We start from the raw sequence: 54395 nt of genomic DNA, 5'->3' as shown, positions 1-54395 counted from the left end.
GCCGGGCTCTTCCGGGTTGGGGAAGGCGACGGTGGGGAAGTCCGGGTCGGGGTCGGCCTGTTCGGGGACGAGGACGGGTTCCGGGAAGCCTGCGCGGGAGAACGCGGCGAGGAGGGTGTCCTTGCCCACGCCGTGCATCGCCGTGTAGACCGTGCGGGCCGTGCGGGGGGAGTCGGGGGCGAGTACGGCGTCCGTGCGGGCGAGGTAGGCGTCGAGTACGGCGTCGTCGAGAGTCTGCCAGCCGGTGGTGGGGCGGGGGACTGTGGCGAGGGTCGAGACGGCCTTGATCTCGGCGGCGATCTCCGCGTCGGCGGGCGGGACGATCTGGGAGCCGTCGCCGAGGTAGACCTTGTAGCCGTTGTCGCGGGGTGGGTTGTGGCTGGCGGTGACCTCTACGCCGGCGACCGCGCCGAGGTGCCTTATGGCGTAGGCGAGGACGGGGGTGGGGAGGGGGCGGGGGAGGAGGGCCGCGGTGAGGCCGGCGCCGGTCATGACGGCGGCGGTGTCCTGGGCGAAGTCGGCGGACTTGTGGCGGGCGTCGTAGCCGATGACGACGAGGCCGGGGGTTGAGGGGGTTGAGCTGTGCTTTTTGAGGTATGCGGCGAGGCCTGCGGCGGCTCGGATGACCACGGAGCGGTTCATGCGCAGGGGGCCGGCGCCGAGTTCGCCTCGTAGGCCCGCGGTGCCGAACTGGAGGGTGCCGCTGAAGCGTGCGGTGAGCTCGGTGACGTCATCGGCGTCGATGAGCTTGGCGAGTTCGTCGCGGGTGTCCGGGTCGGGGTCCTCGGCCAGCCATGCCTTGGCCCGTGCGATGAGATCGTCGTGCGGCACGTTCACGTTCGGTCAGCCTCTCGTCGTGGTGGGGGTGCCTGCGGCGGCCTGTGCGGGTGGTGTGGGGGTGCGCGCGCTTAGCGCCTGCGGGTGCGTTGTGGGTCGGGGACGTGTCGGGGGGTGTCCGTCCTCGGAACGTCGCGGAATCGGTTTCCTGCCGAGGTACCCGGGTTGACGCGACAACCGCTGCGGGCGGACACCCCCCGACACGTCCCCTTCCCACCGTGGGCGGGTGCCGCTCGCTCTCACTCGCTCTCACTTCTCGTCCGACCGAGTCGGGTTCGGGGGTCTGGGGGGGCGGCAGCCCCCAGGGCTAGGGCCACTTCTTGGCCGACCGAGTCGGGTGGTGGGGTGGGCATAGGTCCGGGGGTCTGGGGGCGGAGCCCCCAGTGGCGCCCGCAGCAACACCGGGTGAGTGGGAAACGCCGGTGATTGGACCCACCCCCTGCTCTACAACCGCTCCAGCAACTGCGCCAGCAGCGATCCCATGCGCGTTGCGCTGTCGCGGCCCGCCTGGAGGACCTCCTCGTGGTTCAGGGGCTCTCCGGTCATGCCGGCGGCCAGGTTCGTGACCAGGGAGATGCCCAGGACCTCGGCGCCTGCCTCGCGGGCGGCGATGGCCTCCAGGACCGTCGACATGCCTACCAGGTCCGCGCCGATGACGCGGGCCATGCGGATCTCGGCCGGGGTCTCGTAGTGCGGGCCGGGGAACTGGGCGTAGACGCCCTCTTCGAGGGTGGGGTCGACCTCCTTGCACAGGGCGCGCAGGCGGGGGGAGTAGAGGTCGGTGAGGTCGACGAAGTGGGCGCCGACGATGGGGGACGTCGCCGTCAGGTTGATGTGGTCGCTGATCAGGACCGGCTGGCCGGGGCGCATGCCCTCGCGCAGGCCGCCGCAGCCGTTGGTGAGGACGATCGTCTTGCTGCCGGCCGCGACGGCTGTGCGGACCCCGTGGGCGACGGCGGCCACTCCGCGGCCCTCGTAGTAGTGCGTGCGGCCCAGGAAGACCAGGGCGCGCTTGTCGCCGATCGTGTACGAGCGGATCTTGCCTCCGTGTCCCTCGGCCGCCGGGGGCGGGAAGCCGGGCAGCTCGGTGACCTGGAGCTCGGCGTCGGGGGCACCCAGGGCGTCCACCGCGGGTGCCCAGCCGGAGCCCATCACGAGGGCGACGTCGTGGGTCTCGGCGCCGGTCAGTTCCCGCAGGCGCAGGGCGGCGGCGTCGGCGGCGGCATGGGGGTCGCCCTGGATGTCGTCCGGAAGAAGAGATGCGTTCACGCGCACGAGGGTAGCCGGTCCGGGCCTACGCGCGTAGATGATAGGCCTTGCCGGATGGTGATTGTTGCCTTGTCGTTTCCGGAGAAAAGGCCGGTCAGAGTGGATCAGCAGGGGCGTTTGCGGAGTTCCATGACGTAGTCGTGCGGGGCGCCGGCGGATTCGGCCGCGTCGGCGATCTCGCCCAGGTAGCGGGCCGAGGGCAGGCCGCCCTCGTAGCCGTTGAGGACGTACAGCCACGTCTGCTCCTCGCCGTCGAGGGTGTGGACCCGTACGCGCATGCGGCGGTAGATGCCCAGGCCCACGCCCTCCCAGCGGTCCATCGAGTCCTCGTCCAGGGGCGCGATGTCGTACAGCGCGACGAAGACCTGGGAGCCGGGCTCCTCGACGAGGGTCGCCAGTGCGCCCTCCCAGCCCAGGTGCTCGCCCCCGAAGGTCAGCCGCCACCCGTTCAGCCAGCCCGTGCCGCGCATCGGCGAGTGCGGGGCGCGGCGGGTCATCAGCCGCGCGTCGAGGTTGCCGGCGTACGCGGCGTAGAGCGACATGGATCGAGGGTACGGCAGCCGTTTCGCCCGCCACTCCCGTCCCGGAGGTAACGGAATCGCCTCCTGTCGCCCCCGGGGCGTCGGCACTGTGATGCGTGCGGGACAATGGAGTACGTGACTCGGATCGTGATCATTGGTGGCGGACCCGGCGGATATGAAGCGGCCCTGGTGGCCGCCCAGCTCGGCGCGGAGGTGACCGTCGTCGATTGCGACGGGCTGGGCGGGGCGTCGGTGCTCACCGACTGCGTCCCGTCGAAGACCCTGATCGCCACGGCCGAGGTGATGACCACCTTCGACTCGTCGTACGAGGAACTGGGGATCATCGTCGCCGACGACACTCCGCCCCTGGAGCAGGCCGCCCGGGTGGTCGGGGTTGATCTCGGGAAGGTCAATCGCCGTGTGAAGCGGCTCGCGCTGGCTCAGTCGCACGACATCACGGCGTCCGTGACGCGTGCCGGGGCCCGGGTGCTGCGGGGGCGCGGGCGGCTGGAAGGCATGCAGGCCCTCGACGGGTCGCGGAAGGTCGTCGTGCGGGCCGTGGACGGGAGCGAGGAGACGCTCGTCGCGGACGCCGTTCTCGTCGCCACCGGCGGGCATCCTCGTGAGCTGCCCGACGCCCAGCCCGACGGCGAGCGGATTCTGAACTGGACCCAGGTGTACGACCTGAACGAGCTTCCGGAGGAGCTCATCGTGGTCGGCTCCGGTGTGACCGGTGCCGAGTTCGCCGGCGCCTATCAGGCGCTGGGGTCGAAGGTCACGCTGGTGTCGTCGCGAGACCGGGTGCTGCCCGGCGAGGACTCGGACGCCGCCTCCGTGCTGGAGGACGTCTTCCGGCGGCGCGGCATGAACGTTCTGTCGCGCTCCCGGGCCCAGTCCGCCAAGCGGGTCGGGGACCGGGTCGAGGTCACTCTGGCGGACGGGCGGGTCATCGGCGGCTCGCACTGTCTGATGGCCGTCGGCGCCATTCCGAACAGCGCGGGCATGGGGCTGGAGGAGGCCGGGGTCAAGCTGCGGGAGTCGGGTCACATCTGGACCGACAAGGTCTCGCGGACCACCGCTCCCGGTGTGTATGCCGCCGGTGACGTGACCGGGATCTTCGCGCTCGCCTCGGTGGCCGCCATGCAGGGGCGTATCGCCATGTACCACTTCCTGGGCGACGCGGTGGCTCCGCTGGATCTGAAGACCGTCTCGTCGAACGTCTTCACCGACCCCGAGATCGCCACCGTGGGCTACAGCCAGTCCGACGTCGACTCCGGCAGGATCGACGCCCGGGCCGTGAAGCTGCCGCTGCTGCGCAACCCGCGCGCCAAGATGCAGGGCATCCGGGACGGCTTCGTCAAGCTCTTCTGCCGCCCGGGTACCGGCATCGTGGTGGGCGGTGTGGTCGTGTCGCCGCGTGCCTCGGAACTGATCCATCCCATCTCGATCGCCGTCGACAACAATCTGACGGTCGAACAGATCGCGAACGCGTTCACCGTTTATCCCTCCCTTTCGGGGTCGATCGCCGAGGTGGCACGGCAGCTCCACACCCGTAAGGCGGGCGACGAAGTCTGACGGCCGAAAGCGATTCCTCGCTGGTCACGGGGAGTTGTCGAGCATTCGTGCGGCATAGTCGGCGGGCGTAGGCCCTATACCACTTGCCGACCTCCTGTGCGAACAACTTCTGTTATTCGGCGCAAACTGCTGAAAGCAGACGGTCGTTGGGGTTACTGTCAGTTTCGTGTTCGCTGCAGAACGTCGCCAATTGATCCTCGAAATGGTGCGAGCGAACGGGGCCGTGTCGCTCCGTGAGCTCGCCCGCGTCGTCCAGACCTCCGAAGTGACCGTACGGCGGGACGTGCGCGCACTGGAGGCAGAAGGACTCCTCGACCGCCGGCATGGCGGTGCGGTATTGCCGGGCGGGTTCACGCGGGAGTCCGGCTTTCCGCAGAAATCGCATCTCGCGACCGCCGAGAAGACGGCCATCGCCGATCTCGCCGCGGGTCTCGTCGAAGAGGGCGAGGCCATTGTGGTGGGGGCGGGTACCACTACGCAGGAGCTCGCGCGTCGGCTCGCGCGGGTGCCGGGGCTGACCGTCGTCACCAACTCCCTGTTGGTGGCCCAGGCGCTGGCCCACGCCAACCGCGTGGAAGTCGTGATGACCGGCGGAACGCTCCGCGGTTCCAACTACGCCCTTGTCGGGAGCGGTGCCGAGCAGTCCTTGCAGGGGCTCCGGGTCTCCCGCGCCTTCCTGTCCGGGAGCGGGCTGACCGCCGAGCGCGGGCTGTCCACGTCCAACATGCTGTCCGCGTCGGTCGACCGGGCGCTGGTGCAGGCGGCCGCCGAGGTCGTCGTCCTCGCCGACCACACCAAGCTCGGCACCGACACCATGTTCCAGACCGTGCCGACGGATCTCATCACCCGCCTCGTCACGGACGAACCGCCCGCCCACGACGACCGTGCGGCCACCGAGCTCCAGGCCCTCGCCGACCAGGGGGTGCAGATCGCCGTGGCCGGGGCGCCGGGAAACGCGGGGGGTGATCAGGTCCCGGCGCGCCAGCAGCAACAGCGCCGGGACGTGCCCCTTCCGGGCCCGCGCCGCAGTCAGGTGCCGGGCACGGCGCCGGGGCTGCGGACGGCCGCGGTGCTGGGCGAGCAGCCCCCCGGGACGGAACGGGCCCGGGTCGCGGACCTTCGCCGTCGCTAGTGCCGCGGCACTGGCTCCGGCCCGTGCGGCGCCCATGTCGTCGGCGTCGCTCTCCTGCGCGGCCGGTGCGTGCCCTTGTAGCCCCACCGTCACGGGGGACGGGGAAAACGAGGCGCCCGGCGACTGTCACAAACAGTCGCCGGGCGCCTCGGAATGTCGTACGTGCGCCCCTCAGTCCTTGATCTCGCAGATCGTCGCGCCGGACGTGATCGACGCGCCGACGTCGGCGGACAGGCCCTTGATGGTGCCGGACTTGTGCGCGTTCAGCGGCTGTTCCATCTTCATCGCCTCCAGGACGACGACCAGGTCGCCCTCCGCGACCTCCTGGCCCTCCTCCACGGCGATCTTGACGATGGTGCCCTGCATCGGGGAGGCGAGCGTGTCGCCGGAGGCCGCGGGGCCGGACTTCTTCGCCGCGCGGCGCTTGGGCTTGGCGCCCGCCGCGAGGCCCGTGCGGGCCAGCGACATGCCCAGCGAGACGGGCAGGGAGACCTCCAGGCGCTTGCCGCCGACCTCGACGACGACGGTCTCGCGGCCTGCTTCCTCGTCGGCCTCGATGTCCGTCGGGGTGGCGAAGGGCTTGATCTCGTTGACGAACTCGGTCTCGATCCAGCGGGTGTGGACCGTGAACGGCCCTTCCTGGCCGTGGACTTCGGGAGCGAAGGCGGGGTCCTTGACGACCGCGCGGTGGAACGGGATGGCGGTGGCCATGCCCTCGACCTGGAACTCCTCCAGGGCGCGGGCGGCCCGCTGGAGGGCCTGCTCGCGGGTGGCGCCGGTGACGATCAGCTTCGCCAGCAGCGAGTCCCAGGCCGGGCCGATGACGGCGCCGGACTCCACGCCCGCGTCCAGGCGTACGCCAGGGCCGGACGGCGGGGCGAAGGTGGTGACGGTGCCGGGAGCCGGGAGGAAGTTGCGGCCGGGGTCTTCGCCGTTGATGCGGAACTCGATGGAGTGGCCGCGCAGCTGCGGGTCGTCGTAGCCGAGTTCCTCGCCGTCGGCGATGCGGAACATCTCGCGTACGAGGTCGATGCCGGAGACTTCCTCGGTGACCGGGTGTTCCACCTGGAGTCGGGTGTTGACTTCCAGGAAGGAGATCGTGCCGTCGGCGCCGACGAGGAACTCCACGGTGCCCGCGCCGACGTAGCCGGCCTCCTTGAGGATGGCCTTGGAGGAGGCGTAGAGCTCGGCGACCTGGGCCTCGGTGAGGAAGGGTGCCGGGGCTTCCTCGACGAGTTTTTGGTGGCGGCGCTGGAGGGAGCAGTCGCGGGTGGAGATGACGACCACGTTGCCGTGCTGGTCGGCCAGGCACTGGGTTTCCACGTGGCGGGGTTTGTCGAGGTAGCGCTCGACGAAGCACTCGCCCCGGCCGAAGGCGGCGACGGCCTCGCGGACGGCGGAGTCGTACAGCTCGGGTACTTCTTCGAGGGTGCGGGCGACCTTCAGGCCGCGGCCGCCGCCGCCGAAGGCGGCTTTGATCGCGATGGGCAGGCCGTGCTCGCGGGCGAAGGCGACGACTTCGTCGGCGCCGGAGACGGGGTCGGGTGTGCCGGCGACCAGGGGGGCGCCGGCGCGCTGGGCGATGTGGCGGGCGGCCACCTTGTCGCCGAGGTCGCGGATGGCCTGCGGGGGCGGGCCGATCCAGATCAGGCCCGCGTCCCCGACCGCCTGTGCGAACTCGGCGTTCTCGGACAGGAATCCGTAGCCGGGATGGATGGCGTCCGCGCCGGACTCGCGCGCGGCGTTCAGCACCTTGTCGATGTCCAGGTAGCTGGTCGCGGGAGTGTCACCGCCCAGAGCGAACGCCTCATCCGCGGCGCGGACATGCAGAGCGTCCCGGTCCGGTTCGGCGTAGACGGCCACGCTCGCGATCCCGGCGTCCCGGCAGGCCCGGGCTACGCGGACAGCGATTTCGCCACGATTGGCGATGAGCACCTTGCGCACGATTGAGGCTCCCTCCTTGAAACAAGCCGAGTTTAGGGACTGCCGACACGGCACTTCGACCCGTCCTGGGTCGTGAGCTTGCCCACACGGAGCGTGACACGAGCTCGTTCGACCCGCGAAATCCCTTGTCGCACCTCGGTACGCAGGACTCCTCCCGGAAACCCTAGCCTTCCGGTGTGGTCAAGGTCTCTGTAGTGGCGTGCTGCGGCACACTCGGTTTCTTTGTGGAGTCCCTACGAATGGCCCAATGATTCTTTGCCCATCGCCGGACTCTTGTCCCCCGGTTTACCGGTTAGTAGCGTTCCCAGTGTCTCGAACGTACGTAAGGTCACGGCATCCTTGCTCGGGCCGCAGTCGAAGGTGGGTGGACCGGTGGTGGTGCGCAGGCCGGTGGCGTGGATCGTGGCAGTCGTGCTCTTCGTGGAGGCACTCGGCGTCGTCGCGTTGAACTGGTTCCTCGGGATCGTCGTCGACCGGCAGGACATGTCCCTGGCCGGTCTCGACCCGGACATGATGTCCACGTCGTCGAAGATCGGCGGCATCGTCTTCGGTCTCTACTTCGGCCTGTGCGGCCTGGTCGCGCTCCTGGTCGCCCTACGGGACCGCCGGCCCGCCGGTGTCGGCCGGATCCTGCTGATCAGCGCGGCCGTGGTGCACGGGCTGCTGGGCGCGTTCGCGTGGGGCCTGATGGGCTGGCCCGAGTTCCTGTTCATGGTGCTGGTGCTGGCCCTCGTCGTGCTGCTGCTGATGACGTATGACGGCCAGGCCACGCCCGCCGCCGCGGGGCCCGAGGACGCCAGGGGCGGTGACGGGGGCTCCCCGGTCACTCCTGGACCGGCGCCCACAACTGGGTGATACCCACGCCCAGTTCGGCCAGCAGTCGGCGTACGAGGGGCAGGCTGATGCCGATCACGTTGCCGTGGTCGCCGTCGATGCCGTCGATGAACGGGGCCGAGCGGCCGTCGAGGGTGAAGGCGCCGGCGACGTGGAGAGGCTCGCCCGAGGCGACGTACGCGGCGATCTCCTCGTCGGTCGGCTCGCCGAAGCGGACCACGGTGGAGGCGGTGGCGGAGGCGTACCGGCCGCTCGTCGTGTCGTAGACGCAGTGGCCGGTCTGGAGCGTGCCTGCCCGGCCGCGCATCGACTTCCAGCGGGCCGTGGCCTCCTCGGCGTCCGCGGGCTTGCCCAGCGCCTCGCCGTCCAGGTCGAGCACCGAGTCGCAGCCGATCACCAGGGCGCCCTTGACCTCGGGCTTCGCCGCCACCACGGACGCCTTCGCCTCCGCCAGGGCGAGCGCCAGGTCGGCGGGGGTCGGCGCGGTGACGGCGTCCTCGTCGACGCCGCTCACGATCACCTCGGGGTCGAGTCCGGCCTGGCGCAAGAGGCCCAGCCGGGCGGGGGACTGGGAGGCGAGGACGAGCCGGCGGCGTGGCTGATCAGTCATACGGCAAGCGTATCGGCGGGCGATGTGGTGTATCGGCGCCCGTGTATCGGCGTCCTTCAGCGGACGCCGAGCACGATCATCGCCAGGACCATGGCCAGGGCCAGGAAGATGCCGAGCCGCCGGAGCATGATCTGCGTTTCTCGCAGTTCTTTGGGGGGCTCGTTCTCGGGGTCGGACCACAGCATGCCACTAGCGTGGGGCTTGGCCGTGGGGCGGTGCCTGAGTACGCGTACTCAAGTTTGGGGGCCCGCAGCGGTTCGTTGTCGGCTGTGGGCCCGGTGGGGGCTGGTCGCGCAGTTCCCCGCGCCCCTGGCGGCGTTGCAGTTACCCCGGCCAATAGGTGCGGCTCCATGACGTGGGCCCGGGCTGGGGTAGGCGGTGGGCCGCTATGCGGGAGGGGTCGGACCACGCGGCCTCTGGGGTGGGGGCGCCGGGCGGGGTGGTGGCTGCCGCCGCGGCGCGGGCTCGGACTACCGCCAGGGCGGCGGCCAGCTCCTCCGGGGTGGGGTTGCCCCGTACGACCTTGATCGTCATGTCGGCTCCTAGAGGGGGATGTTGCCGTGCTTCTTCGGCGGCAGGGACTCGCGCTTGGTGCGGAGCTGGCGCAAGCCGCGTACGACGTGCCGGCGGGTGTCGGACGGCATGATCACGGAGTCGATGTAGCCGCGCTCGGCCGCGATGTAGGGGTTGAGGAGGGCGTCCTCGTACTCCTGGATCAGCCGGGCCCGGGTCGCCTCCAGCTCTCCGGCGGCCTCGGCCTCCGCGATCGTGCGGCGGTGCAGGATGTTGACCGCGCCCTGGGCGCCCATCACGGCGATCTGCGCGGTGGGCCAGGCGAGGTTGAGATCGGCGCCGAGGTGCTTGGAGCCCATGACGTCGTAGGCGCCGCCGAAGGCCTTGCGGGTGATGACCGTGATGAGGGGGACGGTGGCTTCCGCGTAGGCGTAGATCAGCTTGGCGCCGCGGCGGATGATGCCGTCGTGCTCCTGGTCGACGCCCGGCAGGAAGCCGGGGACGTCCACGAAGGTGATGACGGGGACGTTGAAGGCGTCGCAGGTGCGCACGAAGCGGGCCGCCTTCTCGCTGGCCCTTATGTCGAGGCAGCCGGCGAACTGCATCGGCTGGTTGGCGACGATGCCGACGGGCCGGCCCTCCACACGCCCGTAGCCGGTGAGGATGTTCGGCGCGAACAGCGGCTGCGTCTCGAAGAACTCGGCGTCGTCCAGGACATGCTCGATCACCGTGTGCATGTCGTACGGCTGGTTCGCGCTGTCCGGGACCAGCGTGTCCAGCTCGCGGTCCTCGTCCGTGACGGCGAGGTCCGCCTCCTCCGGGAAGGCCGGGGGCTCACTGAGGTTGTTGGACGGCAGGTACGACAGCAGCTGCTTGACGTACTCGATGGCGTCCTTCTCGTCCCCGGCCATGTGATGGGCCACGCCCGAGGCGGAGTTGTGGGTGCGGGCGCCGCCCAGCTCCTCCATGCCGACGTCCTCGCCGGTGACCGTCTTGATCACGTCCGGGCCGGTGATGAACATGTGCGAGGTCTGGTCGACCATGACCGTGAAGTCGGTGATGGCGGGGGAGTAGACCGCGCCTCCCGCGCAGGGCCCGACGACCAGGCTGATCTGCGGGATCACGCCGGACGCGTGGGTGTTGCGCCGGAAGATCTCGCCGTAGGCGCCCAGCGAGGCGACGCCCTCCTGGATGCGGGCGCCGCCGGAGTCGTTGATGCCGATGACCGGACAGCCCGTCTTGAGGGCGAAGTCCATCACCTTGACGATCTTCTGGCCGTAGACCTCGCCGAGGGCTCCGCCGAAGACGGTGAAGTCCTGGGAGAAGACGGCGACGGGGCGGCCGTCGACGGTTCCGTATCCGGTGACCACGCCGTCGCCGTAGGGGCGGATCTTGTCCAGGCCGAAATTGGTGGACCGGTGCCGGGCGAACTCGTCCAGCTCGACGAAGGAGTCCTCGTCGAGCAGGAGGTCGATCCGCTCACGGGCCGTCAACTTGCCCTTGGCATGCTGCTTTTCGACGGCGCGTGCGGAGCCGGCGTGCGTCGCTTCCTCGATGCGGCGCTGGAGATCCGCGAGCTTGCCCGCGGTGGTGTGGATGTCGATCCCTGGGGTCTTGTGGATCTCGTTGCGCTCTTCCGGCTCGGACATCGGGATGGGGCTCCCTGCCTGCTCAAAAGGGGGGACGGTTACTCATCCGTAGAGTAGTGCGGTGCCTACCTGTCGGCAGTGCGGCGTTTACCACACCTAATGTGGGTTGCATGACGCCGCGAGATGCTTCAGACGCGAACGACAAGCCGAACGGCAGCCGGTGGTCCGACCTGGACCGTCCGCCCCTCAATGGTGCCGCTCTGCGCAGGGCGCTGGTGCGGGAGGGCGGGCTGTGGTGCGACGTGGACGTGGTGCAGCGCACCGGCTCCACCAACTCCGACCTCGTCGCCCGCGCGGTCGAGGGCACGGCGGCCGAGGGGGCGGTCCTGGTCGCGGAGGAGCAGTCGGCCGGGCGGGGCCGTCTGGACCGCCAGTGGACGGCCCCGGCCCGCTCGGGCCTCTTCTTCTCCGTCCTGCTGAAACCGACAGAGGTGCCGGTGGCCCGCTGGGGCTGGCTGCCGCTGCTGACCGGGGTGGCGGTGGCGACGGGGCTGTCCCGGGCGGCGGGCGTGGACACGGCACTCAAATGGCCCAACGACCTGCTGGTGACCGTCCAGGGAGAGGAACGCAAGGCCGGGGGCATCCTCGCGGAGCGGGCCGGGGACGACGGTGTGGTCGTCGGAGTCGGCATCAACGTCACCCTGCGCGCCGAGGAGCTGCCGGTGCCGCAGGCGGGGTCGCTGGCGCTGGCCGGGGCGGTGAGTACGGACCGGGACACGTTGCTGCGGGGCGTGCTGCGGTCGCTGGAGGAGTGGTACCGGCGGTGGCGGGCGGCCGGGGGTGATCCGGTGGTCAGTGGCTTGCAGGAGACGTATGCGGCGGGGTGCGCGTCGTTGGGGAGGGTGGTGCGGGCCGAGTTGCCGGGGGATCGGTCGATCGTCGGGGAGGCGGTGGCGGTCGACGGGGACGGGCGGCTGGTGATCGCCACGGGGGAGGGTGTGCAGGAGCCGGTGGGCGCGGGGGACGTCGTGCACTTGCGGTCCGTGTAGCTGCTGGGGCTCCGCCCCCAGACCCCCGGGCCTATGCCCACCCACCACCCGACTCGGTTGGTAAAGAGGTGCCCCCGTCGCTCGCCTCACGGAGTGAGCTACCGCACACCTGCCGTAGAGTTGAGGCCGGTCGATACCTGGCCGTGACAGATCGGAAGGGCAGCAGGCGTGACCGTCGACGACGAGGGCTCCGGCGCGGACGCGGATGCGGACGGCCGGGTGGACCCAGAGGCCGCCGACCCCGGCGGTAACCCGCTCGCCCTGCGCATCGAACAGCTCATCCTCGGCGCCGAGCGGCGCTACACCCCCTTCCAGGCGGCCCGCAGCGCCGGTGTCTCCGTGGAGCTGGCCACCCGCTTCTGGCGGGCCATGGGCTTCGCCGACATCGGGCAGGCCAAGGCGCTCACGGAGGCCGACGTGCTCGCGCTGCGCCGGCTCTCCGGTCTGGTGGAGGCGGGACTGCTCAGCGAGGCGATGGCCGTGCAGGTGGCGCGGTCCACGGGGCAGACCACCGCCCGACTGGCCGAATGGCAGATGGATTCGTTCCTGGAGGGACTGACCGAGCCCCCGGAACCGGGCATGTCGCGCACCGAGGTGACGTACCCGATCATCGAGCTGCTCCTGCCCGAGCTGGAGGAGTTCCTCGTCTACGTCTGGCGGCGCCAGCTCGCCGCCTCGGCGGGCCGGGTCGTGCAGACCGCCGACGACGAGGAGATGGTCGACCGGCGCCTGGCCGTCGGCTTCGCCGACCTCGTCGGGTTCACGCGGCTGACCCGCCGGATGGAGGAGGAGGAGCTCGGCGAACTCGTCGAGGCCTTCGAGACCACCTGCGCCGACCTGGTCGCCGCGCGCGGCGGACGGCTCATCAAGACCCTCGGCGACGAGGTGCTCTACGCCGCCGACGACGCGGGCGTGGCCGCCGAGATCGCGCTGACCCTCGTCGAGACGATGTCGAACGACGAGACCATGCCGGAGCTGCGCGTCGGCATCGCCTTCGGCACGGTGACCACCCGTATGGGCGATGTCTTCGGTACGACGGTGAACCTCGCCTCCCGGCTGACCTCGATAGCTCCGCGTGACGCCGTCCTCATCGACAGCGCCTTCGCGGAGGAGCTGGTCCGCTCCGGCGAGTCCCCGGCCTCCGAGGCGGAGGCGGCCGAGGCCGTGGCCGCCGCCGAGAAGGAGGGCGAGGAGCCGCCGGCCTACCGCTTCGCGCTCCAGCCGATGTGGCAGCGGCCGGTGCGCGGGCTCGGCGTGGTCGAGCCGTGGCTGCTCACGCGGCGGAACGGGACGTCGACGTCGTAGCCCTGGCCCCGGCAGCCCCGGCAGCCCCGCCTGTCGTAGCCGCCCCTCTCAGCGGTCCAGCGGGTCCACGCACAGGTCTATGACCGGTACGCAGAGGCCTGGCCGGCGTGGCTGAGGTGACTGAGATGGCTGTTCGGGCTGCGGGGAGTCCGCGGTGGGGGTCGGTGCCGGGCGTGGGGCGGCGGGGCTTGTGGATGCCGGTGGGCGGCGGGGTGGGGCGGTGGTGTTCGGCGCGTCCGGGATCGTCGTGGGGACGGCCGCGGGCCTGTGGGGTGCGGCCGTCGTGTAGGGGGTCGGGGCGGGGGAGACCGGCGGGGTGGGCGTCGCACTCGATTGGCCCAGTGCGTGCGTCGCCGACGGGCTCGGCCTGGGGACGGTCGCCGCGGCGGCGGCGTTGGTCGCCCGGGCAGTGGCAGTGCCCGGCTCCGGTCGGGGCTCGGCCTCCGTGGTGCCGAGGCCGCCGACCCTCGCATCGGGTGCCGGCCGTAGGAGGCTCAGCGCCCCGGCGGCCAGGGCCAGGCCTCCCACGGCGAGCAGCACCTTGCGGGAGCGGGGCCTGCGGTGCCGGCCCCGGGGGCCGAAGAGGCGCGGTTCGCCGCCGTACGTCGTTTCGGACAGTGCGGTCGTGTCCTCCGTGGTGGCTCTCTCCGGCTTCTCCGGCCGGTCCGTCTCCGTCATCGCGATCCCTCCCCAGTGCGCTCACGCCCCCGGTGCGCCGTGGCGGACGCACGTTATGCGCTGCCCCGGGCGGTGGGTCGGGAGATGGGCGGGATGTCACTCGAACGGGGTGTCGGGTCCCCGACTGGGAACAATCCCGGCTCGCCCTTTCCCCTACGGGGCGCTGCTGCGATGATCGGGGCGAAGGATGTTAACCGCCGTTAACCAGGAGGGTGTCATGAGCGAGGAGCGGTTCGGGGAGTTCGTGCTGGTACGGCGGCACGAAGCGGGGCATGTCGCGGAGCTGGCCCTGGACCGGCCCAAGGCCATGAACGCGATCTCGACGGAGCTGGCCCGGTCGCTCGCCGGGGCGTGCGCGGCGCTGGCCGCCGACCGTGACGTACGCGTGGTCGTGCTGACCTCGACGCACGAGCGCGCGTTCTGCGTCGGGGCCGACCTGAAGGAGCGCAACTCCCTCAGCGACGCCGAGCTGGTACGGCAGCGGCCGGTGGCCCGGGGTGCGTACACCGGGGTGCTGGAGCTGCCGGTGCCGACGATCGCGGCGGTGCACGGGTTCGCGCTGGGCGGCGGCTTCGAGATGGCGCTGGCGTGCGACCTGATCGTGGCCGACCGTACGGCCGTGGTGGGGCTGCCCGAGGTGTCCGTCGGGGTGATTCCGGGCGGTGGCGGTACGCAGTTGCTGCCGCGCCGGGTGGGGGCCGCGCGGGCGGCCGAGCTGATCTTCACGGCGCGGCGGGTGGAGGCCGGTCAGGCGCGGGAGCTGGGGCTCGTGGACACGCTGGTGGAGGAGGGGCGGGACCGGGAGGAGGCGTTGGCGTTGGCGGGCCGGATCGCGGCGAACTCCCCGGTCGGGCTGCGGGCGGCGAAGCGGGCGCTGCGGCTGGGGCACGGGCTGGATCTGCGGGCCGGGCTGGAGGTCGAGGACGCGGCGTGGCGGGCGGTGGCGTTCTCGGGGGATCGGGCGGAGGGGGTGGCGGCGTTCAATGAGAAGCGGCGGCCTTCTTGGCCGGGGGAGTAGGGCGCCCTGTGAGTGCCGGTCAGTGCATCTCAGCCCGTCCGGCGCTTGAGGACGAGGCCGTTCAGGCCGACAGCGGGGGTCTGGGGGTGCAACCCCCAGCGACGCCCGCACCAGCGCCGGGTGCCTCACCCCACCGGCACACCAATGTCCCGCTTCGCCCCGAACCTCCCTAGCCTGGAGTGATGGGTGAGGACACTCGGCTCGCGGCCGTGGTCGCGTTGGCGCAGGGCATGGCCGCGGCGCACTGCGCGCGGGATTCGTGGCGTGCCGCCGCGAGCGGGACCTGCCGCGCGCTCGGCGGGAGCTTCGCCGCGCTGTCCGTGTGGGAGCGGGAGCTCGGGCGGCTGCGGGTCCTGGTGAACGTCGGCGAGCGGGCCGGGGGCGAGGAGGAGTTCCCGGACGACGAGTCCTACCCCGTGCACCAGTTCGCCGAGATCACCGAGTTCCTGCACGAACGCTGGGCCGGGGGCGGCGAGCCCCACGCCTGGGTGGAGACCGCCGAGGGGCCCGCGGCCGGACTCCGGCCCGGTTACGTCCATCAGCGCGTCGCCGCCCTCCGCCGCCGAGGGCGCGGCTGCTGCGTGGTCGCCCCGATCGTGCTGCACGCGCGGGCCTGGGGCGAGCTGTATGTGGCCCGGCCGATCGGCGCCCCCGTCTTCGAGCGCGCCGACGCCGATTTCGCCACGGTCCTGGCCGCCGTGGCCGCCGCCGGCATCGCCCAGACCGAGCGGCTGGAGGAGGTCCGGCGGCTGGCGTTCACCGACGCCCTCACGGGTCTGGCCAACCGCCGCGCCGTCGACGCGCACCTGGACAAGGCCGTCGAGCGGCACCGTAAGGAGGGCGTCGTCGTCAGTCTTGTCGTCTGCGACATCAACGGGCTCAAGCGGGTCAACGACACCCGTGGGCACGCCGTGGGCGACCGGCTCCTCGAACGCTTCGGGTCGGTCCTCTCGCTCTGCGGCGCCATGCTGCCCGGGGCCCTCGCCGCCCGTCTCGGCGGGGACGAGTTCTGTCTGCTCGCGGTCGGGCCGTCCGCCGAGGAGGTGGTCAAGGCGTCCGACGAACTCTGCCGCCGGTCGGCCGAACTGGAGCTGGGCGACGGGGTCGCCTGCGGGGTGGCGTCCACCGAGCACCCCATCGGCCCGGTCAGCTCCGCCCGCCGGCTGTTCCGGCTCGCCGATGCCGCCCAGTACCGGGCCAAGGCCGAGCGGGCCACCCGGCCGGTCGTCGCCGGGCGGGAGGGCCCGGACGACCCGGTCGTACGCCTGGCCGACGAGCCCTCTCCCGAGACGACCGCCGAACGCCGCCGCTTCCGCGGGCGCCCCTGACAGCCCTGATGTGTGACACATCGGTAAGGGGCGAACCGGCCCCCCACTGGTGACATCCTCGAATTCACTGCGTACGCTCCTGAATATGGATATGCACACTGTGGTGGTGGGGACGTCAGGGGTGACCGCGTCCGACGTTGTCGCCGTGGCGCGCGCCGGAGCCCGTATCGAGCTCTCCGCGGAGGCGGTCGCCGCCCTCGCCGCGGCCCGCGCGATCGTGGACCAGCTTGCCGCCAAGCCCGAACCCGTCTACGGCGTGAGCACCGGCTTCGGCGCCCTGGCGACCCGGCACATCAGCCAGGAGCTGCGGGCCCAGTTGCAGCGCAACATCGTCCGTTCGCACGCCGCCGGGATGGGGCCGCGGGTCGAGCGCGAGGTCGTGCGCGCGCTGATGTTCCTGCGGCTGAAGACCCTCTGCTCCGGGCACACCGGCGTCCGCCCCGAGGTCGCCCAGACCATGGCCGACGTCCTGAACGCCGGTATCACCCCGGTCGTCCACGAGTACGGCTCCCTCGGCTGCTCCGGCGACCTGGCCCCGCTGTCCCACTGCGCCCTGACGCTCCTGGGGGAGGGCGAGGCCGAGGGCCCGGACGGGACCGTACGGCCCGCCGGTGAGCTCCTCGCCGAGCACGGCATCGCCGCCGTCGAACTGCGTGAGAAGGAAGGCCTCGCCCTTCTCAACGGCACCGACGGCATGCTCGGCATGCTGATCATGGCCCTCGCCGACCTGGACACGCTCTACAAGTCCGCCGACATCACGGCCGCGCTCAGCCTCGAGGCCCTCCTCGGCACCGACAAGGTCCTCGCCCCCGAACTGCACGCCATCCGCCCGCATCCGGGGCAGGCCGCCAGCGCCGCCAACATGCTGGCCGTGCTGGCCGGTTCGGAGCTCACCGGGCACCACCAGGACGACGCTCCCCGCGTCCAGGACGCCTACTCCGTGCGCTGCGCCCCGCAGGTCGCCGGTGCCGGCCGGGACACCATGGCGCACGCCCGGCTCGTCGCCGAGCGCGAGCTCGCCTCGGCCGTGGACAACCCCGTCGTCCTGCCCGACGGGCGCGTCGAGTCCAACGGCAACTTCCACGGCGCTCCGGTGGGTTACGTCCTGGACTTCCTCGCCATCGCCGCTGCCGACCTCGCCTCCATCGCCGAGCGCCGCACCGACCGGCTGCTCGACAAGAACCGCAGTCACGGTCTGCCGCCGTTCCTCGCGGACGATCCCGGCGTCGACTCGGGGCTCATGATCGCCCAGTACACGCAGGCCGCCCTGGTCAGCGAGATGAAGCGGCTCGCCGTACCGGCGTCGGCGGACTCGATTCCGTCCTCGGCGATGCAGGAGGACCACGTCTCCATGGGCTGGTCGGCCGCCCGCAAGCTGCGCGGCGCCGTCGACAACCTCACCCGCGTCATCGCCGTCGAGCTGTACGCCGCCACGCGTGCCGTCGAGCTGCGCGAGGGGCTGGCCCCGGCGCCGGCGTCGCGGGCGGTCGTCGAGGCCGTACGGAAGGCGGGGGTGCAGGGGCCCGGTCCGGACCGGTTCCTGGCGCCCGACCTCGCCGCGGCGGACGCGTTCGTGCGCGAGGGGCGGCTGGTCGCGGCGGCGGAGACGGTCACCGGGCCGCTTGAGTAGGACAGTTCGGGGGTCCTGCCGCCCCTGCGGCAGGACCCCGTGGATCACTTGAGCTTGTTACTTGAGCTTGGCCGCCTGCGCGTCGATCAAGGCCGCCGGGATGTCGTACGCCTTGCCGGACATCATCGCGCCGAGGTTCATCGTGTAGTACGTCGCGATGGTGTTGCCGTGGCGCACCACCTCTCCGTGCACGGCGGCCGGCTTGCCGCTCGCGCCGAACAGGTCGCCGCCCGCGGAGTACGCCACCGACTCGTCGCCGGTGCCGGAGGCCTTCTCCGCGGCGACCTCGGTGAACTTCTGCTCGTCGCCGCCCGCGCCGGCGGTGAAGCCCGAGGCGCAGCTCTCGACGGCGTCGGAGACGGCCTTCATCGTCCGCGCGGCGCCGTCACCCTCGTACGAGGAGAGCGAGACGACGGTGACGGGGAGGCTCATCGACGCGGTGGTCGCCTCGTCGATCTCTTCCTCGGTGAGGTCCTCCAGGGACTTCGAGGGGGTGTCCGAGGGCTTCGCCCGGGAGGTCGCCATGGTGTTCGTCTCGGCCGTCGCGTCGCCCGGGGCGAGGCCGCTGAAGACGTAGACGAGCGGCTTGCACTGCTCGTCGCCCTTGATGGCGCTCTTGGCGGCGGGGTACGTGTTCGGGACCGCCTTGACCTCGTACCCGTCGACATCGCTCTGGGCGATGATCAGCTTCTTCAACTCGGCCGCGCTGTACGCCTTCGCGGCCGTGGTCGGCGAGGACGAGGAGTCCTTGGACGAGTCCTTGGCGTCGTCCGAGTCCCCGCCGCATCCTGTGATGAGGGCGAGCGACAGCACGCTCACGGTGGCCGTGGCGGCTATGCGCGCCCTCGATGATCTCTTCATGAGCGGACTATGAAGGTCTCGTCAAGAAAACGTCAAGCAATATCAAAAGCCGAGACGTTCCCGGCGTACGGAAAAGACGACGAAGCCCGCGCCCAGCGTGAGGAAGGCCGTGCCGCCGACGACGTACGGGGTGGTGTCGAAGCTACCGGTGTCGGCGAGTTGGGTGCCCTCCATGGTCGTACTGGAGGTCATGGCTCGCGCCTGGGTGGTGACCTGCGGCGTCGGGGTCGCCGAAGGTGTTGTTCTGGCCGGCGCGTCCCCCGTCGCGTTGGCGGAGGGGACGAACCACAGGGCGCCCAGCAGGGTCCCCGCGGCGGTGGCGGTCAGCAACGAACGGCGAGCGGATGACACGGAATATCGATCCCCTTGTGGCACTGGAGAATTGGCCGTCCGGGCGATGTTAGTGAAAGGTGCGGGTCACGGGAAAGTCACGGGAACAAAGGGCCGTACTCTCCGGGCATGAGCACTCCTGAGACATCACAGTTTGTACGGCTTCGTGTGGAACTCGTCCTCGAGATCGACGACGCCGACGCCCTCGCGCAGGCCGCGCTGGGACGGATCGCCGGAGATTCCGATATGCCGGCCGAGGAGCGGGTACACGCCGAGAGCGCTGTGACGGAAGACACCGCGGAGGCCCTCGCGTATCTCGTGGACCCGTTCGACCTGGTCAGGGAGATGCCGGGGGTGGACCTCGCGCAGGCCTCCTGGTCCAGCGAGCAGATCGACTACGACCCCGATTCGCCGGACTGGGATCTCGACGAGGATGATGTCGACGAGAATGACGAAGAAGAGGCTGTCGGCTGAGGCCGTTTGGGGAAATCGTGACCCCGGGCGGCAACCGGCGTCCGGGGTTTCGTCGTCTCAAGGGGCGCACGGCCTGACACCCGCACCTGCCGCCACGGCGGACGTGGCGTGCCCCACACATTCCAGGAATGTGGAACGGGACGAACCGGTCGTAGCGTTGAAGTTTCACTGGCGGGGACTCTCGGGTTTTTGGGGATTTGGCAACGATGGAGAAGCGTGTGATGACGGTCGGTAAGCGGGGCAGGGGCCTGACGGTCGCGTCCGCACTGCTCGGCGGCGTATTGGTGCTGTCGGCATGTTCCAGCGGTGGCGGCGACGACGCCTCCGGAAAGGACGGCGGCGACACCTCGCAGGCCAAGGTCGACGAGGCGGCGGCCAAGAAGACCTCCGAGGCCCAGATCGCGATCACGCCCAAGGACGGCTCGGACAACGCCTCCATCAACAACTCCGCCGCCGTCACCGTGAGTAAGGGCACGCTCACCGACGTGTCGATGACGACCGCCGACGGCACCGAGGTCGGCGGCCAGATATCCGCGGACAAGCTGAGCTGGAAGCCCAGCGCCCAGCTGGAGCGGTCCACCACCTACAAGCTGACGGCCGAGGCCAAGGACTCCGAGGGCCGCGTCGCCCACGAGAACGCCTCGTTCACCACGGTCTCCCCGGCGAACAGCTTCATCGGCACCTTCACCCCGGACGACGGCACCACCGTCGGCGTCGGGATGCCCGTGTCGATCAACTTCGACAAGGCGATCACCAACAAGGCGGCCGTCCAGAAGGGCATCACCGTCTCCACCACCGGCGGCCAGGAAGTCGTCTGCCACTGGTTCAACGCCAACCGCATGGACTGCCGGCCCGAGGACTACTGGCAGGAGAACTCCACCGTCACGCTGAAGCTCGCGCTCGACGGTGTCGAGGGTGCCTCCGGTGTCTACGGCGTCCAGCAGAAGACGGTCACCTTCAAGATCGGCCGCAACCAGGTCACGTACGTCGACGCGAAGACCAAGCAGATGAAGGTCACGCAGGACGGCAAGACCGTCAAGACGATCCCGATCTCCGCCGGTTCGCCCGAGAACAAGACCTACCAGGGCCAGATGGTGATCTCCGAGAAGTTCAAGGAGACCCGGATGAACGGCGCGACGGTCGGCTTCACCGACGACGACGGCAAGGGCGAGTACGACATCAAGGACGTCCCGCACGCCATGCGTCTGACCAGCTCCGGCACCTTCATCCACGGCAACTACTGGGGTGCCAAGTCCATCTTCGGCAGCGTGAACACCAGCCACGGCTGCGTGGGCCTGTCGGACACGAAGGGCGCGGGCGACCCGAACATGCCGGCCGCGTGGTTCTACAACAGCTCGCTCATCGGTGACGTGGTCGACATCCGGAACACCGGCGACAAGACGGTCGCGCCGGACAACGGGCTCAACGGCTGGAACATGAGCTGGGCGGACTGGAAGGCCGGTTCGGCGGTCTGACAGCCCCTCATTCAACCCGCTTCGGTGCCGCCCCCAGGGGCGGCATCGCTGTTTCCGGGGTTCGCCACAGCCTTCTCATGCTTCTCTTATGCCGGGCTTATCCCATCATCACGAGCCGTACTTAGCTTTCGGCCATGTTCTTCACCTATCTGAGGCGCGAGCTGCGCCGCCGCAGAAAAGCGGCCCTCGTCGTCGCCTCCGGACTCGCGCTGGGTATCGCGCTGGTCATCGTGGTCACCTCCGTGTCGTCCGGCATGGGGAAAGCGCAGGACAAGGTCCTCCAGTCGCTGTACGGACTGGGTACGGACATGACGGTCACCAAGGCGGCCCAGCCGGCCGCCACCAGCTCCGACCGCCCCCGCTTCCAGTTCGACGCGCAGGACTCCGGCTCGGAACAGAGCAGTGACCGCGTCCTGGTGCAGGGCTTCGAGACACTGTCGGCCTCGACCGTCACCAAGGTCGGCGAGCAGAGCGGCGTCTCCGACGCGGTCGGCGGTCTCAGCCTCCAAGTCGTCAAGGTCAGCGGCGAGTTCACCCGCGGCGAGGTCCAGCAGAACGGCGAGGGAGGCAACCAGCAGGGCGGTGCCCCGGGCGCCGCTCCCTCCCCCGAGGGCCAGGTCCAGGGCGGCGGAGCCAACTTCGACGTCAACAACTACTCGGTCTTCGGCACCGACGTCACCAAGCCCGCCCTCGGCCCGCTGACCTCCTCCAAGATCACCAGCGGCCGTACGTTCAAGTCGACGGAGACCGCCGCCAAGGTCGTCGTCGCCGACTCCGCGTACGCCAAGGAGAAGAAGCTCAAGGTCGGCGGCACGGTCACCGTCAAGGGCACCAAGTTCGAGGTCATCGGCATCGCGACGGCCGACAGCGGTGACCCGGCCGCCAACCTCTACATCCCGCTCAAGCAGGCACAGACGCTCAGCGACTCCAAGGACAAGGTCACCACGATCTACGTCCGGGCGACCGACTCGCAGAAGATCGACGCCGTCAAGTCGACCATCCAGAAGAACATCTCGGGTACGACCGTCACGACCTCCGCCGACCTCGCGGACACCGTCTCCGGCTCCCTGTCCACGGCGTCCTCCCTCGCGACCAGCGTGGGCAAGTGGCTGGCCATCGCGGTGCTCATCGCCGCGTTCCTGGTCGCCGGTCTGCTGACGTCCTCGGCGGTGTCACGCCGGGTGCGGGAGTTCGGCACGCTGAAGGCGCTGGGCTGGAAGTCCGGGCGGGTGACCCGGCAGGTCGTCGGTGAGGCGATCGTCAATGGTCTGGTGGGCGGTGTGCTGGGCATCGCGCTGGGTCTGGCGGGCGCGTACGTCGTCACAGCCATCAGCCCGACGCTCCAGGCCCAGCTGGGCGGCGGGACGACCGGCGGAGGCGGTGGTGGTTTCGGCGGTGGTCGGCAGGCGGCGGCTCGGACACTCGACGTCACGCTCACCGCGCCGGTGAGCGTGACGACCATCGGTATCGCGGTCGGCCTCGCGGTGGCGGGTGGGCTGATCGCGGGCGCCTTCGGGGGCTGGCGCGCGTCGCGGCTACGTCCGGCGGACGCGCTGCGACGAGTCGAGTAACTCCGGGTTCGGTTGCAACGGGCAGGGACCGGTCCCACCTTCAGGGGCGCGGGGAACTGCGCGACCAGCCCCCACCGGGCCGGCAGCCGAAAACCGACCCACACCACCCCGACCCCCCAGGAGCCACCCACCATGTACGAACTCAGAAGCGTCACCAAGCACTACACCCGAGGCAAAGACACCGTCCACGCCCTAGACGGCGTAGACCTCACGATCGCCGACGGTGACCGCCTCGTCATCCAAGGCCCCACCGGCGGAGGCAAATCCACCCTGCTCCAGATGCTCGGCGGTCTCGACCGCCCCACCTCCGGTGAAGTCGTCCTCGACGGCACGGACATGGCCAAGCTGTCCGAGGCCCGGCTCACCAAGGTGCGCAGCGAGAACATCGGCTTCGTCTTCCAGAGCTTCAACCTGATCCCGACGCTCACCGCGCAGGAGAACGTCGAGACCGCCCTCGTACCCCTGGGTGTGAAGACGAAGGAGCGGCGCGAGCGGGCCGCCGAGGCGCTGGAGTCGGTCGGGCTCGGCGAGCGGCTCGGGCATCTGCCTGGCGAGATGTCCGGCGGTCAGCAGCAGCGTGTCGCCATCGCCCGCGCGCTGGTCAAGCAGCCGAAGGTGCTGCTCGCCGACGAACCCACCGGAAACCTCGACGAGTCGATGCGCGACGAGATCATGGACGTACTCGAACGCATGTGGAAGGAGCTGGGGCTGACCTTCATCATGGTCACCCACGACTCCTCGATCGCGAAGAAGGCCCCGCGGGTGGCGACGATTCGCAAGGGGAAGCTCACGGTGAAGGAGAACGCCGTCTCGTAGCGCAGTCTCGTAGCGCCCTCTCATCACGTAACGGCGATATTCGGCAGTGGCCGGAGATGTTCGCTTCCCCGTCGATCGTGTAACAGACCCTTCCTGTCGGATCCCTGTGTATTGAGCTGCCTGATCACACCCCGGCATACTGCGAGTCCCGGGGGGCGCCCGCCCATGCGTGCGAGACCACCCCCGGCCGGGTGAACGGGGAATTCACCCGGTTCTTCAGCAAGGGGGAGTCTTGCGCAGACAAGTGAAAAGAGCATGCGCGGCCACGGTTGCCACGGCAGCCGCGGTCGCGCTGGCGGCGGGAATGACCGGCCCGGCGTCGGCGGAGGGGGCCGCTGAGGGGGCGGCGCAGGGGTCGCAGACCAGCGCCGCCGCGAAGGGCGGGCTGACGGCCAAGGACCGCATCACCCTGATCACCGGTGACCGGGTCGCGGTCGACGCCAAGGGCCGGGTGGTCGCCCTGGAGCGGGCGAAGGGGCGTTCGCACATACCCGTCCAGATCCGCAAGGTCGACGGACACACGCTCGTGATACCCGGCGACGCGGCCCGTCTGGTCGCCACCGGCAAGCTCGACCAGCGGCTGTTCGACATCACCGAGCTCAGCAAGTCCGCCACCCGCACGTCCCAGGCCAAGGGCCTGAAGGTCATCGTCGGCTACAAAGGCACCGCAACGGCCGCCAAGAGCGACGTCCGTGACGCGGGCAACCTCCGCCGGACGCTCAAGTCCCTGAACGCCGACGCGGTCCAGACCCCGCACGAGGACGCGCCCGAGCTGTGGGACGCGGTCACCAACGGCGCCAAGACGGCCTCCGGCATCGCGCACGTCTGGCTCGACGGCGTCCGCAAGGCCAGCCTCGACAAGTCCGTGCCGCAGATCGGCGCCCCCAAGGCGTGGGCCGCCGGCTACGACGGCAAGGGCGTCAAGATCGCCGTACTGGACACGGGTGTCGACGCGACCCACCCGGACCTGAAGGACCAGGTGATCGCGGCCAGGAACTTCTCGACGTCCACCGACGACAAGGACCACGTCGGGCACGGCACGCACGTCGCGTCCATCGCGGCCGGGACCGGCGCGAAGTCCGGCGGCAAGTACAAGGGTGTGGCTCCCGGCGCGTCGATCATCGCCGGCAAGGTCCTCGACGACACCGGCTCCGGCGACGACTCCGGCATCCTCGCCGGCATGGAGTGGGCGGCCGAACAGGACGCCGACGTCGTCAACCTCAGCCTCGGCGGCACCGACACACCCGAGGTCGACCCGCTGGAGGCGGCGGTCAACAAGCTGTCCGCCGAGAAGGGCATCCTCTTCGCGATCGCGGCGGGCAACTCCGGCCCGGAGTCGATCGGTTCGCCGGGCAGCGCGGACGCCGCGCTCACCGTCGGCGCCGTCGACGACAAGGACCTGCTCGCCGACTTCTCCTCGACCGGCCCGCGGCTCGGCGACGGCGCGATCAAGCCGGACGTCACCGCGCCGGGCGTGGACATCACGGCCGCGTCCGCCAAGGGCAGCGCCATCGAGCAGGAGGTCGGCGAGAATCCGGTCGGCTACCTGAGCATCTCGGGTACGTCGATGGCGACCCCGCACGTCGCGGGCGCCGCGGCCATCCTCAAGCAGCAGCACCCGGACTGGACGTACACCGAGCTCAAGGGCGCGCTGACCGGCTCCACCAAGGGCGGCAAGTACACCCCGTTCGAGCAGGGTTCGGGCCGTATCCAGGTCGACAAGGCCGTCAAGCAGACCGTGATCGCCGACCCGGTGTCGGTGAGCTTCGGCACGCAGCAGTGGCCGCACTCCGACGACAAGCCGGTCAGCAAGCAGCTGACGTACCGCAACCTCGGCACGAGTGACGTCACGCTGAATCTGACGTCGACGGCCACCAACCCGAAGGGGCAGGCCGCTCCGGCCGGCTTCTTCAAGCTGGGCGCCACCACGGTGAAGGTCCCGGCGGGCGGCAAGGCGTCCGTCGCCATGACCGTCAACACCAAGCTGGGCGGCACGATCGACGGCGCCTACTCGGCCTACGTGACCGCGACCGGCGGCGGCCAGAGCGTCCGTACGGCCGCGGCCGTGCAGCGTGAGGTGGAGTCGTACGACCTCACCATCAAGCACATCGGCCGGGACGGGAAGCCGACCCCGAACTACAACACCATCGTGGCCGGCTACACCGACCTGGCCGAGAACCGGGGCTTCCAGGTGCCGGTGGACGACTCCGGTACGACGACCATGCGCCTGCCCAAGGGCACCTACCTGCTCGACGCCTGGATCGCGAAGGACCTCGTGACCTTCGAGGGCGGCGTCGACTGGCTGGTCCAGCCGAAGCTGAGCCTCACCAAGAACGCCACGGTGACGGTCGACGCCCGCAAGACCAAGGCGGGCGAGCTGACCGTGCCGGACGCGGGGGCCGAGCTGACCACCGCGATGAGCAACTACTTCTACGACGCGGCGGGCATCGGCATCGGCCTGGGCCTCGACTCGTTCGCCAACCTGCGGATGGCCCACCTGGGCGGGGAGATCGCGAGCGGTCTCCAGCAGACCTGGAACGGTCAGTGGACCAAGGGCGCCGACGCCGAGTACAACGTGGCCACCACCGCCCAGGTCAAGAAGATCCAGGGCGACAAGGTCCGGCACTTCAAGGCGAGCGAACTCGCCACGGTGAAGAACAACCTCGGCGCCGCCGCCGGCGGCAAGACCGGCGGGCTCGTCACCTGGGGCCTCTTCCCCAGCGACGTGGTCATCGGCTTCCCGGTGGAGCAGAAGCTGCCGGGTGCGCGCACGATGTACGTCTCGACGGCCGACAAGATCCAGTGGACCTTCGACTTCGAGCAGTACAGCGGGAAGGACGAGCAGGGCTACCCGATCGTCGACGCGTTCTACACGCTGGGGAACCCGCAGACCTTCAAGGCGGGCCAGAAGTACACGAAGACCTTCAACACGGCGGTCTTCGGCCCGCATCTGAACGCGGACTTCGGCTTGTACCGTGAGGCCAACCTCATCTACGGCTACGTGCCGCTGTTCGCCGACGGGGCACAGCACGCCGGCTCCTCCGACTTCCTGTCGGTCGACACGTCGCTCTACCGCAACGGCACCAAGGTCGGCACGAACGACGACCCGCTGTTCGGCGACAAGGCGTTCACGGTCCCGTCCGCCGAGGCCGAGTACAAGCTGACCACCTCGGTCAAGCGCAGCGTCAAGGTCGCGGCCGCCTCCACCCGGATCGACGCGAGCTGGACCTTCCGCTCGAAGAAGCCGACCACGGACATGGCCAAGCTCCCGGCCTCCACGGTCCGCTTCAACGCGAAGACCGGCCTGGACAGCCGGGTCGCGGCCGACAAGAAGGTGTCGATCCCGGTCACCGTCGAGGGCGCGGCCAAGGGCTCCAACCTGAAGTCGCTGTCGGTGTACGTGTCGTACGACTACGGCCAGACCTGGAACAAGGTCAAGGTCGTGAACGGCAAGATCATGGTGAAGAACCCGGCGAAGGGGAAGGGCATTTCCTTCCACGCCAAGATCGCCGACAAGCAGAACAACAAGTCGACGATCTCGATCTACAACGCGTATTACGGGAAGTGAGTAGCCGAATCTAGCCCAGCCCGTCACGAAGGCCCGCGCCAGCGTCCAATCGGCGCGGGCCTTCGCCTTTCGTGATTCTTCTGGGACCGGTCCCAGGTTTCGCCCTGCATGCTCTGCATTGCTGACCACGGAAGGAGAAAGTGATGAAACGACAGAGGCGAATCCTGACCACCCTGATGATCGCGCTGGGCATGGCGGCGATGGTCGCGCCCAGCACCGCGACGGCCGCGCCGTCGGCGGACACGGCTTGGGTCCTGCGGACCCAGTACCTGACGTCCAACCCCGACGGCGGAGATGTCGCCTGCACGGAGTCCCGCCGTATCTACCTGGCCAGCGGCAGCTACAACTGGGGCCTGCGCATCGGCGGGAACGAGTGGGTCACGCGGGACATGTCCCTCGGCGCCGGCTGGTACACCTGGCAGAGTTGCCTGAACCCCGAGTACGGCGACTACATCCACACCTCGGTCCTGGTGCCGGAGAACCCCGACTGGGACGGGGCCGCAACCAGCCGCACTTCGGTGGTCAGCTCGTCTGGCACCCACACGTGGGGCTCGTTCCTCGATCCGCGGTTCTAGCGCTCTGGCTGCGGCACCAGGACTCGCTGGTGCCGCAGCCAGAACCCTGCGTTCGCGCTGGTCTCCGCCTTCAACTCGCACCAGACCGTCTTGCCGTCTGCTCGTGTGTCCACGCCCCACCGTTGTGCGAGCGCATCGAGAATGGCAAGGCCCCGGCCGCCCTCGTCCGTGGCGGTGGCGTGGCGGAGTACTGGCAGCGCACGTGGGTCGGGGTCGCTGACCTCGACGCGGACGTGGCCGTGGTCCGTGCCGGTCACGCGTACGGTCACCGGGGTGCCCTCGCCGAGATGCTCGATGGCGTTCGTCAGCAACTCGCTTGCGCAGAGTCGGACTTCGTAGCTGTGGCAACGGAGGTGGTGACGCAGCTCGGGGACGGACTTCGGGGTGGCGAGCAGGCTGAGTTCGAAGGTCACCGCTCGGCCGCCTCGCGGAGTACGGCGGTGAGTGCGCGGGCCGTGTCGGTGTTGCAGTTCCCGAGCGTGATGAGGCCCGCGGGCGGCTCGTAGGTGGCCGCGAAGGTCGGGAGGTCCATGCGCAGGGACGGGAGCGTGATGCCGTGCAGCGCGAGGGCGGCGCGGAGTTCCTCCAGGCAGAGGGTTGTGTCGTAGCGGGTTGGCATGGGGCTGACCTCTCGTGTGCGCTCTGTGACGAATCCCTCACAGAGTGACGCGAGGCTGGCTACCGTAAAAGAGGGTTCGCGTTCGCGGCCAGGACTGCGGAGGAGGGTGAACGGTGGTACGGCGCAAGGACATCGACGGCTCGATGAGCGTTCCGACCTTCTACGGCAAGGAGTTGCGGTGGAAGCGGGAGGCGGCGGGGTTGTCGTTGGAGGGGCTGCTGGAGGGCATCTTCTACGGCAAGACGTATCTCAGCGACATCGAGCACGGGCAGCGGCGGATGCCGCTCGATCTGGCTCGGCACGCGGATCGGGTGCTGGGGACGGACGGGTTCTTCGAGCGGCATTGCGAGGATGTGAGGAAGGCGCGGAGAGTCGGGCACGCCCCTTACTTCGAGCAGGTCTTGGAGGCGGAGAAGCGCGCCAGGACGATCGAGGAGTGGTGCCCCAGTCTGTTCCCGGGTTTGCTCCAGACCCCGGCCTACGCGCGAGCCGTGGTCCAGGCGACGCACCCGATGTCGCTCGACGAGGAGGCGGAGACGAAGGTCAGCGCCCGGATGGCGCGCGCCGTCCTCTTCGAGGAGGACCACCACACCCCGGCGTACTGGGCGATCCTCCACGAGTCGCTGCTGCTGGACCCGATCCTGCCGCCGCAGGGAATGGCCGAACAGCTCGACCGGATCGTGGAGTTGACCGAGCGCCGTCGCATTGTTCCGCAGATTCTTCTGCGGAAATGTGGACCGCACCCTTTCATGCTCGGTACCGCGAAGATCATGGCCTTCCCGGATGCCCCGCCACTGGTCTACACGGAGTCGCTGCACAGCGGTGACACCATCGACGATCCGGCCCTCGTGGAGGAGTACCGCAAGTCGTACGATCGGCTCAGGGCCGTCGCGCTGTCACCGGAGACGTCCCTGTCCATGATCAAGGCAGCGGCAGAGGATTACCGAAATGGCAAGCAGCCGGACCGACTTGAGTGACGCGCTCTGGTTCAAGAGCAGCTACAGCAACGGCAGCGGCGGGGACTGCGTCGAGATCGCCGACGGCCTCCCCGGCATCGTCCCCGTACGTGACTCCAAGGCCCCCGACGGCCCCGCCCTCGTCCTCACCGCTCACGCTTGGGCCCCGTTCGTCGCGGCGCTCAAGGCCAACGACCCGACCGTCTGAACAGGGGCAGCGCGGACCAACTCGCCGTCGGCTTCTAGTGCCCCCGGAAGGTTCACTGGCACGTCATCTATGTCGGTTATAGAGTGACGTGATAATTGATTATCGCAATTGAGGAGCCTCCCATGTCCCACAAGAACTCTCAGGTGAAGGCTCCGCTCAACAACGATGTCCTGGCCATCGGTATCAGTCCCGAGGCGTTCACGCCGGAGGAACTGGCGTCAATGGATCTGACCGCGGAGAAGCTGGCCGCCCGGATCGAGGGCGGGTGGGCGGCGATCGAGGCGACGGGCATCGTCGGCGAGATGTGCGGCGTCAGCAAGGACCCCGACGAGGCCGAGGCCGAGATTCGAAGGCGGTTCGCCGAGCGCTCCTTCGGGCTGGCGACAATCGGCAGCGGCGTCCGGTTGGTGCCGGAGAACACCGTCCTGTTCGAACGGATCGTCAACGTGCTCGTCGACCTCCAGCCGGGCATCCGGTTGAGCTTCGTCACGGGTCCGGAAAACATGCTCGAAGCGATCCGGCGCTGGCTCGACCGCTAGTGCCGCAAACCAGTTGCTCCGACACCGCCCGCACGGCTACGTCCACGGTGCCGGAGGCAGAGCGTCCGGCGGGCTTTCGTGTTTCCGTGTTGGCATGACGACTCAGACCGTCGAGTACATCCGCTACCACATCCCGGAAGACCAGTCCGCGGAGTTCCTCTCCGCCTACACCAAGGCCGCCGCCCTCCTCGCCGCGGCGCCGCAGTGCGTCGACTTCGAACTCGCCCGCTGCGAGGAGGACTTCGAGCACTACATCCTGCGGATCACCTGGACGTCGACCGAGGATCACCTCGAAGGCTTCCGTAGGTCCGAGCTGTTCACGGACTTCCTTGCCGAGATCCGGCCCTACACCCCCAGCATCCAGGAGATGCGCCACTACAAGCCGACCACCGTCCGGGGCACCGGCTCGGCCGTCCCCACGCTCTACGACTGGGCGGGCGGTGCGGAGGCCTTCGCGCGGCTGACCGAGGTCTTTTACGGCAAGGTGCTGAAGGACGAGGTCCTGGCGCCCGTGTTCGCGGGGCTCGCGCCCGAGCACGCCGAGCATGTGGCGCTCTGGCTCGCCGAGGTGTTCGGTGGGCCGCCGGGCTACTCCGAGACGCAGGGCGGGCACGGCCACATGGTCGCCAAGCACCTGGGCCGGGGCATCACCGAGGTCCAGCGGCGGCGCTGGGTGAACCTCATCCAGGACGCGGCCGACGAGGCGGGCCTGCCGACGGACGCCGAGTTCCGTTCGGCGTTCCTCGCCTACGTGGAGTGGGGCACGCGGCTCGCCGTCCACTTCTCCGGGCCGGATGCCAAGCCGCCGGCGGAGCAGCCGGTGCCGCGGTGGAACTGGGGGGCGGCGCCGCCGTACCGGGGCTGACGGGCCGCGCCACCGGGGTGACATCCGCTCTTCGTGCCGCTACCGGGACGCGGGGTGCTGTCAGGCCGACGGCGCCTTGGAACCCGCCCGGGTCGCGTCCGTGCCCCAGCTGGCCAGGAGGCGCAGGGCATCGGCCGACGGAGAGCCCGGTTCGGCGTGGTAGGTGATCAGGGTCTGTTCCCCGTCGTCGATCAGACGGAACGTCTCGAAGGAGAGGTCGAGGTCGCCGACGAGCGGGTGGTGCATCCGCTTGACGCCGTAGCTCTTCTCCTTGACGTCGTGGGTGGCCCACAGCCGCCTGAACTCCTCGCTCTTCACGGAGAGTTCGCCCACCAGGGCGGACAGCTGCGGGTCGTCCGGGTGGCAGCCCGCGTCCATTCGCAGATGGCTGACGATGTCGGACGCCTTCTGCTCCCACTCGACGAACAGCTCGCGGTACTCCGGCGTCAGGAACGTCATCCGCGCCCAGTTCCGCTCCTGTGGCGGCAGCTGCGACCAGTCGCCGAAGACCGCCGCGGCCATCCGGTTCCAGACGAGGATGTCGGAGCGCCGGCCCACGACGTACGCGGGAATGCCGTCCATCGTGTCCAGCAGCTGTCGCAGCGCGCCCCGCACCTGCTGGGTGCGGGCGGTCTGCTTCTTCTTGTGCTGCTTGGGTTTCGCCAGGTGCGTGAGGTGGTCGTGCTCGGCGTGGGTGAGCCGCAGCGCGCGGGCGATGGAGTCGAGGACCTCCGCCGACACGTTCCGCCCGTTGCCCTGCTCCAGGCGTGTGTAGTACGCCACAGACACCCCGGCCAGCTGCGCCAGCTCCTCGCGGCGCAGCCCCGGCACCCGGCGGTGCCGCCCGAAGTCCGGCAGTCCCACGTCCTCCGGCTTGAGCCGGGCCCGCCGGGTGCGCAGGAACTCGCTGAGCTCGGCACGCCGGTCCAGGGACCCGCCGGCCTCGGGGGAAGGGGCCCCGGGGGAGGGGGCTCCGGCGGGCTCGGGTTGTTCGTCCATGCGTCCAGTATTCCTGGTCGTACGCACACCAACCTGACCCCGCCAGTGGTAGGACCAGCAGACGTAGGTCGAAGCGTGACCTCCCACAACGCCGGTCCGTCGGGCAGGCTGATCTCCGTGCCCGGCCCGAAGGCAGCCGGGCGCGATACCACCGCAAGGAGACCCCCCGGCATGACCACTGTTGCTGCGTACGCCGCCCCCGCCGCCAAGGCTCCGCTGGAGCGCACCACCATCGAGCGTCGCGCGGTCCGCGAGTTCGATGTACTGATCGACATCAAGTTCGCCGGTATCTGCCACTCCGACATCCACCAGGCGCGCGAGGGCTGGGGCGAGGCGATCTTCCCGATGGTCCCGGGCCACGAGATCGCGGGCATCGTCTCCGAGGTCGGCCCCGGCGTGACCAAGTTCAAGGTCGGCGACCGTGTGGGCGTCGGCTGCCTGGTCGACTCCTGCCGCGAGTGCGACAACTGCAAGGACGGACTGGAGCAGTACTGCACGGGCGGTAGCGTCGGCACGTACAACGCCCTCGACAAGAACGGCGAGCCCACCTACGGCGGCTACTCCGAGAAGATCGTCGTCGACGAGAGCTTCACCGTCCGCATCCCCGACGGCCTCTCCCTCGACGTGGCCGCCCCGCTGCTGTGCGCCGGCATCACCACGTACTCCCCGCTGAAGCACTGGAACGCCGGCCCCGGCAAGAAGGTCGCGATCCTCGGCATGGGCGGCCTCGGCCACATGGGCGTCAAGATCGCGCACGCGCTCGGCGCGGAGGTCACCGTCCTCTCGCAGTCCCTGCGCAAGAAGGACGACGGCCTCAAGCTGGGCGCCGACCACTACTACGCCACCAGCGACCCGAAGACCTTCGAGGAGCTGGCCGGCACCTTCGACCTGATCGTCTCGACGGTCTCGGCGCCCCTCGACTTCGGCGCGTTCCTCTCGCTGCTGAAGACGGACGGCGCCCTGGTGAACGTCGGCGCCCCCGAGGAGCCCATCTCCCTCAACCTCTTCTCGGTGATCGCCGGCCGCAAGACCCTCGCCGGCTCCGGCATCGGCGGCATCCAGGAGACCCAGGAGATGCTGGACTTCTGCGCGGAGCACGGCATCGGTTCGGAGATCGAGCTGATCGGCGCGTCCGAGATCAACGACGCGTACGAGCGCGTGCTCGCGAGTGATGTGCGGTACCGGTTCGTGATCGACACAGCGACGATCTGATCTCTACTTCGCGTGCGGCCCCGGCGGGTTTGGTGACCTGCCGGGGCCTCAGCGTGTCGCCGTACGGCGGCCCAGCAGCCACAGCAGATACGGCCCGCCGACCAGCGACGTGAGCGCCCCCACCGGGATCTCCAGCGGTGGCAGCAGCGTGCGGGCCGCGAGGTCGGCGGCGACGAGGACGACCGCACCCGTCAACGCCGAGCAGAGCAACGGCAGTTGGGGCGTGCGGGTGATCCGGCGGGCCAGCTGGGGCGCGGTCAGGGCGACGAACCCGATCGGTCCCGCCGCCCCGGTCGCCGTCGCCGCCAGGACGACGCCGAGCACGGTCAGGCCGAGCCGGACCCGGTCCACCCGTACGCCGAGCGCGGCCGCCGTGGCCGGATCGAGCCCGAGCGGACGCAGGGCCCGGCTCGCCCACACCAGCGCGGGCAGCGACAGCAGTAGTACGACGGCCAGGGGCCCCGCCTGTTCCCAGCCGCGCCCGTTGAGGCTGCCGGTCAGCCACAGCTTGACCTGCTCGGCGGCCTCCAGCTCGCTGTCGGTGAGGTAGAGCTGGACGATCGCCGACAGCGCGACGCCGATACCGACCCCGGTCAGCACGAACCGGCTCGGCTGCATACCGCGCCGCCACGCCAGCACATACACCAGCGCCGCCGCCGCGAGCCCGCCCGCGACGGAGACGGCGGGCATCGCGCCCGGTGAGCTGACGGTCCCTGTCGCCAGCGCGAGCACCGTCGCGGCGGCTGCCCCATGTCCTACGCCGATCACGTCCGGGCTGGCCAGCGGGTTGCGGGTGACGGTCTGCACGAGCGCCCCCGCCAGCCCGAGCGCGGCCCCCACCAGCGCCCCGAGCACGATCCGCGGCACCCGCAACTCCCCGACGACGAGGTCGTAGGGCCCGGCTCCGGTGCGCAGGGTGCGCCAGACCTCGGCGGGGGAGACGTACGTCTGGCCCACGCAGGCCGAGGCGAGCATGACGGCCGCGAGGAGTACGAGAAGGGTGGCGGCGGCTGCCGCGGAGCGGCGGTGGAGGAGGAGGGAGATGCGGGGGTGGGGGCGCAGGACGGTGAGGTCGGACGCGAGGGTGCCCGGCGTCGGTGCTGAGGGGCGGGACGCGCGGCCCGGCGCTGACGGGGTGCCGCCCTTCTGTGGGTCGGGAGCCGCCCGAGCGGCACGACGGCCCGCGGACTGACGGCTCATGCGGCCACGCCCTTCTGTGGGCCGGGAGCCGCCCGAGCGGCACGACGGCCCGCCGACTGACGGCTCATGCGCCCACGCCCTTCCGCCGCACCAGAAGCACCAGCACCGGCACCCCCACCAACGCCGTCATCACCCCGGCCGGCACCTCCGCCGGAGGCCTCACCACGCGCCCCGCCACATCCGCCCCCAGCAGCAGCGCCGCGCCCAGCAGCGCGGACAGTGGCAGCACGGCGCGATGCCCGCCGGAGACCAGGCGGCGGGCCAGGTGAGGCACGGCGAGGCCGACGAAGGCGATCGGGCCGGCGGCGGCGACCGCGGCTGCCGTGAGGAGGGTCGCCCCGAGTGCCGCCGTACCCCGTACGAGCTGGACCCGGTGCCCCAGCGCCCGCGCCGTCTCGTCCCCCAGCGCCAGCGCGTCCAGCCCCCGCGCGCAGGCCAGCACCAGGACCGCACCGGCGAGGAGGAACGGCAGCATCCGTACGACCGTGTCCGCGTCCCGCCCGCTCAGCGCGCCCACTTGCCAGAAGCGGAACTGGTCCAGCGTGGCCGAGCTGGAGGTGAGGACGAGGGTCGTGGCACCGGCCGTCATCGCGGACAGGGCCGTCCCCGCCAGCGCCAGCTTCACCGGCGAGGCCCCTTCCCGGCCGCGCGTCGCGACGCCGTACACCAGGCAGGCGGCGACGACGGCACCGGCGAAGGCGTACCAGACGTATCCGCCGAAGCCGTTCGCCAGCCCGAAGCCGATCGCGAGGACGACGCCGGCCGCCGCGCCCTGGCTCAGCCCGAGGATGCCGGGGTCGGCGAGCGGATTGCGGGTGACCGCCTGGAGCGCGGCCCCGGCGACGCCGAGCGCGGCCCCCGCCGTCAGCCCGATCTCGGTCCGCGGCAGCCGCAGCGACCGTACGACGAGGGCGTCCGGTGAACCCCCGCCGTGCAGCAGGGCGTCGAGCACGGCGGACGGCGGGACCTGCCGGGTGCCGACGGCGAGACTGAGCACGCCGACGGCGGCCATCGCGAGGACGGCCGCCGCGAGGACGGCCATCCGCCCGGTGAGGTTGGCCGCCGGCCGGGCGAGAAGGGCCGCCGGCCGGGCGAGGATGGCCGCGGGCCGGGCGAGGTGTTTCGGGCTCATGGGCGGTTCGGGCTCACTTGCCGAGGTGCTCGGCGAGCTGACGTATCACCAGACGCGCGGCGGTGGGACCGGCGTTGAGGTACCAGGGGTCGTCGTCGACCTTCACCGCGTGCCCGGCCTCGACGGCCTTCATCGACTTCCACAGCGGTCCCGCGACCACGCTCGCGGCGTCGGTCTTCCCGGCGTCCCCCTGCACCGAGTAGAAGATCCAGTCGCCGTCGGCGGTGTCGACGCTCTCCGGGCCGATGTCCTCGGAAATGGCGTTGAACTGCTGGGACTTGGGCCGCTGGAGCCCCATGTCGACGGCGATGGACCCGGTGAAGGACGAGACGCCGAACATCCGGGTGCGGTCGGGCGTGAACCGCACCATGGAGACGGCCGGGTCGCCCGCGAGGGCCTTCCCCTTCGCCTGCGCGTCCTCGACGATCCCGTCGAGCAGGCCCTGCGCCGCCGCGCCCTTGCCGACGGCCTCGCCGACGAGCAGCAGGTCGCGCTTCCAGTTGATGCCGTTGCCGGCCGTGATCACAGTGGGCGCGATCTTCGACAGCTTGGGGTAGAGGTCGCCGAGCGAGTCGTTGGCCAGGATCAGATCCGGCTTGGCCGCGGCCAGGGACTCCAGGTTGGGTGCCTGCCGGGTGCCCGCGTCGGTCATACCGGCGAGCCCCGCCTTGTCCTTCGGGAAGGCGTCGGCGAGGTAGTCGGGCACGAGCCCGGCGTTGTCGGCGCGGGTGGTGGCCGTCGGGACGATCCCCAGGGACAGCAGGTCGTCGAGCTGGCCGGTGCTGAGGACGGCGATCTTCTCGGGCTCGGCCTCGATCGTGGTCCTGCCCTTGAAGTGGGTGACGGTCCGCGGGAAGGTCCCGTCGGTGTCCGGGTCGGCGCCCATGCCGTCCGCGAGGACGCTCGGCGCGGCGGACGGGCCCTGGGTGGCTCCCGCCGAGGCGCCCATCACGGGGTTGCGCGAGCCGGCCGCCTGCTCGGCGCTCCCGTCACCCCCGTCCGACGACGAGCAGCCGGTGAGCAGCCCTCCGACAACGGTCGCGGCCGCAACGGCCTTTACTGCTGCTGTACGCACGGCTACTCCGACGGTCTGTTCGTTCGGTCTGGTCATTCGGTCTGGTCGTTTGCTAAGGCAAGTTGTAAGGCGAGCCTTACCTTAACCGTTCGCGGAGTATGTTGAGTTACGAGGAGGCCCGCACTCGATGTCTCGACATATGAGGAGGCCCGCACGATGACCGTTCAGCTGAACCACACCATCGTCGCCGCACACGACAAGCACGCATCGGCCCGGTTCCTCGCCGACATCCTGGGACTGAAGGTGAGCCCGCAGTACGGCCCCTTCATCCCGGTCGAGATCCCGAACGGCGTGACCCTGGACTACCTGGACACGGCCGAGTCGATCACCCCGCAGCACTACGCCTTCCTCGTCTCCGAGGGCGACTTCGACACGATCTTCGCCCGCGTCCGGGAGGCGGGCCTGACGTACTGGGCGGACCCGTTCCACCGACGCCCCGGGGAGATCAACCACAACGACGGCGGCCGGGGCGCGTACTTCGACGACCCGAACGGCCACAACCTGGAGATTCTCACGAGGCCTTACGGCAGCGGAGGTTGATCGGCGCTCCTGACGCCGATCGGGGTCCCGATGCTGATCGGGGCTCCCGATGACTTTGCCAGCTCTTTACAACTGACCTCGGTGCTGCCTCGTCTCTCCGCTCGATCCGTAACGCAGTCCGCCGCGTCCACCGGGCGGATCGACGAGAGAGAGCACTTGATGCGCCGAACTGTCCTCAGCGCCCTGGCACTCGCGTGCACCGCCGTGCTGGCGAGCACCGTGCCCGCGTTCGCCGACGGGACGAGCCCGACCCCCGTCCCCACGAGCGCCCCGGCGACCGACACACCGAGCCCCGCACCGACCGGGGGCACGGAGGTGACACCGTCCGCCGCACCGAGTGAGGGTTCGGACGAGGCACCGACCGTCGCACCGTCCGAGGGTTCGGGCCAGGTCTCCGTCGTGCCCAGCGGTGCCCCGGACACAGGTGTGGCGCCCGGGTCGTCCTCGCCCTCCGGAACCGAGAGCGCGCTGGTCGGCGGCGGTGCCGCCGCGGTGGTCGTCGGTGGCGGCGCGGCGGTCCTTCTCATACGTCGCCGGCGGGCGACCGGGGCATGACGTCGCCGCTCTCCAGGCGAGCCTTCGCCACCGCGGCCATGGCTTCGCTGCTCGTGAGCTGCGGCGGCCCCCGGACCGGCCAGGGCACGACCGCACCCGCCGCGAGCACGGCACCCCCGACTGCGCGGTCCTCCGCGAACGCGGCGCGCGCCCTTGACCGTTCGGTCCCGGTCCGGTTGGAGATCCCGGCCATCGACGTCAACACCTCGGTCATGCGGCTGGGGTTGGCCTCGGACGGCACCGTGCAAGTGCCCCCGATCACGGCGAATGACCGGGCCGGCTGGTACCGCCACTCGCCGACGCCGGGCCAGACCGGCCCGTCGGTGATCCTCGGCCATGTCACGGTCGGCACCGACGGGGACGGGGTCTTCCACGACCTCGCGCGCTTGCGGCGGGGCGAGCGGATCGTGGCGCGCCTGGAGAACGGCTCGTCGGCGGTGTTCGCCGTCACCGCCGTACGGACGGTCGCCAAGGCCGACTTCCCGGCGGACGCGGTCTACGGCGACGTGGACCGCCCTGAGCTGCGGCTCATCACGTGCGGCGGCCCGCGCACCGGTGACGGCTACGCCGACAACGTGATCGTGTTCGCGACGCTGAGCTCCACGAGCCCCTGACCAGCGAGCCCCGGACCCGCGGGTCCGGATCCTGGGCGGCGGGAACCGTACACCGCGGCCCGGGATCCTTCCCCACGAGTGCCATACAAGCCCCACGAGTGCCGTACGAGCCCCACGAGTGCCATACCAGCCCCACGAGCATGGAGAACGTTGAAACGGTCCCGCGAGACGGCCGCGTCCGAGCTGTTCGCCGCCCTCTACCCGCGCTTGGCCGGCTGGTGCCGCCGGCTGGTCGACGACGACGAGACGGCCCACGAGATCGCCTCGGAGGCGTTCACCCGGCTCTGGGCCCGCTGGACATCCGTCGCGGAGCCCCAGGGCTTCCTCTACGTCACCGCGGCCAACCTCGTCCGGGACCACTGGCGCAAGCTGGAGCGCGAGCGCAGAGCCGTCCGCCGGGCCACCGTCGAGGCCGCCGTACGCCCGCAGACCGAGCAGGCCGACCCCTCGGTCCGCCTGCTCGTGCAGTCGCTGCCGGAACGACTGCGCGTGCCGATCCTGCTGCACTACTACGCTGACATGCCGATCCGGGAAGTGTCCGTGCTGACCGGACGCAAGGAAGGAACCGTCAAGGCCGACCTCCACGCGGCCCGCGAACTGCTCCGCGCCCACCTGAGGAGAAGCCTTGACCACACACTTTGACGAGGATCCGGACTTCGAGCCCGACGACCCCCTGGCCGTCATCCTGCGACCGCCCGCCGAGCACCTCGGCCCCCCGCCCGGCCACTACGAGACGATCCGCCGCACCGCGGCCCGCCGCCGGCTGCTCCGGGCCGCGCTCGCGGTCGGCGCGACGTGCGCCGTCGCCGCCCTCGTCGCGCTGCCCCTGAGCCTTTCTACCCACCAGGCACCCGCGTCGCCGTCGGTCCCCCTCGCCCCGCCACCCGCGAGCAGCCCGACGCCCGAGAACAGCCCGACGCCGACCGACATCCCCTCGGTCGCGCCCTCCCCATCGGTGTCCTCCCCGCCGTCCCTCGGATCCGACGCTCCCCACCCCGTCACGGAGCCCGCGACCGACGACCCGGGCACCCCGACCAGCCAGGGCACCTCCACCCGCGCCCCGTCGGAGACACCGTCCGCCGGCACCGACACCACACCCGAGAGCACGGGGCGGCCGTAGACGCCCTCGCCCCCACCGGCCGCCATCGCGCCCAGCCGTGAGGAACCGAACCCATGGACCACAACGCCCCCGGCCGACCCGGCCGCGGCAGACCCGTCCGCGGTACGGCCCGCATGCGCGCGGGCCTCGGCGTCGCCGCGGTACTCGCCGTCGCCGGCCCCTCCCTCATGCCGACCGCGGCGGAAGCCGGCCCCGCGGTCCCCGCGCCGGCCACGCAGTGGTCGACCCAGACCCTCGCACCCGGCGTACAGGTACGTACCGGACCCATCCGGCACGCCGACGTCACACCCACCTGGACGGTCGCCGTCCAGTCCCCGGGCGTCAGCCGGCTGACCGGCGCCCCGACCTGGTCCGAGGTCGGCACCCGGAGCTGGGCCGACACCACGGCGCGAAAGCTGCGCGACGCGGGGTTCCAGCCGCGCGTGGAGAGCGTCCGGTGGCCCCGCTACGCCGACACCCCGCACGGGGTCATGGGACTTCGGGTACGGATCGGTGCTCCGCACAGGCCGACGCCCGGTCCACGGCGGCGGCGATCACCTCGGCCGGGTTCCGCACCTCCGTCGCCTGGACCGGGTACCACGTCCAGCAGCCGGCCGACCGGGAGAACGTCCATGTCGCGGTGATCGACCCGCGCCTCTTCAAGGGCACCGTCGAGGGCACCCACGACGGCGATGTCACGCGGCGCAGGACGACTTCGTCGGTCGCCGCCCGGCTGAACTCACTGGTCGCCGTCAACGGCGGCTTCTTCGTGACCTCGGACGCCGACGGCGTGCAGGGCACCATGTCCGGCCTGGGCGCCTACGACGGCCGGTTGGGGTCGATGGCGGCCGGCGCGCGGGCCGCGCTGATCCTCGGCGACGGCGGCAGCCACATCCGCGTCGCTGATCTGACCACCACCGTCACCGCCCGCGCGGGGAACTCCTCGTACCGGATCCAGGGCATCAACCGGGTGCCGGGACTGGTGCGTGACTGCGGCCGCCCCGGCGCGGTACCCAGCGCCCTGCCCTGGCAGGACGTCACCTGCCGACTGACTGACGACCTGGTCCGCTTCACACCGAGTTCGGTGCCGACCTGCCCACCGGGCCCGGCACGCAGGCGGTGCTCGACGCGTCCGGCCGGGTGGTGTCGGTCGGTGCGCGCGGGGGCCGGGTACCGGCGGGCGGAAGCGTTCTCCAGGGCATCGGCGGCGCGGGCGACTGGCTGACCGCGAACGCCGACCCCGGCAGCCGGGTCCGCGTCGCCGAGGTCGTCCGCGACACCAGCGGCCGACGCGTCGAACTCGACGGTGACGACTCCATCGTGAGTGCCGCCCCCACCCTGGTGAAGGACGGCCGCGTCGACATCGACGCGGCGGCCGAGGGCGTGGTCGACCCGCAGGACCTGTCCTTCGGCTACGCCTGGGCCAACGCCCGCCAGCCGCGCACCATGGCGGGTGTCGACGCCAGGGGCCGCCTCATCCTGGCCACGGTCGACGGCCGGCAGACCGGCGGCAGCGCGGGCTTCACGCTCTACGAGGCCGCCGAGTTCGTGCACTCGCTCGGCGCCGTGCAGGCCCTGAACCTCGACGGCGGCGGCTCCACCGCGATGGCCGTCCGCGGCGCCCTGGTCAACAATCCCTCGGACGCGACGGGTGAGCGTGCGGTGGGGGACACGGTTCAGGTGCTCCCGAAGGAATCGCCTGGAACTCTCGCGCGTTGAGCGGAGTGGGCGTGGGATGCCGGTGGTGTCCGAGCCGATGAGCCCGAGTGACCGAACTGACGGATATTGGAGGGGTCGCAATGGCTGCGCAGACGCAGAGGGCCGTGCTGGCGGGCGGATGCTTCTGGGGGATGGAGGAACTGATCCGCCGACTCCCAGGCGTGACGGCGACCCGGGTCGGATACACCGGCGGGGACGTGCCCAACGCGACGTACCGTAACCACGGCACGCACGCGGAGGCCATTGAGATCCTTTTCGACCCCGCGAAGACCGATTTCCGCGCGATCCTGGAGTACTTCTTCCAGATCCACGACCCGAGCACCAAGAACCGCCAGGGCAACGACATCGGCCTCAGCTACCGCTCGGCGATCTACTACGTGGATGACGAGCAGAAGCGGATCGCCGAGGACACGATCGCGGATGTGGACGCCTCCGGACTGTGGCCCGGCAAGGTCGTCACCGAGGTGGAGCCGGTCGGCCCCTTCTGGGAGGCCGAGCCCGAGCACCAGGACTACCTTCAGCGTTACCCGAACGGCTACACCTGCCACTTCCCGCGCCCGGGATGGCGGCTGCCCGCCCGAGCGGAGGGCTGACTCGGCGCAACCGCATCCCCTTCTGGGGCAGCTGTCACCCCTCAGCCCTGACAGAACTCCGCCTCGACGGCCGCGTCCTCCAGCTTCTGCTCACCCCAGTCGCCATTGCGATTCATGGTCAGGACCTGCTGGCCGTCCGCCGAGACCATCGTCCGGGTCGCGGATCCGGGGATCATGCCGCCGTGGCCCCAGGCCCAGCAGTCCGCTTTGAGCTTGAAGTGCCGGATGCCGAGGCCGTAGACGTCCTCCGGTCCGCCGTGGCCCTTGTCCCCGTCGACAGGGACCGCCTCGAGCAACTCCCGCTGCTGGGCGGCGGGGAGCAGCTTGCCGCCGAGCAACTCCGACAGGAAGGTGTTCACGTCGCCGACGGTCGAGATCATCTGTCCGGCCGAGAAGGCCACCGTGGGGCTGAACTCGGTGACGTCGCGAACCTTTGCGTGCGGCGGGTCCTCGAAGAGCGTGGAGTAGTGCGTCGCATGCGGTGAGGGAACCTTCGGCGAGGTGCCGGGGACACTGGTGCCTTCCAGGGCGAGCGGCTCGATGACGAGTCGCTCGACCGCGTCCTTGTAGGTGCCGCGAGTGACCTTCTCGATGATCATTCCGGCGAGGATGTAGTTGGTGTCGGAGTAGTCCCATTCGCCCGCCCTGCCGGGCCTGCTGCCCTGCTCGGGCTGAAAGTTCGGCGGGTGGGCGAGCGCGATGTCCAGCAGATCCGCGGGGGCCCACCTGGTGTAGCGGTTCTTGTCGAACTCATCGCCGGCGTACTCGGCGCGGAATCCCTCGTCCATGTTGTAGTCGAAAATCCCGCTCGTATGGTTGAGCAGGTGCCGCACGGTGATGTTCCCGGGCTTGTAGCCCGCGCCGCGCACCACCCCGGGCAGCCATTGCTCGACGCTGTCGTCCAGCGACAGCCTCCCCCTGGCTTCGAGCTTGAGAAGCACTGTGGCGGTGAAGGTCTTGGTCACGCTGGCGATGCGGAACTTCTCTTCGGGGCTGCGCCGATCCCTGGTGGTGAGGTCGCCGACACCGGCCCGGCCGTTCCACTCCCCGTGGTCGTCCCGCACCTGGGCGATGACACCCGGGGTGCCTTGCTCCACGATCTCGTCCAAGGCCGCCTGGGTCCTCGCGTGTAATCGCGAACCCTGGTGGCGGGAATCGGCGAGCGCGGGGACAGCGGCGACGAGTGAAGCCACCGTGGTGAGGAGGACGAGGAGACGGCGCGATGACTGGAGATTTCTCATGACAAAAGCTCACCAGTGACGCAAGCCCTGAACCATCGGGAATGACCCGAGGATCACTCAGGGGACAGCTCAGGGATCCATCAGGGACACGACTCAGGGGCTACGTCGGCTGCCGCCCTCAGCGCGGCAGCGTCGCCGGGCTGCCGCCGTTCGCCTCGTAGCCCGCCACCGCCAGGGCCCGGTAGACCGCGAACTCCGCGGCCGGATCGGCGGACAGGGTCCAGGGGAGGGCGCCGACGTGGCCGTCGATGTGTATGAGCTGGTTCATCGCTTCCGCCCAGCGCTCGGAGCGGACCAGGAAGAAGACCAGGAGGTGGCGGACATGGGCCAGCATCGGGTCGTCGGGGCGGGCGGAGTGGACGGCGTGCAGCGCGCCGTGGATCGCCTTCGTCACGACCTCGCTCTGGTAGAAGCCGCTGACCAGGTTCACCTCGGGGAGGTGCTCGAAGACCGCGAAGAGCGGCATCGCGGCCAGGAGGGAGCCGTGCGGCGCCCTCGCCGCCGCGGCCTCCGCGAAGGTGTACGCCAGCTCGCGCGAGCCGTGCCACTTCTCGCACCAGTAGTGCAGGGCGGCCAGATGCGCTCCCATGTGGTTCGGGGCGCGGTCGAGGATCTTCAGCCACAGCTGCTCGAACTCCGGCCGGGGATACGCCAGTCCGCGCGCCACGGAGAGTTCGATGATGTACGGGATCGGGTCGCCGGGGGCCAGCAGCGCCGCGTCGCCGCAGGCGGACCTGGCCTCCTCCATGATGATCCGGAACTCGTCCGTGCCGGGCGTCGCCGTCCGCCAGGCCTGCTGGACCAGGAACTCCGCCTGCACCGCGGCCCCGCCCGCGTCCTTGGGGGCCTCGGTCCGCCACACCCGCAGCCACTGCCCGCCCGGCGTCTCGCTGACCCCGCCGGGCCGCTGGCTCAGCTCCAGCGACGCGGCGCCGGCGAAGGCCTGCACGCGCTGCCAGCGCCGCTCGCCCTCCGACTCCGTGCCGGCCAGGAGCTGCGCGGCCGCCCGGTGGTCCTGCGTGCGCTGCACCAGATCCAGGACGTCCAGCAGGTCCTGGTCGGGGCCGGGCATGCGGATGTCCAGCTCCTCCTGCTGCGCGAACCCGTAGTTCGCGGGGTCCGCGGCGTCCGGGTGGCCCGGGTGGACCTGCTCGATCATGCCGCGCCTGCGCCGCAGGAAGGGAAGCAGCACGAAGCCGAGCATGACCAGCGCCACCAGGACCCACAGAATCTCCATGCCTCCAGGGTTCCAGACGCCGCCGACAATTGGCCAACCCGGTCCGCGGTCTGTGGAAAACGGTCGTCGGCGTCTGTGGAAAACCTCCGCCGGCCGCTGCGTCCGCCACCGGATCCGTTCGCGCACTACGCTCGGTGCCCATGAGCGACAGGCACATCAGTCAGCACTTCGAGACCCTCGCGATCCACGCGGGCAACACCGCGGATCCCCTCACCGGCGCGGTCGTCCCGCCGATCTACCAGGTCTCGACCTACAAGCAGGACGGCGTCGGCGGCCTGCGCGGCGGCTACGAGTACAGCCGCAGCGCCAACCCGACGCGGACCGCCCTGGAGGAGAACCTCGCCGCCCTGGAGGGCGGCCGCCGAGGCCTCGCGTTCGCGTCCGGACTGGCGGCCGAGGACTGCCTGTTGCGTACGCTGCTCAGCCCCGGCGACCACGTGGTCATCCCCAACGACGCGTACGGCGGTACGTTCCGTCTCTTCGCGAAGGTCGTCTCCCGGTGGGGGGTGGAGTGGTCGGTCGCCGACACCAGCGACCCCGCCGCCGTACGGGCCGCCATCACCCCGAAGACCAAGGCCGTGTGGGTGGAGACCCCCTCCAACCCGCTGCTCGGCATCACCGACATCCCCGCCGTCGCCCAGGTCGCCCGGGACGCGGGCGCGAAGCTCGTCGTCGACAACACCTTCGCCACGCCCTACCTCCAGCAGCCGCTGTCGCTCGGCGCCGACGTCGTGGTGCACTCGCTGACCAAGTACATGGGCGGTCACTCGGACGTCGTCGGCGGCGCCCTGATCGTCAGCGACCCGGAGCTGGGCGAGGAGCTGGCGTACCACCAGAACGCGATGGGCGCGGTCGCCGGGCCCTTCGACTCCTGGCTGGTGCTGCGCGGCACGAAGACGCTGTCGGTGCGCATGGACCGGCACAGCGAGAACGCCACCGCGGTCGCCGACATGCTGACCCGGCACGCGCGCGTGACGCGTGTCCTGTACCCGGGGCTGCCGGAGCACCCCGGTCACGAGGTCGCCGCCAAGCAGATGCGGTCGTTCGGCGGCATGGTCTCCTTCCAGGTCGCGGGCGGCGAGGAGGCGGCCGTCGAGGTCTGCAACCGCGCCAAGGTGTTCACGCTCGGCGAGTCCCTGGGCGGTGTCGAGTCGCTCATCGAGCACCCCGGACGCATGACCCACGCGTCCGCCGCGGGCTCGGCCCTGGAGGTGCCCGCCGATCTGGTCCGCCTCTCCGTGGGCATCGAGAACATCGACGACCTGCTGGAGGACTTGCAGCAGGCGCTCGGCTAGGCCCCGTCGTCAAATTCCCGTCGTCCGCCCGAAGGGCGGGCACCGCGGCGTCAGGTGCGTGCTCTCGGCGTGCTGGGCGCAGGCCCTCGTACTGGTTGTACGTGGGCCTGCGCCCGGTGCGGCGAGAGTGCGTGCATGGCGTCGCGGTGCAGGCGGGAATTTGACGACGGGGCCTAGGCCTTCTCCGGTCCGCCAGTGGCTCACCAGTCCGTGAGCGGTGGAGTCGTCTTCGAGGGCGGCTCCACCCACGGCTGGGCCGTCAGCGCCCACACCAGGAACGCCACGGTCACGGCTGACAGCAGCAGCCACATCAGACGGCGGGCGACCCTCCTGCGACGCAGCAGGCGGCCACCGCGCCGCACGACGTCCGCGTACAGCTCCGGCGGCACGGTCGGCGCCGCCTGCTCCATGATCCGCCGCACGGCGGCCTCCCGCTGGGGCCGGTTCACCCGGGCCTCCCGCTGTCCGGCCCCCTCATGAGGGCGCCACCTTCGCCCCCACCGCCGCCGCGGGCCCTCGCGGCGGATGCAGGAGCGTGGCCGTCGCCCGGTCGCAGAGCGTCCTGACGCGTTCCGGGGGGAGGCCGAGCAGGGCCGCCGCCTGTTCCTCGGCGACCCCCTCGTACAGCCTGAGGACCAGGATCAGGCGTTCCTGCGGGGCGAGCCGGGACAGGGCGCCGGTGGGGCGGGCCCGGCCGAGGCGGCCGCGGCGGTGCCACGTGCCGCGGGCGAAGCGGATGGCCAGGTACTGGCGGGTGCGGTCGTACGGGTCCTCGCCGCGCAGCCGGTCCCAGCACGCGTACGTGCGGGCGAGGGCCAGCGTCAGCAGGCGCCGCGCGCGCGGGTTGTCACGCGGGTCCTCCGCCGTGAGGAGCGTGGCCGCGTGCAGCAGCCGCCCGCCCGCGCCGGCGACGAACGCCTCGAACTCCCGGGCCCGGCGGGCGTCCTGGGACGCATGCCGTTGTCGCACCGCGCCTCCCGCATGAGGGCGATCCTGAGGGAACGGGTCCGGCCGCGTACGGGATGCGAAGAGTCGTACGACTGGGACCCGGTCTCATATGAGGCCAGGCGCGGCCCGTGGGTCAAGAGCCGTGCACGGCCGCTGTGCCGGGGCAGGCGGAGCCGGCGGCGTTCAGGAGGCCGACGGCGAGTCCGCCCCCGGTACGTCCTGGGCCGCCATCCGCGAGGACAGCGCGGTGTTGAAGCGGGTGAGGAGCGTGCAGAACGCCTCGCGCTCCTCCGGCGCCCAGTCGTGTGTCAGCTCGGCCATCAGCTGACGCCTCGACGAGCGCACCTCCTCGAGGCGCGACAGCCCCCGCGGGGACAGCTGGAGCACGACCGCCCGCCCGTCCTCGGGGTGCGAGGTCCGCTTGACGAGGCCGGTGTCGACGAGCGGCGCCACCTGCCGGGTGACCGTCGACGAGTCGATGCCCATGCTCGCGGCGAGTGCCTTGACGCCCATCGGGCCCTCCTTGTCGAGCCGGTTGAGCAGCAAGTACGCGGCGCGGTCCATGGAGTTGCGCACCTGCCCGACCCCCCCGAGCCGGGTCTGTTCGGCACGACGCGCGAACAGTGCCACCTCGTGCTGCAACGTCTCGAGGAGACCGGTGTCACCGAAGGTCGTCATGTCCATCGACATTTCAGGTGTTGTGGGCATGGCCGGAGGCTCACTTCGTGAAGGAGTGCTGGGTTGGGGACAGGGTACGCGGCCGGAAGGCAGGCCGTACCGGCGCTGCGCAAACCGGTCTCGGAGGTTGGTCACAGCGGCGGTCCACGCGTGTGAACTGCGAGACTTGAGTCATGAACTACCGCGAGGCTCACTCCTTGCCGCCGGTCACGCTCGACGACGTGCGCGGAGCCCAGAAGATGCTCTCGGGCGTGGCGCGGGTGACCGCCATGGAGGGCAGCCGGCACCTGACCCGGCTGGTGGGTGCGCCGGTCCACTTCAAGTGCGAGAACCTCCAGCGGACGGGATCGTTCAAGCTGCGCGGCGCGTACGTCCGTATCGCCGGGCTGCTGCCCGAGGAACGGGCCGCCGGTGTCGTCGCCGCGAGCGCCGGCAACCACGCGCAGGGCGTGGCGCTGGCCTCCTCGCTGCTCGGCGTGCGTTCCACGGTGTTCATGCCGCAGGGCGCCCCGCTGCCGAAGATCAGCGCCACACGGCACTACGGCGCCGAGGTGCGCCTGCACGGCCATGTGGTCGACGAGACGCTGGCCGCCGCGCAGGAGTACGCGGAGGCGACCGGCGCGGTGTTCATCCACCCCTTCGACCACCCCGACATCATCGCAGGTCAGGGCACGGTCGGCCTGGAGATCCTGGAGCAGTGCCCGGAGGTGCGCACGATCGTCGTGGGCATCGGCGGGGGAGGCCTCGCGGCTGGTGTCGCCGTCGCGGTGAAGGCCCTGCGGCCGGACGTGCGCATCGTGGGCGTGCAGGCGGCGGGCGCGGCAGCGTACCCCCCCTCGCTGGCGGCCGGACGCCCGGTGTCGATCGAGAACCCGGCGACGATGGCCGACGGCATCAAGGTCGGACGGCCCGGTGACGTGCCGTTCGGGATCATCGACGAGCTGGTGGACGAGGTGCGCACGGTGACGGAGGACGAGCTGTCCACCGGGCTGCTGCTGTGCCTGGAGCAGGCCAAGCTGGTCGTCGAGCCGGCCGGGGCGAGCCCGGTCGCCGCGGTGCTCAGCGACCCAGGTTCCTTCGAGGGGCCGGTCGTGGCGCTGCTGTCCGGCGGCAACGTCGACCCGCTGCTGATGCAGCGCGTCCTGACCCACGGCTTGGCCGCGCAGGGCCGCTACCTGGCCGTACGCCTCCGGCTGACGGACCGCCCCGGCGCCCTCGCGACTCTTCTCGGCGTGTTGTCAGTGGTGGACGCTAACGTCCTCGATGTGAGTCACGTACGGACCGATCCACGGCTCGGGCTCACGGAGGCGGAGGTCGAGCTGCACCTGGAGACGAAGGGCCCGGCACACTGCGCCGAAGTCGGCCAGGCCTTGCGCGACGCCGGCTACACAGTGATCGGCTGAAAGCCACTTCGTCACTCGATCGGGTAAGTCCATTGAGAGACGCGATACATCGCGTTATGGTGAGTGTCGTGTCGCCCTCATCACGCATCACGCACGAAGCGGAACATGACGCACAAACCTAAGCTTTCCGAACATTCCTCAACTACGTGGAGACTCATATGCCAGGCGCCATCTATGCCGAAGGCCTGGTCAAGACCTTCGGCGAGGTAAGGGCTCTGGACGGCGTCGACCTCGATGTCCCCGAGGGCACGGTCCTGGGCCTGCTCGGGCCGAACGGCGCGGGCAAGACGACCACCGTCCGCTGCCTGACGACCCTGCTGCGGCCCGACAGCGGCAAGGCCGTCGTCGCCGGCCTCGACGTGCTCAAGCAGCCCAACGAGGTGCGGCGCTCGATCGGCCTGTCCGGCCAGTTCGCCGCGGTCGACGAATACCTCACCGGCCGCGAGAACATCCAGATGGTCGGCCAGCTCTACCAGATGAAGGCCAAGGCCGCGAAGGCCCGGGCGGAGGAACTGCTCGAACAGTTCCACCTCACGGACGCCGCCGACCGCACCGCGAAGACCTACTCCGGGGGCATGCGCCGCCGACTCGACCTGGCCGCCGCGCTCGTCGTGTCCCCGCCCGTGATGTTCATGGACGAGCCGACGACCGGCCTCGACCCGCGCAACCGCCAAGAGCTGTGGGAGGTCATCAAGCAGCTGGTCTCCGGCGGTACGACGCTGCTGCTGACCACCCAGTACCTCGAAGAGGCCGACCACCTCGCCCACGACATCGCCGTGGTCGACCACGGCCGTGTCATCGCCCGCGGCACCTCCGACCAGCTCAAGGCCCGCACCGGCGGCGAGCGCGTCGAGGTCGTGGTGCACGAGCGCGAGCACATCGCGACCGCTTCCGAGGTGTTGCGCGGGTTCGGCAAGGGCGACACCAGCGTCGAGGACCACATGCGCAAGATCACCGTGCCCGTCTCCGGCGGCGCGAAGCTCCTCGCCGAGGTCATCCGCGAACTGGACGCCCGCGGCATCGAGATAGACGACATCGGCCTGCGCCGCCCCACCCTGGACGACGTCTTCCTCTCCCTGACGGGCCACCTGGCCGAGGCCAAGGACGAGGAGAACGGCGCGGCGGCGGACGCCAAGGACCCCCAAGCCCGCAAGCGCAAGAAGGAGGCAGCCAAGTGAGTGCCGTCACCGACGCCGTGCCGGTCGCGGCACCCCCCGGCCCCAACCCCTTCGCCCAGTCCGTCCGGGACTCCCTGGTGATCACCCGCCGGAATCTGATTCGCATGGGTCGGATTCCCGAGATGATCATTTTCGGGCTGGTCCAGCCAATCATGTTCGTGGTGCTGTTCACCTATGTGTTCGGCGGCTCGATCCAGGTCGGCTCGTCCACCTCCACCCAGGCCTACCGAGAGTTCCTGATGGCGGGCATCTTCGCCCAGACCGTCACCTTCGCCACGGCGGGCGCTGGCGCGGGCATTGCCGACGACATGCATAAGGGCCTCATCGACCGTTTCCGCTCCCTGCCCATGACACGTGGTGCGGTGCTGACCGGGCGGACCCTCGCCGACTCGGTGCAGACGGCACTGACCCTGGTAGTCCTCGCCGTGGTCGCCCTGCTGATCGGCTGGCGCACGCATGAGAACTTCGGCAAGGTGCTCGCCGGATTCGGCCTGCTCCTGCTACTCGGGTACGCGTTCTCGTGGATCGGCGCGCTGATCGGCCTGTCCGTGCGCACTCCTGAAGCGGCCACCTCGGGCGGCTTGATCTGGCTGTTTCCGCTGACGTTCATCTCGAACGCTTTCGTGGATGCGAACCAGATGCCGACCTTCCTGCGCCACATCGCAGAGTGGAACCCGTTCAGCGCCACCGTGCAGGCTTGCCGCGAGCTGTTCGGCAACCTCCCTCCGGGCTTCCAGACACCTGACGCCTGGCCAATGCAGCACCCGGTTTGGGCCTCGCTGATCTGGTCGGTACTGATCATCGCCATATTCAGGACCCTGGCGGTACGGAAGTACCGCTCCGCGACGGCATGACGACGCCCCCGGCGTCACACGGACGCCGGGGGCTCGCCAAGGCCATGCGGGGGCTGGATCAGGCGCTGTACGGCTCGGCCTTGAGGATCTTCACTGAGGCCTTCTTGCCGTTCGGCAGCTCGTACTCCGCGTTGTCGCCGACCTTGTTGCCGATCACGCCGGAGCCCAGCGGGGACTGCGGCGAGTAGGTCTCGATGTCGGAGCTCGCGTACTCACGCGAGGCGAGCAGGAAGGTCGTCGTGTCGTCCTCGTCACCGTCGAAGGCGATCGTCACGACCATGCCGGGCGCCACCGCACCGTCCGCCGATGCCGGCGCCTCGCCGACCTTGGCGTTCTCCAGGAGCTGGGTCAGCTGGCGCACACGGAGCTCCTGCTTGCCCTGCTCCTCCTTGGCCGCGTGGTACCCGCCGTTCTCGCGCAGGTCGCCCTCCTCGCGCGCGGCCGCGATCTTGGCGGCGATCTCCGTGCGCGCAGGACCAGACAGGTACTCCAGCTCGGCCTTGAGCTGGTTGTACGCCTCCTGGGTCAGCCAGGTGACGTTCTCGCTGGTCTGGGTCACAGGTGCTCCTCGTAGGTACTGGGAATACAAAGCATCGCCCTACCCAGAAGAATGTTCCTTCATGGAAGGGCGAAACCACGAGCCTAACAATTCACGGCCGGAAGGGGGAGGACATAAGCCATCAGAAACGCATCTGCGCAGGTCAGTGCCTATGTATTCGCGGTGACATCAGTCGGCGTGACAGCCCAGGAGCTCGGCCGTCGTGCCCGGTGACGTCGTGCGGAGCGTGACGACCTTGTCGATGCGCGTCGCGCTCCCGTCGAAGCGGAAGTCGGCCCGGCCCACCTCGGCGCCGGTCTCCGCCTGGGAGCGCACGGTGCAGTAGCCGCTGGCGCCGGCGTCCTTGCGGACCTCCAGGTGCACCTGCACCGCGTCCTTCGAGGGCTCGAACGTGATCACCTCGGCACTGATCTTGTTCTGGCCGACGTAGTGGTAGGCGAAGTAGCCGACGAGGGCGAGCACCAGGGTCGCGAGTACGGCGCCGGCGACCTTGAGCTTGTGGTCGGCACGCTCGTCCGAGGAGCGGCCGTAACGGCCCTCGGGCAGTCGCGTGCTCGCCGTACTCATGATCGTCCTCTCGACAAGGCCTTGAAACGCCTGCCCCGGAATTATTCACGCCCGGATTCGGTCACTATAGAAGCCGCCGATCGCACCCGGTCACACCGGGCGCCGACTACGAGGATTGAGTCTTGACTGACCAGCTGCGACTGATGGCCGTGCACGCCCACCCCGACGACGAGTCGAGCAAGGGCGCGGCCACCATGGCGAAGTACGTGTCCGAGGGGGTGGATGTGCTGGTCGTGACCTGCACGGGCGGGGAGCGCGGTTCCATCCTCAATCCGAAGCTCCAGGGCGACAAGTACATCGAGGAGCACATCCACGAGGTACGCAAGAAGGAGATGGACGAGGCCCGCGAGATCCTCGGCATCAAGCAGGAGTGGCTCGGCTTCGTCGACTCCGGCCTGCCCGAGGGCGACCCGCTGCCGCCGCTCCCGGAGGGCTGCTTCGCCCTGGAGGACCTCGACAAGGCGGCCGGCGAGCTGGTGAAGCAGATCCGCGCGTTCCGCCCGCAGGTGATCACGACCTACGACGAGAACGGCGGGTACCCGCACCCCGACCACATCATGACCCACAAGATCTCGATGGTGGCGTTCGAGGGGGCGGGGGACGCCGAGAAGTACCCGGAGCAGGAGTACGGCCCGGCGTACCAGCCGCTCAAGCTCTACTACAACCAGGGCTTCAACCGCCCGCGCACCGAGGCGCTGCACAGCGCCATGCTGGAGCGGGGCCTGGAGTCGCCGTACGGGGACTGGCTCAAGCGGTGGGACGAGATGGGCGTGAACCAGCGCACGCTCACCACGCACATCCCGTGCGCCGACTACTTCGAGATCCGCGACAAGGCCCTGATCGCGCACGCCACACAGATCGACCCCGACGGCGGCTGGTTCCGGGTGCCGATGGACCTCCAGAAGGACGTCTGGCCGACGGAGGAGTACGAGCTCGCGAAGGCCCTCGTGGATACCTCCCTCCCCGAGGACGACCTCTTTGCGGGCATCCGAGACAATGCCTGACATGAGCGCAAGCGCAAGCCTGGCAATGACACAGCTCGCCGCCCTCGCCAAGGAGGTCGACGAGGACAAGGTGACCCCCGGTGTCCTCGGCTTCATCGTCTTCGCGGCGATGGCCCTGGCGGTGTGGGCCCTGATGAAGTCGATGAGCAAGCACATGGGCAAGGTCGAGTTCGAGGAGACGCCGCAGAAGGAAGCCGACGCCTCCGGCAAGGACAAGGGCAAAGTGACGTCTTGACGGCGTGACTCCATGCCACCCGCCAGGTGTCATGGAGTCACGGTGTCGCCCGCGGTGACCGGCACCCCCATGACCTCCCGGGCATGCCTGCCCGGCACCATGCCCAGGCGCCAGGCCTGCCAGCCCGCTTCGAGGTTCACCCCTCGTTCCAGCAGCAGCTGATACGCCTCCACGTAGTCGTCCAGCTTCTCGTCGCGCGCCGGATGGCCTGCCCGCGCCAACTGCGCCAGCTCCTCCTGCGCCACCGCCGTGCCGACCTCGACGCCGCCCGCAGCCGCGTACGGCAGCAGCGTGCAGCGCAGGAAACGCGCCCAGTCCTCGCCCCGCCGGTCGCCGTACGAGGTGAACAGCTCCACCGCCTCGTCGCACAGCGCCAGTGCCTGGGGCGTGCGGGCGTTGCCCGCGTCGACCACCACCAGCTCCAGGCACGTCCACGCCTCCCCGTGCGCCACGCCGATGCGCTGGAAGTCGGCGCGGGCGTCCACCAGGAGCTGCCGGGCGAACCCGGAGTTCCGCAGCGAACCCGTCTGCGCGGCCCGCTGGTCGCGGGTGACCCGCGCCGAGTGGTGGCGGGCGCAGGCCAGGCCGTAGACGTCACGGATCCGCGAGAACATCGTCCTCGACCGCTCCAGCTCCCGCACCGCCCGGTCCAGGTCGCCGCTCTCCTCCAGGGCCTGGCCCAGGTAGTACACCGTCCACGCCTCACCGCGCGCGTCCTCGTTGTCGCGGTGGCGGGCGGCGGCCTGGCGCAGGGCGTCGACCGCCACCGACGCGTCGCCCGCGACCAGGCGGGCCCGGGCCAGCTGGGTCAGGGCCCAGGCCTCGCCGCGGGCGTCGCGGGTGCGGCCGTACAGGTCGAGGGCGGTGCGCAGCTCCTGCTCCGCGCGCGGTACGTCGCCCATGCGCAGGCCCAGCTGGCCGAGCTGGAAGTGGGCCCAGGCCTCGCCGTGCACGGATTCGCCGGCCCGGTGCAGGACCAGGGACTGGGCCAGCAACTCCATCGCGTCCGCCAGCTTCGCCCGGTCCCGTTCCACCGCCGCCAGCGCGTGCATCGTCCAGGCGCGGTCCGTGGCCAGTTCGGCGGGCGCCTGGAGGGCCAGGGCCTCCCGCAGCCTGGCCTCCGCCTCGGTGAGGTTGCCCTGGTGGTGCAGGGTGATGCCGAGGGAGCACAGGGCCCGGGCCGCGCCCGCGTCGTGATGGGCCTCCATGTAGAGGTCCACCACCGACGTCAGGGTGGTGCGCGCCTTGTCCAGCTCGCCCAGCTGCCGCGCCGCGATGCCGGTACGCCACTGCACCGAGCGGAGCAGGAGGCCCTGGTCGACCGCCTGGGCCAGCTCGCTGATCTCGCCCAGGCGGTAGAGGTCGCCGCGCAGCAGGCAGTAGTCGCACAGGGCACCGAGCAGGTTCAGTACCGCCGCCTGGTTCACGCCCTCGGCGTGCCGGAGCGTCGAGGTGATGAAGCTCGACTCGTCGTCCAGCCAGCGCAGGGCGTCGTCCAGGGAGTGAAAGCCGTGCGGGCTGAAGCGGTCCGAGCGGGTCGACATGTTGCCGTCGACCAGGCGTAGCACCGAGTCCGCCAGGTCGGCGTAGCTCACGATCAGGCGTTCCTGGGCCGCCGTACGCTCCGAGGGTTCCTCCTCGTCGAGGAGGCGGGCCTGGGCGAACGTACGCACCACGTCGTGCAGGCGGTAGCGGCTGCCGCGGACGTGGTCGATGAGGCCCGCCCGGGCCAGGGCCACCAGGTGGCGGGTCGCCTCCGTCTCGTCCGT

At 70.4% G+C, this 54395-nt stretch carries 59 protein-coding genes (2 of these 59 cut by a window edge); 34 read left to right on the top strand and 25 right to left on the bottom strand.

What is annotated here, in order from left to right; translation table 11 throughout:
- The 3 genes from AB0I77_RS10680 to AB0I77_RS10670 all read right to left on the bottom strand — a co-directional run.
- Positions 1-837, bottom strand: the 5' portion of a protein-coding gene (locus AB0I77_RS10680; protein WP_363282039.1) for a phospho-sugar mutase. It extends 825 nt beyond the left edge of the window; only the first 837 of its 1662 coding nucleotides appear in the window; its start codon is at positions 835-837; the stop codon falls past the left edge of the window.
- A 444-nt stretch (positions 838-1281) separates the two neighbouring features.
- Complete coding sequence (locus tag AB0I77_RS10675; protein ID WP_363282038.1) at positions 1282-2106, bottom strand: purine-nucleoside phosphorylase; 825 nt, start codon at positions 2104-2106, stop codon at positions 1282-1284.
- A gap of 104 nt (positions 2107-2210) precedes the next feature.
- Positions 2211-2648, bottom strand: a complete 438-nt coding sequence (locus tag AB0I77_RS10670; RefSeq protein WP_363282037.1) for a gamma-glutamylcyclotransferase — start codon at positions 2646-2648, stop codon at positions 2211-2213.
- 105 nt (positions 2649-2753) lie between these two features.
- On the opposite strand from AB0I77_RS10670, the gene AB0I77_RS10665 reads away from it, so the two are divergent.
- Positions 2754-4202: an NAD(P)H-quinone dehydrogenase gene (locus tag AB0I77_RS10665; RefSeq protein WP_363282036.1), complete on the top strand. Its 1449-nt coding sequence runs from the start codon at positions 2754-2756 to the stop codon at positions 4200-4202.
- A 190-nt stretch (positions 4203-4392) separates the two neighbouring features.
- On the top strand, positions 4393-5334 hold the full coding sequence (locus tag AB0I77_RS10660) for a DeoR/GlpR family DNA-binding transcription regulator (protein WP_363282089.1): 942 nt from the start codon (positions 4393-4395) through the stop codon (positions 5332-5334).
- 171 nt (positions 5335-5505) lie between these two features.
- Here the strand turns inward: AB0I77_RS10660 and AB0I77_RS10655 are convergent, their stop codons facing one another.
- The gene (locus AB0I77_RS10655) at positions 5506-7278 is read right to left on the bottom strand and encodes a biotin carboxylase N-terminal domain-containing protein (protein WP_363282035.1); all 1773 of its coding nucleotides are present in this window, start codon (positions 7276-7278) and stop codon (positions 5506-5508) included.
- A gap of 375 nt (positions 7279-7653) precedes the next feature.
- Here AB0I77_RS10655 and AB0I77_RS10650 point away from each other — a divergent pair, with 375 nt between their 5' ends.
- A complete protein-coding gene (locus tag AB0I77_RS10650; protein ID WP_363282088.1) occupies positions 7654-8133 on the top strand; it encodes a hypothetical protein in 480 nt (159 codons plus the stop codon).
- Here the strand turns inward: AB0I77_RS10650 and AB0I77_RS10645 are convergent.
- From AB0I77_RS10645 to AB0I77_RS10630, 4 genes are all read right to left on the bottom strand, one after another.
- Positions 8102-8722 (bottom strand): nucleoside triphosphate pyrophosphatase, encoded by a 621-nt coding sequence (locus AB0I77_RS10645; RefSeq protein WP_363282034.1) that lies wholly within the window; start codon positions 8720-8722, stop codon positions 8102-8104. The genes AB0I77_RS10650 and AB0I77_RS10645 overlap by 32 nt on opposite strands.
- A 56-nt stretch (positions 8723-8778) precedes the next feature.
- Positions 8779-8907, bottom strand: a complete 129-nt coding sequence (locus AB0I77_RS10640) for a hypothetical protein (RefSeq protein ID WP_363282033.1) — start codon at positions 8905-8907, stop codon at positions 8779-8781.
- A 139-nt stretch (positions 8908-9046) separates the two neighbouring features.
- Positions 9047-9256, bottom strand: coding sequence for an acyl-CoA carboxylase epsilon subunit (locus tag AB0I77_RS10635; protein WP_363282032.1), 210 nt, complete (start codon positions 9254-9256; stop codon positions 9047-9049).
- Positions 9257-9264: 8 nt separating this feature from the next.
- Positions 9265-10884, bottom strand: a complete 1620-nt coding sequence (locus AB0I77_RS10630; protein WP_363282031.1) for an acyl-CoA carboxylase subunit beta — start codon at positions 10882-10884, stop codon at positions 9265-9267.
- Between the two features lie 110 nt (positions 10885-10994).
- Here AB0I77_RS10630 and AB0I77_RS10625 point away from each other — a divergent pair, with 110 nt between their 5' ends.
- Positions 10995-11873, top strand: a complete 879-nt coding sequence (locus tag AB0I77_RS10625) for a biotin--[acetyl-CoA-carboxylase] ligase (RefSeq protein ID WP_363282030.1) — start codon at positions 10995-10997, stop codon at positions 11871-11873.
- Positions 11874-12041: 168 nt separating this feature from the next.
- A complete protein-coding gene (locus tag AB0I77_RS10620) occupies positions 12042-13178 on the top strand; it encodes an adenylate/guanylate cyclase domain-containing protein (RefSeq protein ID WP_363282029.1) in 1137 nt (378 codons plus the stop codon).
- Positions 13179-13226: 48 nt separating this feature from the next.
- Here AB0I77_RS10620 and AB0I77_RS10615 read toward each other — a convergent pair whose 3' ends face one another.
- Positions 13227-13856, bottom strand: coding sequence for a hypothetical protein (locus AB0I77_RS10615; RefSeq protein WP_363282028.1), 630 nt, complete (start codon positions 13854-13856; stop codon positions 13227-13229).
- Positions 13857-14073: 217 nt separating this feature from the next.
- On the opposite strand from AB0I77_RS10615, the gene AB0I77_RS10610 reads away from it, so the two are divergent.
- The 3 genes from AB0I77_RS10610 to hutH all read left to right on the top strand — a co-directional run bounded on the left by AB0I77_RS10610 (position 14074) and on the right by hutH (position 17832).
- Entirely contained in the window at positions 14074-14874 is an 801-nt protein-coding gene (locus tag AB0I77_RS10610; RefSeq protein WP_363282027.1) for an enoyl-CoA hydratase-related protein, read from the top strand.
- Between the two features lie 182 nt (positions 14875-15056).
- A complete protein-coding gene (locus tag AB0I77_RS10605; protein WP_363282026.1) occupies positions 15057-16202 on the top strand; it encodes a GGDEF domain-containing protein in 1146 nt (381 codons plus the stop codon).
- A 91-nt stretch (positions 16203-16293) separates the two neighbouring features.
- Entirely contained in the window at positions 16294-17832 is a 1539-nt protein-coding gene (hutH, locus tag AB0I77_RS10600; protein ID WP_363282087.1) for a histidine ammonia-lyase, read from the top strand.
- 57 nt (positions 17833-17889) lie between these two features.
- On the opposite strand, the gene AB0I77_RS10595 is transcribed toward hutH, so the two are convergent.
- Complete coding sequence (locus tag AB0I77_RS10595; RefSeq protein WP_363282025.1) at positions 17890-18693, bottom strand: hypothetical protein; 804 nt, start codon at positions 18691-18693, stop codon at positions 17890-17892.
- A 42-nt stretch (positions 18694-18735) separates the two neighbouring features.
- Positions 18736-19044, bottom strand: a complete 309-nt coding sequence (locus AB0I77_RS10590; RefSeq protein WP_363282024.1) for an LAETG motif-containing sortase-dependent surface protein — start codon at positions 19042-19044, stop codon at positions 18736-18738.
- 108 nt (positions 19045-19152) lie between these two features.
- On the opposite strand from AB0I77_RS10590, the gene AB0I77_RS10585 reads away from it, so the two are divergent.
- From AB0I77_RS10585 to AB0I77_RS10560, 6 genes are all read left to right on the top strand, one after another.
- Entirely contained in the window at positions 19153-19497 is a 345-nt protein-coding gene (locus AB0I77_RS10585) for a hypothetical protein (RefSeq protein WP_363282023.1), read from the top strand.
- Positions 19498-19718: 221 nt separating this feature from the next.
- The gene (locus AB0I77_RS10580; protein WP_363282022.1) at positions 19719-20972 is read left to right on the top strand and encodes an Ig-like domain-containing protein; all 1254 of its coding nucleotides are present in this window, start codon (positions 19719-19721) and stop codon (positions 20970-20972) included.
- A 134-nt stretch (positions 20973-21106) separates the two neighbouring features.
- On the top strand, positions 21107-22543 hold the full coding sequence (locus AB0I77_RS10575; RefSeq protein WP_363282021.1) for an ABC transporter permease: 1437 nt from the start codon (positions 21107-21109) through the stop codon (positions 22541-22543).
- Positions 22544-22675: 132 nt separating this feature from the next.
- On the top strand, positions 22676-23359 hold the full coding sequence (locus AB0I77_RS10570; RefSeq protein WP_363282020.1) for an ABC transporter ATP-binding protein: 684 nt from the start codon (positions 22676-22678) through the stop codon (positions 23357-23359).
- 244 nt (positions 23360-23603) lie between these two features.
- The gene (locus AB0I77_RS10565) at positions 23604-26927 is read left to right on the top strand and encodes a S8 family serine peptidase (RefSeq protein WP_363282019.1); all 3324 of its coding nucleotides are present in this window, start codon (positions 23604-23606) and stop codon (positions 26925-26927) included.
- 143 nt (positions 26928-27070) lie between these two features.
- Positions 27071-27502 (top strand): hypothetical protein, encoded by a 432-nt coding sequence (locus AB0I77_RS10560; protein WP_363282018.1) that lies wholly within the window; start codon positions 27071-27073, stop codon positions 27500-27502.
- On the opposite strand, the gene AB0I77_RS10555 is transcribed toward AB0I77_RS10560, so the two are convergent.
- Complete coding sequence (locus tag AB0I77_RS10555; RefSeq protein ID WP_363282017.1) at positions 27499-27915, bottom strand: ATP-binding protein; 417 nt, start codon at positions 27913-27915, stop codon at positions 27499-27501. The two genes, AB0I77_RS10560 and AB0I77_RS10555, sit on opposite strands and share 4 nt — an antisense overlap.
- Positions 27912-28121 carry a hypothetical protein gene (locus tag AB0I77_RS10550; protein WP_363282015.1) on the bottom strand — a complete coding sequence of 70 codons (210 nt, stop codon included), beginning with the start codon at positions 28119-28121 and terminating at the stop codon, positions 27912-27914. Before AB0I77_RS10550 ends, AB0I77_RS10555 begins: the two co-directional genes overlap by 4 nt.
- Before the next feature lie 113 nt (positions 28122-28234).
- Here AB0I77_RS10550 and AB0I77_RS10545 point away from each other — a divergent pair, with 113 nt between their 5' ends.
- The 4 genes from AB0I77_RS10545 (at position 28235) to AB0I77_RS10530 (ending at position 30689) form a co-directional block, all read left to right on the top strand.
- Positions 28235-29098, top strand: a complete 864-nt coding sequence (locus AB0I77_RS10545; RefSeq protein WP_363282014.1) for a helix-turn-helix transcriptional regulator — start codon at positions 28235-28237, stop codon at positions 29096-29098.
- Positions 29070-29285, top strand: coding sequence for a DUF397 domain-containing protein (locus AB0I77_RS10540; RefSeq protein ID WP_363282013.1), 216 nt, complete (start codon positions 29070-29072; stop codon positions 29283-29285). The genes AB0I77_RS10545 and AB0I77_RS10540 overlap by 29 nt, the downstream gene beginning before the upstream one ends.
- 122 nt (positions 29286-29407) lie before the next feature.
- Positions 29408-29824 (top strand): hypothetical protein, encoded by a 417-nt coding sequence (locus AB0I77_RS10535; RefSeq protein WP_363282011.1) that lies wholly within the window; start codon positions 29408-29410, stop codon positions 29822-29824.
- Positions 29825-29918: 94 nt separating this feature from the next.
- Positions 29919-30689 (top strand): antibiotic biosynthesis monooxygenase, encoded by a 771-nt coding sequence (locus tag AB0I77_RS10530; protein WP_363282009.1) that lies wholly within the window; start codon positions 29919-29921, stop codon positions 30687-30689.
- Between the two features lie 60 nt (positions 30690-30749).
- On the opposite strand, the gene AB0I77_RS10525 is transcribed toward AB0I77_RS10530, so the two are convergent.
- Positions 30750-31688, bottom strand: coding sequence for a helix-turn-helix transcriptional regulator (locus AB0I77_RS10525; RefSeq protein ID WP_363282007.1), 939 nt, complete (start codon positions 31686-31688; stop codon positions 30750-30752).
- Between the two features lie 171 nt (positions 31689-31859).
- Here AB0I77_RS10525 and AB0I77_RS10520 point away from each other — a divergent pair, with 171 nt between their 5' ends.
- The gene (locus AB0I77_RS10520) at positions 31860-32900 is read left to right on the top strand and encodes an NAD(P)-dependent alcohol dehydrogenase (protein WP_363282006.1); all 1041 of its coding nucleotides are present in this window, start codon (positions 31860-31862) and stop codon (positions 32898-32900) included.
- Between the two features lie 48 nt (positions 32901-32948).
- Here the strand turns inward: AB0I77_RS10520 and AB0I77_RS10515 are convergent, their stop codons facing one another.
- From AB0I77_RS10515 to AB0I77_RS10505, 3 genes are all read right to left on the bottom strand, one after another.
- Positions 32949-34100 (bottom strand): iron ABC transporter permease, encoded by a 1152-nt coding sequence (locus AB0I77_RS10515; RefSeq protein WP_363282004.1) that lies wholly within the window; start codon positions 34098-34100, stop codon positions 32949-32951.
- Between the two features lie 64 nt (positions 34101-34164).
- Entirely contained in the window at positions 34165-35142 is a 978-nt protein-coding gene (locus AB0I77_RS10510) for an iron ABC transporter permease (RefSeq protein WP_363282086.1), read from the bottom strand.
- Positions 35143-35245: 103 nt separating this feature from the next.
- Positions 35246-36307, bottom strand: a complete 1062-nt coding sequence (locus AB0I77_RS10505) for an iron-siderophore ABC transporter substrate-binding protein (protein WP_363282003.1) — start codon at positions 36305-36307, stop codon at positions 35246-35248.
- 156 nt (positions 36308-36463) lie between these two features.
- On the opposite strand from AB0I77_RS10505, the gene AB0I77_RS10500 reads away from it, so the two are divergent.
- The 9 genes from AB0I77_RS10500 to msrA all read left to right on the top strand — a co-directional run bounded on the left by AB0I77_RS10500 (position 36464) and on the right by msrA (position 41427).
- On the top strand, positions 36464-36847 hold the full coding sequence (locus AB0I77_RS10500) for a VOC family protein (protein WP_363282002.1): 384 nt from the start codon (positions 36464-36466) through the stop codon (positions 36845-36847).
- 159 nt (positions 36848-37006) lie between these two features.
- Positions 37007-37402: a sortase-dependent protein gene (locus AB0I77_RS10495; protein WP_363282001.1), complete on the top strand. Its 396-nt coding sequence runs from the start codon at positions 37007-37009 to the stop codon at positions 37400-37402.
- Positions 37399-38016, top strand: coding sequence for a class F sortase (locus AB0I77_RS10490; protein ID WP_363282000.1), 618 nt, complete (start codon positions 37399-37401; stop codon positions 38014-38016). The genes AB0I77_RS10495 and AB0I77_RS10490 overlap by 4 nt, the downstream gene beginning before the upstream one ends.
- A gap of 150 nt (positions 38017-38166) precedes the next feature.
- Positions 38167-38658 carry an RNA polymerase sigma factor gene (locus tag AB0I77_RS10485; RefSeq protein WP_363281999.1) on the top strand — a complete coding sequence of 164 codons (492 nt, stop codon included), beginning with the start codon at positions 38167-38169 and terminating at the stop codon, positions 38656-38658.
- Positions 38642-39136 carry a hypothetical protein gene (locus AB0I77_RS10480; RefSeq protein ID WP_363281998.1) on the top strand — a complete coding sequence of 165 codons (495 nt, stop codon included), beginning with the start codon at positions 38642-38644 and terminating at the stop codon, positions 39134-39136. The genes AB0I77_RS10485 and AB0I77_RS10480 overlap by 17 nt, the downstream gene beginning before the upstream one ends.
- A gap of 53 nt (positions 39137-39189) precedes the next feature.
- Complete coding sequence (locus AB0I77_RS10475) at positions 39190-39759, top strand: hypothetical protein (protein ID WP_363281997.1); 570 nt, start codon at positions 39190-39192, stop codon at positions 39757-39759.
- On the top strand, positions 39756-40340 hold the full coding sequence (locus AB0I77_RS10470) for a hypothetical protein (protein ID WP_363281996.1): 585 nt from the start codon (positions 39756-39758) through the stop codon (positions 40338-40340). The genes AB0I77_RS10475 and AB0I77_RS10470 overlap by 4 nt, the downstream gene beginning before the upstream one ends.
- The gene (locus AB0I77_RS10465) at positions 40259-40834 is read left to right on the top strand and encodes a phosphodiester glycosidase family protein (RefSeq protein ID WP_363281995.1); all 576 of its coding nucleotides are present in this window, start codon (positions 40259-40261) and stop codon (positions 40832-40834) included. The genes AB0I77_RS10470 and AB0I77_RS10465 overlap by 82 nt, the downstream gene beginning before the upstream one ends.
- An 80-nt stretch (positions 40835-40914) precedes the next feature.
- Positions 40915-41427 (top strand): peptide-methionine (S)-S-oxide reductase MsrA, encoded by a 513-nt coding sequence (gene msrA, locus AB0I77_RS10460; protein ID WP_363281994.1) that lies wholly within the window; start codon positions 40915-40917, stop codon positions 41425-41427.
- Between the two features lie 41 nt (positions 41428-41468).
- On the opposite strand, the gene AB0I77_RS10455 is transcribed toward msrA, so the two are convergent.
- Positions 41469-42536: a serine hydrolase domain-containing protein gene (locus AB0I77_RS10455; protein WP_363281992.1), complete on the bottom strand. Its 1068-nt coding sequence runs from the start codon at positions 42534-42536 to the stop codon at positions 41469-41471.
- 250 nt (positions 42537-42786) lie between these two features.
- A complete protein-coding gene (locus AB0I77_RS10450; protein ID WP_363281991.1) occupies positions 42787-43905 on the bottom strand; it encodes a hypothetical protein in 1119 nt (372 codons plus the stop codon).
- A 140-nt stretch (positions 43906-44045) separates the two neighbouring features.
- Here AB0I77_RS10450 and AB0I77_RS10445 point away from each other — a divergent pair, with 140 nt between their 5' ends.
- Positions 44046-45200, top strand: a complete 1155-nt coding sequence (locus AB0I77_RS10445) for a cystathionine gamma-synthase (RefSeq protein WP_363281990.1) — start codon at positions 44046-44048, stop codon at positions 45198-45200.
- 200 nt (positions 45201-45400) lie between these two features.
- Here the strand turns inward: AB0I77_RS10445 and AB0I77_RS10440 are convergent, their stop codons facing one another.
- From AB0I77_RS10440 to AB0I77_RS10430, 3 genes are all read right to left on the bottom strand, one after another.
- The gene (locus AB0I77_RS10440; protein ID WP_363281989.1) at positions 45401-45649 is read right to left on the bottom strand and encodes a hypothetical protein; all 249 of its coding nucleotides are present in this window, start codon (positions 45647-45649) and stop codon (positions 45401-45403) included.
- 25 nt (positions 45650-45674) lie between these two features.
- The gene (locus AB0I77_RS10435; RefSeq protein WP_363281988.1) at positions 45675-46169 is read right to left on the bottom strand and encodes a sigma factor-like helix-turn-helix DNA-binding protein; all 495 of its coding nucleotides are present in this window, start codon (positions 46167-46169) and stop codon (positions 45675-45677) included.
- Between the two features lie 162 nt (positions 46170-46331).
- Positions 46332-46838 (bottom strand): MarR family transcriptional regulator, encoded by a 507-nt coding sequence (locus AB0I77_RS10430; protein WP_363282085.1) that lies wholly within the window; start codon positions 46836-46838, stop codon positions 46332-46334.
- Between the two features lie 161 nt (positions 46839-46999).
- Here AB0I77_RS10430 and ilvA point away from each other — a divergent pair, with 161 nt between their 5' ends.
- The 3 genes from ilvA to AB0I77_RS10415 all read left to right on the top strand — a co-directional run bounded on the left by ilvA (position 47000) and on the right by AB0I77_RS10415 (position 50261).
- A complete protein-coding gene (gene ilvA, locus AB0I77_RS10425; protein ID WP_363281987.1) occupies positions 47000-48229 on the top strand; it encodes a threonine ammonia-lyase in 1230 nt (409 codons plus the stop codon).
- 158 nt (positions 48230-48387) lie between these two features.
- The gene (locus AB0I77_RS10420) at positions 48388-49407 is read left to right on the top strand and encodes an ATP-binding cassette domain-containing protein (protein WP_363281986.1); all 1020 of its coding nucleotides are present in this window, start codon (positions 48388-48390) and stop codon (positions 49405-49407) included.
- Positions 49404-50261, top strand: a complete 858-nt coding sequence (locus AB0I77_RS10415; RefSeq protein ID WP_363281985.1) for an ABC transporter permease — start codon at positions 49404-49406, stop codon at positions 50259-50261. Before AB0I77_RS10420 ends, AB0I77_RS10415 begins: the two co-directional genes overlap by 4 nt.
- Before the next feature lie 58 nt (positions 50262-50319).
- Here the strand turns inward: AB0I77_RS10415 and greA are convergent, their stop codons facing one another.
- Together greA and AB0I77_RS10405 are read right to left on the bottom strand one after the other, a co-directional pair.
- A complete protein-coding gene (gene greA / locus AB0I77_RS10410) occupies positions 50320-50820 on the bottom strand; it encodes a transcription elongation factor GreA (protein ID WP_363281983.1) in 501 nt (166 codons plus the stop codon).
- 168 nt (positions 50821-50988) lie between these two features.
- Positions 50989-51387, bottom strand: a complete 399-nt coding sequence (locus AB0I77_RS10405) for a DUF4307 domain-containing protein (protein ID WP_363281982.1) — start codon at positions 51385-51387, stop codon at positions 50989-50991.
- A gap of 143 nt (positions 51388-51530) precedes the next feature.
- On the opposite strand from AB0I77_RS10405, the gene mca reads away from it, so the two are divergent.
- Both mca and AB0I77_RS10395 read left to right on the top strand, forming a co-directional pair.
- Positions 51531-52391 carry a mycothiol conjugate amidase Mca gene (gene mca / locus AB0I77_RS10400; protein ID WP_363282084.1) on the top strand — a complete coding sequence of 287 codons (861 nt, stop codon included), beginning with the start codon at positions 51531-51533 and terminating at the stop codon, positions 52389-52391.
- Positions 52384-52626 carry a hypothetical protein gene (locus AB0I77_RS10395; protein ID WP_363281980.1) on the top strand — a complete coding sequence of 81 codons (243 nt, stop codon included), beginning with the start codon at positions 52384-52386 and terminating at the stop codon, positions 52624-52626. The genes mca and AB0I77_RS10395 overlap by 8 nt, the downstream gene beginning before the upstream one ends.
- 29 nt (positions 52627-52655) lie before the next feature.
- Here the strand turns inward: AB0I77_RS10395 and AB0I77_RS10390 are convergent, their stop codons facing one another.
- Positions 52656-54395, bottom strand: partial view of a tetratricopeptide repeat protein gene (locus AB0I77_RS10390; RefSeq protein WP_363282083.1) — the 3' portion only. It continues 1473 nt past the right edge of the window; only the last 1740 of its 3213 coding nucleotides appear in the window; its start codon lies off the right edge, out of view — the gene reads right to left on this strand; its stop codon occupies positions 52656-52658.

Source organism: Streptomyces sp. NPDC050619 (assembly GCF_040654815.1).
Classification (GTDB): domain Bacteria; phylum Actinomycetota; class Actinomycetes; order Streptomycetales; family Streptomycetaceae; genus Streptomyces.
This window is presented reverse-complemented; position numbering and strand designations above follow the sequence as displayed.

Excerpts from the sequence above, each read along its gene's own strand:
- AB0I77_RS10670 (WP_363282037.1), bottom strand. The coding sequence starts at position 2,648 with ATGTCGCTCTACGCCGCGTACGCCGGCAACCTCGACGCGCGGCTGATG.
- AB0I77_RS10665 (WP_363282036.1), top strand. The coding sequence starts at position 2,754 with ATGGAGTACGTGACTCGGATCGTGATCATTGGTGGCGGACCCGGCGGA.
- AB0I77_RS10645 (WP_363282034.1), bottom strand. The coding sequence starts at position 8,722 with ATGACTGATCAGCCACGCCGCCGGCTCGTCCTCGCCTCCCAGTCCCCC.
- AB0I77_RS10640 (WP_363282033.1), bottom strand. The coding sequence starts at position 8,907 with ATGCTGTGGTCCGACCCCGAGAACGAGCCCCCCAAAGAACTGCGAGAA.
- AB0I77_RS10635 (WP_363282032.1), bottom strand. The coding sequence starts at position 9,256 with ATGACGATCAAGGTCGTACGGGGCAACCCCACCCCGGAGGAGCTGGCC.
- AB0I77_RS10630 (WP_363282031.1), bottom strand. The coding sequence starts at position 10,884 with ATGTCCGAGCCGGAAGAGCGCAACGAGATCCACAAGACCCCAGGGATC.
- AB0I77_RS10625 (WP_363282030.1), top strand. The coding sequence starts at position 10,995 with ATGACGCCGCGAGATGCTTCAGACGCGAACGACAAGCCGAACGGCAGC.
- AB0I77_RS10615 (WP_363282028.1), bottom strand. The coding sequence starts at position 13,856 with ATGACGGAGACGGACCGGCCGGAGAAGCCGGAGAGAGCCACCACGGAG.
- AB0I77_RS10610 (WP_363282027.1), top strand. The coding sequence starts at position 14,074 with ATGAGCGAGGAGCGGTTCGGGGAGTTCGTGCTGGTACGGCGGCACGAA.
- AB0I77_RS10605 (WP_363282026.1), top strand. The coding sequence starts at position 15,057 with ATGGGTGAGGACACTCGGCTCGCGGCCGTGGTCGCGTTGGCGCAGGGC.
- hutH (WP_363282087.1), top strand. The coding sequence starts at position 16,294 with ATGCACACTGTGGTGGTGGGGACGTCAGGGGTGACCGCGTCCGACGTT.
- AB0I77_RS10595 (WP_363282025.1), bottom strand. The coding sequence starts at position 18,693 with ATGAAGAGATCATCGAGGGCGCGCATAGCCGCCACGGCCACCGTGAGC.
- AB0I77_RS10585 (WP_363282023.1), top strand. The coding sequence starts at position 19,153 with ATGAGCACTCCTGAGACATCACAGTTTGTACGGCTTCGTGTGGAACTC.
- AB0I77_RS10580 (WP_363282022.1), top strand. The coding sequence starts at position 19,719 with ATGACGGTCGGTAAGCGGGGCAGGGGCCTGACGGTCGCGTCCGCACTG.
- AB0I77_RS10575 (WP_363282021.1), top strand. The coding sequence starts at position 21,107 with ATGTTCTTCACCTATCTGAGGCGCGAGCTGCGCCGCCGCAGAAAAGCG.
- AB0I77_RS10570 (WP_363282020.1), top strand. The coding sequence starts at position 22,676 with ATGTACGAACTCAGAAGCGTCACCAAGCACTACACCCGAGGCAAAGAC.
- AB0I77_RS10560 (WP_363282018.1), top strand. The coding sequence starts at position 27,071 with ATGAAACGACAGAGGCGAATCCTGACCACCCTGATGATCGCGCTGGGC.
- AB0I77_RS10550 (WP_363282015.1), bottom strand. The coding sequence starts at position 28,121 with ATGCCAACCCGCTACGACACAACCCTCTGCCTGGAGGAACTCCGCGCC.
- AB0I77_RS10540 (WP_363282013.1), top strand. The coding sequence starts at position 29,070 with ATGGCAAGCAGCCGGACCGACTTGAGTGACGCGCTCTGGTTCAAGAGC.
- AB0I77_RS10535 (WP_363282011.1), top strand. The coding sequence starts at position 29,408 with ATGTCCCACAAGAACTCTCAGGTGAAGGCTCCGCTCAACAACGATGTC.
- AB0I77_RS10530 (WP_363282009.1), top strand. The coding sequence starts at position 29,919 with ATGACGACTCAGACCGTCGAGTACATCCGCTACCACATCCCGGAAGAC.
- AB0I77_RS10525 (WP_363282007.1), bottom strand. The coding sequence starts at position 31,688 with ATGGACGAACAACCCGAGCCCGCCGGAGCCCCCTCCCCCGGGGCCCCT.
- AB0I77_RS10520 (WP_363282006.1), top strand. The coding sequence starts at position 31,860 with ATGACCACTGTTGCTGCGTACGCCGCCCCCGCCGCCAAGGCTCCGCTG.
- AB0I77_RS10515 (WP_363282004.1), bottom strand. The coding sequence starts at position 34,100 with ATGAGCCGTCAGTCCGCGGGCCGTCGTGCCGCTCGGGCGGCTCCCGAC.
- AB0I77_RS10510 (WP_363282086.1), bottom strand. The coding sequence starts at position 35,142 with ATGGCCGTCCTCGCGGCGGCCGTCCTCGCGATGGCCGCCGTCGGCGTG.
- AB0I77_RS10500 (WP_363282002.1), top strand. The coding sequence starts at position 36,464 with ATGACCGTTCAGCTGAACCACACCATCGTCGCCGCACACGACAAGCAC.
- AB0I77_RS10495 (WP_363282001.1), top strand. The coding sequence starts at position 37,007 with ATGCGCCGAACTGTCCTCAGCGCCCTGGCACTCGCGTGCACCGCCGTG.
- AB0I77_RS10490 (WP_363282000.1), top strand. The coding sequence starts at position 37,399 with ATGACGTCGCCGCTCTCCAGGCGAGCCTTCGCCACCGCGGCCATGGCT.
- AB0I77_RS10475 (WP_363281997.1), top strand. The coding sequence starts at position 39,190 with ATGGACCACAACGCCCCCGGCCGACCCGGCCGCGGCAGACCCGTCCGC.
- msrA (WP_363281994.1), top strand. The coding sequence starts at position 40,915 with ATGGCTGCGCAGACGCAGAGGGCCGTGCTGGCGGGCGGATGCTTCTGG.
- AB0I77_RS10450 (WP_363281991.1), bottom strand. The coding sequence starts at position 43,905 with ATGGAGATTCTGTGGGTCCTGGTGGCGCTGGTCATGCTCGGCTTCGTG.
- AB0I77_RS10445 (WP_363281990.1), top strand. The coding sequence starts at position 44,046 with ATGAGCGACAGGCACATCAGTCAGCACTTCGAGACCCTCGCGATCCAC.
- AB0I77_RS10430 (WP_363282085.1), bottom strand. The coding sequence starts at position 46,838 with ATGTCGATGGACATGACGACCTTCGGTGACACCGGTCTCCTCGAGACG.
- ilvA (WP_363281987.1), top strand. The coding sequence starts at position 47,000 with ATGAACTACCGCGAGGCTCACTCCTTGCCGCCGGTCACGCTCGACGAC.
- AB0I77_RS10420 (WP_363281986.1), top strand. The coding sequence starts at position 48,388 with ATGCCAGGCGCCATCTATGCCGAAGGCCTGGTCAAGACCTTCGGCGAG.
- AB0I77_RS10405 (WP_363281982.1), bottom strand. The coding sequence starts at position 51,387 with ATGAGTACGGCGAGCACGCGACTGCCCGAGGGCCGTTACGGCCGCTCC.
- mca (WP_363282084.1), top strand. The coding sequence starts at position 51,531 with ATGGCCGTGCACGCCCACCCCGACGACGAGTCGAGCAAGGGCGCGGCC.
- AB0I77_RS10395 (WP_363281980.1), top strand. The coding sequence starts at position 52,384 with ATGCCTGACATGAGCGCAAGCGCAAGCCTGGCAATGACACAGCTCGCC.